Consider the following 57013-nt stretch of genomic DNA (forward strand, 5'->3'; position numbering starts at 1 on the left):
AGCCCGGATGATAGTCGCGATAGCCCGGCGCGCCATTGTCACGCCCGCCATTGGCGAGCGCGGCCTCGTAGAAACGCTTCACCGTCTCGATGTCCGCCGCCTGGAAGGCGAGATGGGCGCGGCCGGTGGTCGGCTCGCCGGGGGAGACGAACAGCTCGTCGGCGAAGAAATAGCCTTCGCCCTCGACGACCGGCACGCCGATCACCGCCAGCACCGCCTTGTAGAAGCGCTTGCTCGCCTCGTAATCGGCGACCACCAGCGAGACATGGTCGATCAGCCGGCCGCGGTGCCACTGGTTCAGCTCGACCATGCACGTCCTCCTGTTACGGGTCTGCCGTCCGCTCAGCTCGCTTCGGCCAGCAGCGAGAGCTGGCGCGAGGGCACCTCGCCGGTGCGGTCGGTCAGCGGGGTCGGGTATTCGCCGGTGAAGCAGTGGTCGGTGAACTGCGGGTGCAGCCTGTCGCGGCCCTCATAGCCCATGGCGCGGTAGATGCCGTCGATGGACAGGAAGGCGAGGCTGTCGGCGCCGATATAGCGGCGCATGCCCTCGAGGTCATGGGTGGCGGCGAGCAGCTTGTCGCGGTCCGGCGTGTCGATGCCGTAATAGTCGGGATGGGTGATCGGCGGCGAGGAGATGCGGAAATGCACCTCGCGGGCGCCGGCCTCGCGCATCATGCGGACGATTTTGACCGACGTCGTGCCGCGCACGAGGCTGTCGTCGATCAGCACGATGCGCTTGCCCTCGACCACCGAGCGGTTGGCCGAATGCTTCATGCGCACGCCCTGGTCGCGCACCGACTGGGTCGGCTGGATGAAGGTGCGCCCGACATAGTGGTTGCGGATGATGCCGAGCTCATAGGGCAGGCCGGAAGCCTGCGAATAGCCGATCGCCGCTGGCACGCCGGAATCCGGCACCGGCACCACGAGGTCGGCTTCGGCCGGCGCCTCGGCGGCGAGCTGGAAGCCCATGTTCTTGCGCACCTGGTACACCGAGCGCCCGCCCACCACCGAGTCCGGCCGGGCGAAATAGATGTACTCGAAGATGCAGGGGCGGGGCGCGACGGCGGGGAAGGGGCGCAGCGTCTCCACCTTGTCGGAGGAGAACACGATGACTTCGCCGGGCTCGACGTCCCGCACGAAACGCGCACCGATTATGTCGAGAGCGCATGTCTCGGAGGTGAGGATCGGGTGGCCGTCGAGCTCGCCGAGCACCAGCGGGCGGATGCCGAGCGGGTCGCGGGCGCCGACCAGCTTCTTGTTGGTGAGGCCGACAAAGGCGTAGGCGCCCTCGATCAGCTTCAGCGCGTCGATGAAGCGCTCGGTGAAGCGCGGGCGCTTGGAGCGGGCGACGAGGTGCAGCATCACCTCGGTGTCGGAGGTCGACTGGCAGATGGCGCCGTCGCGGATGATCTGCCGGCGCAGCGTCAGCCCGTTGGTGAGGTTGCCGTTATGGGCGATGGCGAAGCCGCCGCCGTCGAGCTCGGCGAACAGCGGCTGCACATTGCGCAGGATGGTCTCGCCGGTGGTCGAATAGCGCACATGGCCGACCGCGATGTGGCCCGGCAGGCGCTTGATCGCCTCGCCGTCGGAGAAGGCGTCGCCGACGAGGCCCAGCCGGCGCTCGGAATGGAAGCGCGTGCCGTCATAGGTGACGATACCGGCGGCTTCCTGGCCGCGATGCTGGAGCGCATGAAGGCCGAGCGCGGTGATGGCGGCGGCGTCGGGGTGCCCGAACACGCCGAACACGCCGCATTCCTCGCGCAGCGTGTCGCCATAGGGATCGAAGGTGTCGGTTCCCGGCGCACGCTTTTCGGCGAGGTCGATGGCCGAATTCTCAAGGATCCTATGGGTCATGTGACCTTGCTCCGCTTCACGCAGTCTCGGCTGCGCACGCATCCGCGTGGTGGGTTCCGAAGCACATTTTGTTGAACGGGAAAGCGTTTCCCGCTCGCCAAAAGCGTTCCGGTGTCTCGATCCGAACGCCGCAGCGCCGGAAACGATCCCGTTCCGGCGCTGCGTGCGAATTCACTGTGCCGGAGGGGCGGCCGGTCCCGGGGCAACAGGCTCCGGGGGAGGCTCGGTCGGTTCGGCGTCCTTCGGGCTGCGAATGTCGCGTATCAGCTTCTCAGGATCTTCCGGCAACACGGAAATGAGCCAGTCGCCCGCACTTTGCAAGACCACCCGCGAATGCGCGTTGCGAATCCAGTCCGGCTGCCCCTGCTCGTTCTGGACCAGCCAGTTGAAGAACAGGAAGGCGACCACCATTATAAGGAATCCGCGTGCGAGACCGAACAGGAAGCCCAGCGTGCGGTCGAGTGCGCCGATGCGGCTGTCGAGGATCGCATCCGAGATGCGCACGGTGATGATCGAGACGATCAGCAGCGTCACCAGGAACAGGCCGCCCACCGTCGCCGCCATGGCGAAGGTATCGTTGGTTATGTACTGCTTGGCATAGGGCAGCAGGTGCGGGTAGCCATACAGGGTTACCGCGGCGGCTGCGATCCACGAGGCGATGGCGAAGACCTCGCGCACGAGGCCGCGGACCATGGCCAGCAGGCCGGAGATCACCATCACGGCGAGAAGGATGATGTCGAGCAGCGTCAAATCAAGCACACCGTGATCAAAGCGATGGCCCGCAGGCAAAACCGCGGGGGCGAATCTGCAAAGTCGGCACCCTGCGCGGGCCGGCGAGGTATAGCGCGGCAGGCCCGTCGCGTCATCCCTGTTGGGGTGTCTTCTTGATGCCCCGCGCCTCGTAGCTGTTGGTAAGCCCGCAGATCGGGCCATGCCCCGCGCCATCTTCCCCGGGGCGGTCCGGCGATCGGCTGGCGCGGGCGATTGGGCGGTGTCCGTCACGGGCCGGTCTGTGCGGCCCGCTCAGGGGGAGCGGGCCGGCATGAACAGCGGCGAGGCTCCCTTGTCCCAAGGTGACAGGCCCTTTCCGGCCTCCCTGCCTGGCTAGGCCTCTTCCACCGCCCGCGGGCTCCGCCGCGTCCCGCGCGCGGCGATCCCGGCCACCAGGTCGGCCAGCGAGCCGATGACGTCGAGCGGGATCGGCGAGGCGCCCGCCTCCCGTTCCTTGCCCCCGCGCTCCTTGTTCTTGGCGTCGGGGAGCACCGCGCGGGCGAAGCCGAGCTTGGCGGCTTCCTTCAGCCTTGCCGGGGCATGCGGCACCGGGCGGGCGGCACCGGTAAGGCTGATCTCGCCGAAATACACGCTGTCGGGCGGCAGCACCGCCCCGGAGAGCGAGGAGACCAGCGCCGCCGCCACCGCGAGGTCGGCGGCCGGCTCGGAGATGCGGAAGCCGCCGGCGACGTTGAGATGCACGTCGTGGCCGCCGAGCTTGATGCCGCAGCGCGCCTCCAGCACCGCCAGCACCATGGAAAGCCGTGAGGGGTCCCAGCCGACCACCGCCCGGCGCGGCGTGCCGAGGCTGGTGGGCACCACCAGCGCCTGGATCTCCACCAGCACCGGCCGGGTGCCCTCCATGCCGGCATAGACGGCGGTGCCCGGCGCGCCGCGGTCGCGGTTGGAGAGGAACAGCTCGGAGGGGTTCGCCACCTCTTCCAGCCCCAGCCCGGTCATCTCGAACACGCCGATCTCGTCGGTCGGCCCGAAGCGGTTCTTCTGCGCCCGCAGGATGCGGAACTGGTGGGCGCCATCCCCTTCGAAGGAGAGCACGGCATCGACCATGTGCTCGACCACGCGCGGGCCGGCGATCTGGCCGTCCTTCGTCACATGGCCGACCAGGATGACGGCGGCGCCGGCCTGCTTGGCGTAGCGGATCAGGATCTGCGCCGAGGAGCGCACCTGCGTCACCGTGCCGGGGGCGGATTCGGCGGTGTCGGTCCACATGGTCTGGATGGAATCGATCACCACCATCGCCGGGGTTCGTCCCTGCGACAGGGTCGCGGCGATGTCCTCGACATTGGTCTCCGCCGCCAGCTCGACGGGTGCGTTCGCAAGGCCGAGCCGCTCGGCGCGCAGCCGCACCTGCTCCACCGCCTCCTCGCCGGAGACATAGATGACGCGGTGGCCGGCGCGGGCCAGCGTTGCCGAGACCTGAATCAGCAGCGTCGACTTGCCGATGCCGGGATCGCCGCCGATCAGCAGCACCGAGCCCGGCACGATGCCGCCGCCGGTGACGCGGTCGAATTCGGCGATGCGGGTCTGGGTGCGCGGCGGGCTCTCGCTGGAGCCGGCGAGCGATTGCAACTCGATCGGCCGGCCCTTGCGCCCGGAGCGATGGGCGACCGGCAGGCTGACCGCGGCGGGCGATTCCTCGGCAATGCTGTTCCAGGCGCCACAGGAATCGCATTTGCCCTGCCAGCGGGAATGCACCGCGCCGCACGACTGGCAGATGAAGGAGAGGGATTTCTTGGCCATAGGCGGCGGGTCCGTGTCGGGCGGGAAGGGTGCCCTCCTATGTTGCATGCCGCGCGTCGGGCGCAAGCCTCCTGATCGCGCGGCCCGCTCCCGCCTCCGGCTATTTCCAGCGACGGTGGAAGCGCGAACCGAGCGAGGTCAGCACCTCGTAGCCGATGGTTTCGGCATGGCCCGCGAGGTCGTCGACGCCAAGACCTTCGCCGAGCAGGGTCGCCCAGTCGCCGGGGCGGACGGCGTCTTCCGGCAGGCCGGTGATGTCGACCGTCATCAGGTCCATGGAGATGCGTCCGGCCAGCGGGCAGCGCCGGCCGGCGATCACCACCTCGGCGCCGGGCCGCGTGTCCGAGGAACCGGCGAGGCGGGGAATGCCATCGGCATAGCCGGCGGCAAGGATGGCGATCCGCGACGGGCGCCGCGCCGTCTGCGCCGCGCCATAGCCGATGGTCTCGCCTTCATGCACCTCGCGGATCTGAGCGATCCGCAGCTCGAGCCGCACCACCGGCCGCAGCGGCGCGACATCCTTGCGGGCGCGCCCGCCATAGAGCGCGATGCCGGGCCGTACCATGTCGAAATGCAGCGCCTTGTCGCCGAGCGCCGCTGCCGAGTTGGCGAGCGAGGCGCGCACGCCGGGGAACAGCGCGGCGACGGCGCGGAAGTCCACCAGCTGGCGGGCGGTGAGCGGGTGAGCGGGATCGTCGGCGCAGGCGAGGTGGCTCATCACCAGCACCAGCGGGAAGCCGAGTTCGTCGCGCCCCTCGGCGAGGTTGATCGCCTCCGACGGCGACACGCCGAGGCGGTTCATGCCGGTATCCACATGCAGGGCAGCGGGGAGGGGGCGGTCGATCCGCGCGCAATAGGCCTGCCAGCGCTCGATATCGTCCAGGCTGCCCAGAACCGGCCTGAGATCATACGCATCGTACACCTCATTGCACTCGGCAAAGAGACCGTTGAGCACGAAGATCTCGGCCTGCGGCAGCAGGTTCCGCAGCCGCCGCGCTTCGCTGAGCAGGGCGACGAAAAACGTCCGCGCCCCGGCCGCCCAAAGCCTCGCCGCAACCGGCTCCAGCCCGGTTCCATAGGCGTCGGCCTTCAGCACGGCGGCGCAGGTAGCGGGAGACGTCCGCGCGGCGATATCCGCGTAATTATCTGAAATCGCTTGCAGATCGATGGTCAGACGACCGCCGGCCTCGGCGCTTGGCACGTTGGAATCAGCCATGGAACACCTCAGTCATGTGCGGGCAGGTGGTCCTGACGGGCCAGTGTGGAGAAGCGGGTGAACTGCGCTTCGAACGCCACCTTCACGGTGCCCGTCGGACCGTGGCGCTGCTTGCCGATGATCACCTCGGCGACGCCCTGGGCCGCCTTCATGTCCTGGTCCCACTTGAACCATTCCTCGGTGCCTTCCTTCGGCTCCTTGCTCTTCAGGTAGTATTCCTCGCGGTAAACGAACATCACCACGTCGGCGTCCTGCTCGATCGAGCCGGATTCGCGAAGATCAGAGAGCTGCGGTCGCTTATCGTCACGCGATTCGACTTGGCGTGACAACTGCGACAGGGCCATGATCGGTATGGCGAGTTCTTTTGCCAGCGCCTTCAGGCCGGTGGTGATCTCGGTGATTTCCTGAACGCGACCTTGAGCCGAACTCTTTGACGAACCGGTGAGCAACTGGAGATAGTCCACCACCATGAAGTCGAGGCCGCGTTGGCGCTTCAGCCGGCGGGCACGGGCACGCAACTGGGCAATGGAAATGCCGCCGGTATCGTCGATGTAGAGGGGGATCGTCTGCATCATCTGGGCGCAGCTGGCGAGCTTGTCGAACTCGGGCTCGGAAATATCGCCGCGGCGGATCTTGTAGGACGCGATCTCGGCCTGCTCGGCGAGAATACGGGTGGCGAGCTGCTCGGCCGACATTTCCAGCGAGAAGAAGCCGACCACCCCGCCATCGACCGCGCGGATGGAGCCGTCCGGCAGCGTCTCGGATTGGTAGGCCGCGGCGACGTTGAAGGCGATGTTGGTGGCGAGCGAGGTCTTTCCCATCGCCGGGCGGCCGGCGAGGATGATGAGGTCCGAGGGTTGCAGTCCGCCCATCATCTGATCGAGATCGTCGAGGCCGGAGGCGGTGCCGGACAAGTGACCCTCGCGCTGGAAGGCGCGGCTCGCCATGTCCACGGCTTCCTTCAGCGCGTCGTTGAAGCGTAGGAAGCCGCCATCGTAGCGCCCGGTTTCGGCGAGCTCATAGAGGCGTTTTTCCGCCTCCTCGATCTGCTGCTGCGGCGTCGAATCGATAGGCGCATCAAAGGCTTCGTTCACCACCTCCTCACCGATGGCGATGAGGTCGCGCCGCACCGAGAGGTCGTAGATGGTGCGACCGTAATCCTCGGCATTGATGATGGTGGTCGCCTCGGCGGCGAGGCGGGCGAGATATTGCGGCGCGGTGAGGCCGCCAATGTCGAGCTCGGCGGGCAGGAAGGTCTTGAGCGTCACCGGCGTCGCCACCTTGCCAGCACGGATCAGCGCGCTGGCGGTCTCGTAGACGGCGGTATGCACCGGATCGAAGAAATGGCGCGGCTGCAGGAAATCGGAGACGCGATAGAACGCCTCGTTGTTCACGAGGATGGCGCCAAGCAACGCCTGCTCCGCCTCGATATTGTGAGGAGCCGTTCGGTAATGCGGTTCGGACGCGGCCGCTGGGCGCGCGGGGGAATCGAGCATGACGGTTCCGGGTGCGAGTGATCAGCCGATAGCTAACGCCGCCCCGGCGCCCGAGTCCGGAGCGAATCGCGCACGGCCATTTTGTCCTGTGGAGCGCCTGTGGAAAGCGGAATCGGCCTTGACCGGGTTCCGCCCCTTTCACCGCGCCGGGCCGCTACTCGCCGGCCAGACGCAGGCCCGGCCGATTCCGCTTCTCCATCGCCTTCAATGCCGTCTCGGCCTCGGCGATGTAGTTGCGGGTCATCGGCACCACACCCTCGCGCTTGGCGAGCTGCACCTGGAAGATCATCATCCCCTGATGGCGGAAGGCCATCTCGGAGGAGGCAAGGTAGAATTCGAACATACGGACGAATCTCTCGTCATATAGCCGTTCGACCTCCTCGCGATGGGCAAGGAAGCGCTCCCGCCAGGCCCTCAGCGTCTCGGCATAGTGCAGCCGCAGGACCTCGATGTCGGTGACGAAAAGCCCGGCCCGCTCGATCGCTGGCAGCACTTCGGACAAGGCGGGAATATAGCCGCCGGGGAAGATGTATTTGGCGATCCACGGGTTGGTGATGCCGGGACCTTCCGAGCGGCCGATGGAATGGATCAGCGCGACGCCGTCATCCTTCAGCAGCTGAGCGACCTTGGTGAAATATTCGTCGTAATGGCCGATGCCGACATGCTCGAACATGCCAACCGAGACAATGCGGTCGAACGGGCCGGGAGCATCTCGATAATCCTGGAGCCGGAACTCGGCGCGGTCGGCGAGATTGCGCTCCTCGGCGCGGCATCGGGCAACGCCAAGCTGTTCCTGCGAAAGCGTCACGCCGGTGACGCGGGCGCCGGCATTCTCGGCGAGATATAGCCCCATGCCGCCCCAGCCACAGCCAATGTCCAGCGTGGCGAGGTCCGGGCGGTCGAACAGCAGCTTGGCTGCGATATGGCGCTTCTTGGCGAGCTGGGCGTCGTCAAGCGTTTGGTCCGGTCGCTCGAAATAGGCACAGGAATATTGCCGGTCAGCGTCGAGAAACAACGAATAGAGACGCCCGTCGAGATCGTAATGATGGGCGACGTTCTTCTGAGCCCTGTCGCGCGGATTGAACTGGGCCAGGCGCCGGAACAGAAAGCGAAGCCTCATCCATCCTTTGGCCGGCGCGCTCGGCACCTGGAGGCCGACCTGCGACATGAGCAGAGCGAGAAGATCGGCGATGTCGCCACGCTCGACAACGATGCCGCCTTCCATATAGGCCTCGCCGAACTTGAGTTCGGGGTCGAGGGCAACCTGCTTCTGCCAAGACGGCGACGTGAAGCGCATGACAAGCGGGTTGCCGCTTCCATCTCCAAAGACGACTTTTTCGCCCGAGGCGAAGACGACAGCAAGCGAACCACGGCGGATAACGCGCGCGAGCGCGCTCCTGAGCAACCGTTCCATCGGCCGGCTCCACGGTACCAGCAGTCCCCGCTTCCGAGACTGCTTGCCCAATCGCGGGGCATGTCTGCATTTGATGCTTTTCATTGCATCACAACATCGCCACCCCCGCAACACTCCGGTTTTCCATTCAGAACGCAAAAAAGCCCGGTCGCGAACGACCGGGCTCAACATTTTGGCGAATGACGCAAGGTTACTTACGTCGGGGCAGGCTCAAGCCTGCTCGGCTTCTTCGGCCTCGGTCGATTCGACCTCGTCGGCAACTTCCTCGTCCTCATCCTCGTCGCGGATGATCGTGAGGTCTTCGCCACGCGACTGGCGGGCGGCCTCTTCGGCGCTGCGGGCGACGTTGGCACGGATCGTCACTTCTACTTCCGGATGCAGGGTGACCGGCACGGTGTGGACACCGATGGTCTTGATCGGGTGGTTGAGGACGATCTGCGAGCGAGCGACGGTGAAGCCGGCGGCGGTCAGGCTGTCGGCGAGGTCGCGGCTCGACACCGAACCATAGAGCTGGCCGGTTTCGCCGGCCTGGCGCACCAGCACCACTTCGGTGCCGTTCAGCTTCTCGCCGATCTTGGCCGCCTCGTTCTTGAGCTCGAGGTTGCGGGTCTCGAGCTGGGCCTTCATGGACTCGAAGCGGGTCTTGTTGTCCTTGGTGGCGCGCAGGGCCTTGCCCGACGGCAGCAGGAAGTTACGGGCAAAGCCATCCTTCACCCGCACCACTTCACCCATCTGGCCGAGCTTGGCCACGCGTTCCAGCAAAATCACTTCCATTTTGGTTCTCCTTCAGTGCATTCGATTCGAAAAAATTCACATGTCGTTGGCGGCGGGCGGGCCGCCTCGGCCGCCCTTGCGGGGGAACCGGGCGCGCACGCCGAACAGGGTTTCGGTGAGGCCGAGCAGCGCGAGCGCCGCGAAAGGCCAGCCGAGGGCGAGGGCGGCCAGCCATACCGTGCCGATGACGAGGCCACGTCCGGGGGCGCCACGGGTGACCGCATGCACCACGGCGATGCCGAGCAGGCCGAAGGCGAGCAGCAGCGTCGCGGCGAGCAGTTCGACGAGCAGGCCGATGAAGCCGGAGGCCACGATCGAGGCGAGAAATGCCCCGGCGAGGAGCGCTGCCGCCGTCTTGGGCAGCACCATCGCCGAGAGGTCTGGCCAGGGGCGCATCAGCCGCCCCGACATCCGGGCAATGTGGGCAGCAAGCCAGAGATTGACGAGCTGGGTCGCCATGGTCACCACCGCCGCGGCCGGAGGCATGACGGCGACGAGAAGGTCGGCGAGGCGCTCGGCGTCGGGACCGGCTTCGCCGGCGCGCTCGGTGAGCATGGCCAGGAACAGGCTGCGCAGCGCCGCCTCATACTCGGCGAAATCGCCGGCAACGAGCGGGATCAGCGAGGCCACCGCCAGGCTGCCGACAACCGCCGCCGCCAGCACCAGGCGGCCGACGGGAAACCATTCGAGCGACGCGTCCGGCGCGCTCTGCCGCGCCATCAGCGCCAGATAGGCCATGACATAGGCCGGCAGGCCCACGCCGGCGACATAGGCAAGGGTCAGCTCGACGCCGAAGAACAGGCCGGTGAGCACGGCGGCGGTCGACGCCGCCACGAGGGCGGCGAGGTGCGACCAGCCGAGGCCGGCGATCAGTACCGGCATAGGAGCGAGATAGAAGAGCGGCACGGCCAAGGCGCTGCCGGTCGCGACCGCGGCGACCATCAGGGCAGACGCCGCACCGGCGCCAAACGCTATGAGCCAGAGCATCATCATCGACGAGCTGTCCCGCTCCTTGGGGCGGTTAGAAGCGGATCAGAGGTCCACCTCAGCTGTGGGGCCGACGGAACATCCCGCGGACCGGTCGGAAACATTTCAGGCGAAGGCCCCCGGCATGGCCGCCGGAGGCCGAAGGTTACGCGATCAGCGGATCACGAAGGGCAGCAGGCCGAGGAAACGGGCGCGCTTGATGGCGGCCGCGAGCTCGCGCTGCTTCTTGGCGGAAACCGCCGTGATGCGGGACGGGACGATCTTGCCGCGCTCGGAAATATAGCGCTGCAGCAGACGCACGTCCTTATAGTCGATCTTCGGCGCGTTGGCGCCGGAGAACGGGCAGGTCTTGCGACGACGGAAGAAGGGACGGCGCGCGCCGCCCGCGGCGGAACCGCCAGTGCTACCGAAAGCCATCATTCACTCTCCACATTGGCGTTGGCCTCTTCGCGGTCACGGCGCGGGGGACGATCGTCCCGGCCACCGCCGAAGCCGCGACCACCGCCGCCGAAGCCGCGATCACCGCCGAAGCCGCGCTCGCCACGCTCGCCGCGATCGTCGCGGTCGCGCTTCTGGAGCATCACCGACTGGCCTTCCTCAAGCTCCTCGACCCGGATGGTCAGGAAGCGCAGGACGTCCTCGTCGAGCCGCATCTGGCGCTCCATCTCCGCAACGGCCGGAGCCGGGGCGTCGATGTTGAGCAGGGAGAAGTGGGCCTTGCGGTTCTTGCGGATGCGATAGGTGAGCGTCTTCACGCCCCAGTACTCGTTCTTGGAAACGGTACCGCCATTCGCCTCGATCACGCCTTTGAAACGGGCGGTCAATTCCTCGACCTGCTGCGCCGTCACGTCCTGGCGCGCGAGGAACACATGCTCGTAAAGAGCCATGTCTCGTGCCTTTCCTTTTGTTTCCGCACTATTGCGGCTATCGTCCCGACGCCGAGCCCTTCGAGCCCCGGAAAGGCTCGAACAATCTCGAAGGCGGGGACACGGGACGCGCGGAACACACATGGAATTCCGACATCGCGGCAAGCGCGACCGTCCGTTCAGCCCCCGGCCGGGACCGACAGTGCGCGCGCTTATACGCGAAAATGTCGGGAAATCAAGATTGCCGGAGCACTGCCGAACCCCTATCCCGGTGCCGCGGCGGCCGTCCGCAACGGTTCCGCCTGTGGGCGAGCGGTGCCTTCCCGCCGCTTTCCGTGACGCTCGCGCTTGACAGGGCAGGCAGGCCGGTGTTCCTGCCCGCGCCTAATTCGTTAACCTGCGGACAACATCTGCATGAGCACAGCCTTCGTTTTTCCTGGACAGGGCAGTCAAGTCGTCGGCATGGGCAAGTCGCTCGCCGACAACTTCGAGAGCGCCCGTCTCGTCTTCGCCGAGGTCGACGAAGCGCTCGGCGAAAAGCTGTCCGCAGTGATGTGGGACAGCCCGATCGAGACGCTGACCCTGACCGCAAACGCCCAGCCGGCGCTGATGGCGACCTCGCTCGCCGCGATCCGCGTGCTTGAGGCCGAGGCCGGGCTGGATCTTGCCCGCGACGCCGCCTTCGTGGCCGGCCATTCGCTCGGCGAATATTCGGCGCTCGCCGCCGCCGGCGCCTTCTCCATCGCCGATGCCGCCCGTCTCCTGCGTCTGCGCGGCATCGCCATGCAGGCGGCAACGCCGGTGGGCACCGGGGCCATGGCGGCGATCCTCGGCCTCGACTACGACAAGGTGGTCGCGGTGGCCGAGGAAGCCGCGCAGGGCCAGGTCTGCGACATCGCCAACGACAACGCTCCGGGGCAGGTCGTCGTGTCCGGTGATGCGGCGGCGGTCGAGCGTGCCGTCGAGATCGCCAAGCGCGAGGGCGCCGCCCGTGCCATTCTGCTTTCGGTTTCCGCCCCCTTCCATTGCCGCCTGGTCGCCTCCGCCGCCGAGGCGATGCGCGAGGCGCTCGCAGCGGTCGCCGTCGCGACGCCGAAGGTGCCGGTGGTGGCCAATGTGACCGCCGCGGCGGTGTCCGATCCCGTCGAGATTCGCGATCTCCTCGTTCGCCAGGTGACCGGCACGGTGCGCTGGCGCGAATCAGTGACGTTCATGGCCGGCGAGGGCGTGACGCGCCTCGTCGAAATCGGCGCCGGCAAGGTGCTGTCCGGCCTCACCAAGCGCATCGCCCGGCAGGTCGCCTCGGCCAATGTCGGCACAGCGGAAGAAGTGGCGGGCTTCGCGGCGTCCGCCGCCTCCGCCTGATCAGCAGGAGTTTTCATGTTCGACCTGACCGGCAAGACCGCTCTCGTCACCGGCGCCACGGGCGGCATCGGCGGCGCCATCGCCAAGGCGCTGCATGCGCGCGGCGCCACTGTCGCCATCTCCGGCACCCGCCGCGAAGGGCTGGACGCGCTCGCCGGCGAGCTCGGCGAGCGGACCGTGGTGCTGCCCTGCAACCTTGCTTCCACCGAAGAGGTGGAGAAGCTGGTGCCGCAGGCTGAAGAGGCGTTCGGGGGCAATCTCGACATTCTCGTCAACAATGCCGGCATCACCCGCGATGCGCTGTTCGTGCGTATCAGCGACGAGGCCTGGGATACGGTGATCGCGGTGAACCTCACCGCCGGATTCCGGCTGATGCGCGCGGCCGCCCGCAACATGATGCGTCGCCGCTCTGGCCGCATCATCGGCATCACCTCGATCGTTGGCGTCACCGGCAATGCCGGCCAGGGCAATTATGCGGCCGCCAAGGCCGGCATGATCGGCATGTCGAAGGCGCTGGCCAAGGAAGTGGCGGCGCGTGGGGTGACGGTGAACTGCATCGCTCCCGGTTTCATCGCCACGCCGATGACCGACGTTCTGAGCGAGAAGCAGCGCGATGCGATTCTTTCTGCCGTTCCGGCGGCCCGACTGGGAACGCCCGAGGACATCGCCGCTGCTGCGGTCTATCTCGCCTCCGACGAGGGCGGCTATGTCACGGGCCAGACGCTGCATGTGAACGGCGGAATGGCGATGATCTGACGAAAGCCACGGAAATCCGGGCATTCCAGCGCCGTCCGCGTGCTGGTTTTACCAGATGAAGTGTGCTAACGACCGCCTCGGCTCACAGGGGGCCGGACACCGCGCAGAACAAGCGAGTCGTCCGTGACATCCTCTAATCGGGGCAAATAACAGGTCGTTGTCCGGAGCTTCCGGATGGCGACCGCGATGGAAATAACGTAGCAACCTCCTGATACGGACGAGGGTGAACCGATGAGCGATATTGCCGAGCGCGTGAAGAAAATCGTCGCCGAGCATCTGGGCGTGGAGCCCGAGAAGGTGACTGAGAATGCCAGCTTCATCGACGATCTCGGCGCAGACAGCCTCGACACCGTCGAGCTGGTGATGGCCTTTGAAGAGGCTTTCAATTGCGAGATCCCCGATGACGCCGCCGAGACGATCCTGACCGTCGGCGACGCCATCAAGTTCCTTGAAAAGAACGCCGCCTGAGGGTGGCGAGACGCGGCCGCGATGGCCGGTTCTCCCAAGGGAGAGCACCGTCGCGGCACGCCGTGCTCCTGGTTCCGGAGAGATTGAATGAGGCGTGTCGTCGTTACCGGCCTCGGCATGGTGACGCCGCTCGGTTGCGGCGTCGAGACCAGCTGGAAGAACATCCTGGCAGGAAAGAGCGGCGCACGTGCCGTCGAAACCTTCCAGGTAGATGACCTGCCCTGCAAGATCGCCTGCCAGGTTCCGCGCGGCGATGGCTCCGATGGCAGCTTCAATCCCGACCAGTGGATGGAGCCGAAGGAGCAGCGCAAGGTCGACGATTTCATCATCTATGCGATGGCGGCGGCCAAGCAGGCGCTCGACGATGCCGGCTGGCATCCCTCGACCTATGAAGAACAGATCGTCTCGGGCGTGATGATCGGCTCCGGCATCGGTGGCCTCCAGGGCATCGCGGAAACCAGCCTCCTGCTGCAAGAGCGTGGACCGCGCCGGGTTTCTCCCTTTTTCATTCCCGGCCGCCTGATCAATCTTGCCGGCGGCTATGTGTCGATCGCCCACGGGCTCAAGGGCCCGAACCACGCCGTGGTGACCGCCTGCTCGACCGGCGCGCACGCCATCGGCGACGCCGCCCGCCTTGTCGCGCTTGGCGACGCGGATGTGATGGTGGCCGGCGGCACCGAATCGCCCGTCAGCCGCATCGGCATGGCCGGTTTCGCCGCCTGCCGTGCGCTCTCGACCAGCTACAACGATACGCCCGAGAAGGCCTCGCGGCCCTATGACCGCGACCGCGACGGCTTCGTGATGGGCGAGGGCTCCGGCGTCGTGGTGGTCGAGGCGCTGGAACATGCGCTGGCACGCGGCGCCAGGATCTATGGCGAGATCGTCGGCTACGGCTTGTCCGGCGATGCCTTCCACATCACGGCTCCCTCCGAGGATGGCGACGGGGCCTATCGCTGCATGGGCGCGGCCCTGAAGCGGGCCGGCATCTCTGCCTCCGAGATCGACTATATCAACGCCCACGGCACATCGACCATGGCGGACGAGATCGAACTCGGCGCGGTGCAGCGACTGGTCGGCAACGCGGCGGCGACCATCTCGATGTCATCGACCAAATCGTCGATCGGCCATCTTCTGGGCGCTGCCGGTGCGGTGGAGGCGATCTTCTCGCTGCTGGCGATCCGCGACCAGATCGTTCCGCCAACCATCAACCTCGACAATCCGTCGATGGAAACGCCGATCGACCTTGTTCCACACAAGCCGCGCGAGCGGCAAGTGGAGTATGCCTTGTCGAACTCATTCGGTTTCGGTGGCACCAATGCATCGTTGGTGTTCAAGCGCTACGCGCACTGATCGGGCGTCGTCGACCGAACGTTAGGGGAAGTCGCGAGCCGGCTTCCCGCTTTCGCCATATTTGGAGGTAGTCTGCCTCCTGCGTCGTGCGGCCCGCCGACGCTGCGGTCTTGTCCTTCGGGTGAGGTCGTGGATTCAGCAAATGCGGCATGGTCCGCCCGGCGGGTTCGACCGATCCGTGCGGCATAGGCTTTTGCGAGGTCCCCCCATGACTGACGAGAACTCGCCGCCCCCGGGATCCACTGCCGCCGAGACGCCGTCCGCTTCGCCGCCACCGGAATCATCAAACACGGCCCCGCCTCCGCCGCGGCGGCCCGCCAGGAAGACGAAGCCGGGCCGCAAGGCATCCGACCGGGCGAATCATCCCTTGGTGGTGGCGGGCAGCGCCGTGTTCACCTTGCTGCTCGTCGCCATCCTGCTCGGCGGGGGGGCGTTCTGGATCGGCAAGTCGCGCTACGTCGCGCCGGGGCCGCTGGCGGCGGACACCACACTGATCATTCCCGGCGACTACGGGCTGATGGACATTGCCGATCTGCTCGTCGCCAAGGGCCTCATCAACGACAAATGGGTCTTCGTCGCCGCGGCGGTGGGCACTCGGTCCTCGGGCAAGCTGAAGGCGGGCGAATATGCTTTCGCGGCCGGCGCTTCCTCGCGGGACGTGCTCGATACCCTCGTGTCCGGCAAGGTGATCGAATACAACCTCACCATTCCCGAGGGGCTCACCAGCGACCAGATCGTCCAGCGGCTCGCCGAGTTCGAGGTGCTGTCCGGCACGGTGCGCCAGACCCCGCGCGAAGGCAGCCTGCTGCCCGAGACCTACAAGGTCACCCGCGGCACCTCGCGCGAGGACATATTGCGGCGCATGGCGCGTTCGCAGCAGGCGGTGCTGCAGGAAATCTGGCAGAAGCGCGATCCTTCGATCCCGGTGAAGACCCCGGAGGAACTCGTCATCCTCGCCTCCATCGTCGAGAAGGAGACAGGCCAGCCTGACGAGCGGCCACGCGTCGCCGCCGTGTTCGTCAACCGGCTCGACAAGAAGATGCGGCTGCAATCCGATCCGACCATCATCTACGGCCTGGTGCGCGGCAAGGGACGGCTGGAGCGCCCGATCACCCGCACCGACATCACCACGCCGACACCGTTCAACACTTACGCCATACCCGGCCTGCCCCCCGGGCCGATCGGCAACCCTGGCCGCGCCTCGCTGGAGGCTACCGCCAATCCGGCAAAGACCAAGGACCTCTATTTCGTCGCCGATGGCACCGGCGGGCACGTCTTCGCGGAAACCCTCGAGCAGCACAACCGCAACGTGGCACGCTGGCGGCAGATCGAACGCCAGCAGCCGGCGGCGGCCGGCGTTTCCGGCAATACTGGCGCACCGCCGGCGGATTGAATGCCACGACGGCTTGAGAGCGGCGGCGTCGCTGGCTATGGTCCCGCCCTCCCGAGGGGTTCGGGCGGGGAGTGGGGTTGATGGCGCTGGCCAGCATGACAGGGTTCTCACGTACGCAGGGGCTTTCGGGCGCCTGGAACTGGGCGTGGGAACTCAAATCGGTCAACGGCAAGGGGCTCGACCTGCGCCTGCGCCTGCCCGTGGGCTGGGACGTTCTTGAAGCGCCGCTCAAAGCCATTGCCGCCGGGCGGCTGTCCCGTGGAAACATCAATGCCAACCTGACCATGACCCGCAGCGATTCGGCTGTCAGAGTGCGGGTCAATGAAGAGGTGTTGAGAGCCGTGGCGGCCACGGTTTCGCGCATCGCCCGCGAGATGGACGCGCCGCCGGTGCAACTGGAAAGCCTGCTCGGTCTCAAGGGCGTGATGGAAATCGCCGAGGCCGAGGATACGCCGGAACAGCGCAAGGCGGCGGAGGCGGCCGTGACCGCCGGGTTCGAGGCGGCACTCCGTGCGCTTATCGACATGCGCGCCAGCGAGGGAGCCGCGCTCGGTGCAATTCTCAACGAGCGCCTCGACGGCATTGAGCGGCTGACGGCGGCTGCCGAAGCCAACCCTGCCCGCCAACCGGAAGCGATCCGCGCCAAACTCGCCGATCAGATCGCCGCATTGACCGGCAGCGGCAAGGCTTTCGATCCGGATCGGCTGCATCAGGAGGCGTTGCTGCTTGCCAGCAAGGTCGACGTGCGCGAGGAACTCGACCGGCTGGTGGCCCATGTGGCGGCCGCCCGCGCCATGCTGGCCGAAGGGGGACCGGTGGGCCGGCGGCTCGACTTCCTCGCCCAGGAATTCAATCGCGAGACCAATACCCTGTGTTCCAAGGCCAATGACGTGTCGCTGACGGCGATCGGGCTTGAGCTCAAGGGGACTGTCGAGCAGTTCCGCGAACAGGTCCAGAATATCGAGTGACGCGCATGATCCCGGCCCGAACCGAAATCTCCATCGCCCGGCGCGGGCTGATGCTGGTGCTGTCCTCGCCGTCCGGGGCCGGGAAGTCGACGCTGGCGCGGCTGCTGCTGGAGAAGCACCCCGAGATCCATCTCTCGGTCTCGGTGACAACGCGTGAGCGCCGGCCGAGCGAAGTGGAGGGCATCCACTATCACTTCGTCAGTCGCGATCGCTTCGAGCGTCTGCGTGATACAAACGATCTGCTCGAATCGGCGGAAGTGCACGGCAATTTCTACGGCACGCCGCGCGAGCCGGTGGAGGCGGCACTGGCCGCGGGCCGCGACGTGCTGTTCGACATCGACTATCAGGGCACGTTGCAGCTTTACGAGAGGATGCGCTCCGACATTGTCGGCGTGTTCATCCTGCCTCCTTCGGCCGCCGAGCTGAAGCAGCGGCTGGAGCGCCGCGCCGAAGACGCCTCCGGCGTGATCGAGAAGCGGCTGAAGAACGCCCGCACCGAGATCGCCCACTGGAGGGAGTACGACTACGTGCTGGTGAACCAGGACCTCGACAAGACCTTTACCTCGCTACGCCACATCCTTGCCGCCGAGCGCCTGCGCCGCGAGCGCCAGCTCGGCCTGCCGCCGATCATCGAGCGGCTGGACGAGGAGCTGACCGGGCTCACAGACTGACGGATGCCTTGCTGCCGCGCTGTGCGGTGAACGCGTTGGCGAGCGCGACGAAGCCTTCCACTGGGATTTGCTCGGCGCGCTCGGTCGGCGCGATGCCGGCAGCTTCCAGCAGGGCGAGCGGATCGACGCCGAGGCTCTTCAGGCTCTGGCGCAGCATCTTGCGGCGCTGGCCGAAGGCGGCCTCGGTGACTCGCTCCAGTATCCGCCTGTCGCAGGGCAGGGGTGCGGCCCGCGGAACGATGTGTACCACCGACGAGGTGACCTTGGGCGGCGGCACGAAGGCCGAGGGCGCGACATCGAAGGCGATGCGCGCCACGGCTCGCCAGCCGGTGAGCACGGCAAGCCGTCCGTAATGATCGGTGCCGGGCGTGGCGACGATGCGTTCGGCCACCTCGCGCTGGAACATCAGCGTCAGGCTCTCATAGAAGGGCGGCCAGGGCTCGGCCGAGAGCCAGCCGACAAGCAGCGGCGTGCCGATATTATAGGGCAGGTTGGCGACGATGCAGGTCCGGCTCCCCGCGGCCCGCAGCGCGAAGTCGGTGGCGAGAGCGTCCCCCTCGATGATCTCCAACCGGCCGGGATAATGCGCAGCGACCTCGTTCAGCGCCGCGATGCAGCGCGCGTCGCGCTCGACCGCCACCACGTGCTTCGCGCCGAGAGCCAGCAAGGCGCGGGTGAGGCCGCCGGGGCCCGGCCCGACCTCGAACACCGTCATCTCCTCCAGCGTGCCGGCGGTGCGGGCAATGCGGGAGGTAAGGTTGAGGTCGAGCAGGAAATTCTGGCCGAGCGACTTCAGCGCGGACAGGCCGTGGGTGCGGATGACGTCACGCAGCGGCGGCAGGTCGTCGATGGCGCTCATTACGCGGCTTCCGCCCTCGCACCGGCGCCGGCGAGGCGGTCGGCAAGACGAATGGCCTCGATCAGGCTCGATGGGTTGGCGCGCCCGGTGCCGGCAATGTCGAAGGCGGTGCCATGGTCGGGCGAGGTGCGCACGAAAGGCAGGCCGAGGGTGACGTTCACCCCAGTATCGAAGGCCAGCGTCTTCACCGGCGCCAGGACCTGGTCGTGATAGGCGCCGATGACGACGTCATAGCTCCGTCGCGCCGCGGCGTGGAACAGCGTGTCGGCCGGCAGCGGTCCGCGTGCATCGATGCCAAGGGCGCGCAGGGCAGCGACCGCGGGACGGGTGATTTCCTCGTCTTCGCGACCGATGGTGCCGTCTTCGCCGGCGTGCGGATTGAGCCCGCATAGGGCGATGCGCGGGGCGGCGACGCCAAAGCGCCGGATCAGATCGGCGGCAGCGATGCGCCCGGTCTCCACCAGCAACTCGACGGTGAGGAGGCGCGGAACCTCGGCGATCGGCACATGGATGGTGGCCGGGATCACCGCGAGTTCAGGCGACCAGATCATCATTACCGGCCGCGGCGCCGGCTCGCCGCACAGATGCGCGAGATATTCGGTGTGGCCGGGAAATGGGAAGCCATTGGCATAAAGCACGGACTTGGCTATCGGATTGGTCACGATCGCCCGCGCCCTGCCATTGTGCACCAAAGCGACGGCGGCATCGATGGCCGCCTGTGCCGCCGGGCCGCTCGAGACGTCCGGCCTGCCAGGTGCCGCGGTGACGGCGGGACCGGCGGGAACGACCGGCAGGGCGCCAGAAAAAGCGACCGCAGCGTCCTGGGGGGCTATCTCGGCAATATCGAGCACAAGACCGAGATGCTCGGCGCGGGCGGCGAGGCAGGCCGGATCGCCAGTGACGAAGAAGGGCGGCAGCCGCAGCTCTTCCCGTCGCAGCCAGGCGGCGAGGACAATGTCCGGCCCGATACCCGCCGGTTCGCCCAGCGATAGCGCGAGCGGGGAGGAAAGGGCTTTCATCAGGCGCGTCAGCGATACTGGATCATGGCGCTCTTGCGCGCTTCGGCAAGCAGGCGGGCCGACTGGGTGTCGAACTGCTTGCTCTGCAATTCGTTGCGGACCTCGCGCTTCTGCGCACTTTCGCCGATGACTTCACGGCGGTTGCACACGGCGACCATCTCGATACCGGCCTGCGTGACTTCCGGCTGCGTGGTCTGGCCGATCGGGGTCTCGTCCATGATCTTGCGCAGCGCCGGAGGCATGTCGGCCGAGGTGCGGATCACCGGATCACGCACCACGGTCTCGCGCAACTGGCGGGCGGCGGCGACGCCAGCGTCGCAATCGGTGAAGGACCGGCGCAGGGCATTCGCCTCGGCGATGCGCTGCGAACGCATCGCCGGAGGGGCGGTCCGCGAGACGACGAGGACGATCTGGCGCACGGTATATTCCGTGGTGCGCTGGGCCTGGGCGACATCGGCCCCCTTGGCGTTCAGCGCGGCAAAGATGTCGGAATCGCGCACCGTGGTCACCGACGAGAAGCGTCCACGCACATAGTTGTTCCACACATAGTCCGCGCGCATCTTCTGCTTGAGGATGCGCGCATCGATGCCGGCCTGCGACAGCGCTTGGGTCAGCTGATCGGCCGTGCGGCCGGAACGGCTCGCCATGTTGGCGAACATCTTGTTCACTTCCGCGTCATCGATGGTGATGCCATAGCGATTGGCGGTGAATATCTTCAGCCGTTCGTCGATCAACTCCTCCAGCGCCTGCTTGTTGTTAAGCGACCGGCGCTCGGTGAGCTGCACAAGCTTGATGCGCTGGCTCACGTCGAAGCTGGTGATGGGATCGCCCTGCACCATCACGAGGATCTGCTGCGCCTGGGCGGGCGAAGGCGCCACAAAAGCCGGCAATGCAAGGCCGGCACATAGCAAGGCCGTGCGGCACATGCCCTTGAGCGAGAGGGACGCCGGGGCCAAACGGATGCGCGAAACCTGCTTGCGATGACCCTTCGTAAGCATAGCGCAACCCTTCTCCTTCTTTCCGGCGGACCCTACCGCGATCGCGGTTGTTCTGGCCGTTGGTTGTGGCGTCAATGCGACGCTCCGGACGGCGCCGTCACTCGGACGAAGAACCGTCGCCGACGCCGGTCGAGAAGCCGACGGTCCCGAGCGTCCGCAGGGTGAGGGTCAGCAGCACGGTATCGACGCGCTCGCGGTTGCCACTCTCGGTATAGTCCGACTTATAGCTCAGGGTGATGCCGAAGCACTCGTCCATGTAACTCACACCGAACAGCGTGTAGTCGATCTCGTCGACCTGGAAATTGTAGCGGGCGGCTGCCTGCAGGCTCCAGTTCTGGTCGATCTTGTAGCTGCCGGTGCCCAGCACGCCCTCGCGCTGCTCATAATAGCCGAGCAGCGGCTGAGCGGCGTAAAGACCGTAGATGGCCCCGACCGTCAGCTTATCGATGGTGGCGCGGCCTTCGACCTCGTAGCGCTCGACCGCCCAGTCCGATTCGTCGAAGCGGAAGCGGTTGATCAGCGCGAAGTTCTGCGTCGGTGCATAATAGAGCCGCGCCACATAGTCGGACAGGTCGTCATCAAGGCCGGATTCGAGGCCGGTATTGGCCATGTCGCCGATGGCGTAGGAGTTCTGCCCGGCCAGCTGATAGGACTGGCCGATGAGAGCGTTCACCTGCCCGACGCCGCCGATGAAGGCATTGTACTGGATGCCATAATTGACGCGAGTGCCGCCCTCGACCCGGTCATAGCCGGAGAACTTGTTGATCTCGAACAGGTTGGTGTCGTCGAAAATCAGGCTTTGCGCGTCTTCATTCGGGAACTGCCCGATATCGGTCTCGTTCGGCCGCACGATGATCTGGGCGATCGGCTCGATGGTCTGCGTGCCCCATTTTTCGGTGGACATGAAGGGGTAGCGATATTCGAGGCCGATGGCGGGCATGGCGCGGACGAGCGACTGATCGCTGCTCGACAGCCAAGGATAATCCTGCGCCTCAGCCTGCACCGAGGCGACATCCACCTGGGCGTTAAGGAACGGGGTCCACATCTGGCCGGCGTCGTCGATGAAGGTGCGGCGCCAGTTGGCGACGCCTGACAGGCGGGTATAGGTGCCGGCCATGCCGCGCATCAGGCAGTCCTGGCGCTGCTGGGCGGGGTCGGCTCCGACGGCGGTCAGGTCGCATTCATTGGTCGCACCCTGAACGATCTCCGGCACGACGAACGCCGCGGAGGTGGCGCGCAGATCGACTTCCTCGCGGGTCAGGGCGGTAAAGTTGAAATCGTAACTGAACTCGCCGCCGAACACCGACTGACCGAGGGTCTTGCTGTAGTCCAGGACACCGACGACCGGCAGCTGGTCCTGGTCGTCATATTCCGTGAGGCCCTGGAAATACATGCCGCGCAGATCGAAATAGGACCGGTCGCCCTGACCGACCAAATACAGTTGCGAGGTGACCTCTTTTACGTTGTCATTGATGAACTGGTAGTCCTGAAGGAAGGTCTTGTCCGACGTCAGCCAGCCGTCCCAGCCCCAGTACCAGTTCTGGTTGATGTTGAAGCGGCCATGCGTCTCGACGAAGCCACGATTGTCGCGATAGCCCGGCGTGCCAAGGAACTCGTCCTTGTCCATCTGGTCGATCCAGGCGCCGCGCACGCTGTAGGTGCCGGTCTCCAGCCGGTGGCGGAATTCGGCGTCGAGCACCACGCCCTGCTTGGAGACGATGAGCGGCGAGAACGTCACGTCCATATTGGGCGCGATGTTCCAGAAATAGGGGATCGTGCCGCCGAAGCCGATCTCGGACGTGTTGATGAACTGAGGCATCAGGAAGCCCGACTTGCGTTTGACAGTCGGGTCCGGAGCCTCGAGATAGGGCACCCATGCAATCGGAACGCCGAGGAACTCCAGGCTGGCGTTCTGGAAATAGATGGTCTGCTCTTTCTCCTTGTGGATGATGCGCGCTGCCTTGATCTGCCAGAGCGGCGGCTTTTCCGGGTTTGTTTTGCACGGTTCGCAGGGCGTGTAGGCGCCGCTGGTGAGCACAGTGGTGTCGCCACCTTCGCGATCGGCACGCGCCGCGGCGAAGTGCAGGTTGTCCGGCGTATCGATGCGCAGCGAGTTGACGAAGCCGTCAGCAAAATTTTCCGACAGGTCGAGGCTTTCGGCGGCGATGACCTTGCCGTCCTTGTCCTTCAGCCGCACACCGCCTTCCGCCTTCAGGCGGTTGTTGGCACGATCATAGACGACGCGTTTCGCCTCAAGCACCGCGCCGTCGTAATAGATCTGCACATTGCCGTCGGCGATGACCTCATTGCGGTTATAGTCATAGACCAGCTCATCCGCGGTCACCAACATCTTGGCGTTCGGATCGGTCTGGCGCTGGGTCAGAAGCTCGCGCGCGGCGGCGGTGTTCGCCTCCTGGGCAACAGCTCCGCCTGCCGGAGCGAGGACGCCCAGCGCACTGCACAAAATCGTCGAGAACAGCCAACTGGCGAGGCGCCTGCGATGCCCTTCGGACACCGGGGTGACCTTGCCAATGTAGCCGGCAGGTACGCGGCCGACCTTCATCCGTCCTCCCGGTGAAGCAGGATGAGAACCCCCATCAATGCCCCAACGACTGCTGGAAACCACGCTGCGATAATGGGATGCACGATCCCGACCTCACCAAGATCCTCGGCGAGCTTGGTCGATACATAAAGCAGAAACCCTGCGGCCACGCCACCGAGAATCGTCTGCCCGATGCCGCCGAAGCGGAACACGCGCAGGCTGACCGATGCGGCGATGAGGACCATCGCCAGCAGCAGAACCGGCCGTGCCAGAAGGCTTTGATACTGCAACCGGTAGCGCTCGGCCCCGAAGCCGACGCGCGTCGCCGCCTCGATCGCCTCAGGCAGATCCCAGAACGAGACGGTCTCGCTCTGCAGGGTTTCCTGCACCTGATCGGGGGTGAGATTGGTTGCAACCATATAGGTGTCGTAGTTCTGAATGCCTATCGTGGGGGTAAGGACCCGCACTTCGTTGAGCCGCCAGGCCCCCGCTTCCAGAACGGCGTTGCGAGCCTCGATCCGTTCCACCAGCTTTCCATCGGAACCAAACAAGAAGACGTTAACGCCGGATAATTGGCGCCCGCCTCCGGTCTGGGCCGCTGCCTCGATGATGGCCTGGCCGTCGACGCTCTGCTGGCGGATCCAGAAGCCGCTATTGGTCGAGGCGAACAAGCCGGTCTGGCGGTTGAAGATCTCCGCTTCGATGCGATTCGCGCGCTCCTTGAAGTCGGCCGATATCGGATTGTAGAGGGTGGTCGAGAGAATCCCGAGCACCACCGCGCAGATCGCCGCCGGCGAGATGAACTGCCAAGCCGAGATGCCGGCGGCGCGCGCCACCACCAGTTCCAGCCGCCGCGACAGGGTGAGGAAAGTGCCGATGGCGCCGAAGAGCACCGCGAAGGGCAGCAACTGCTCGGTGAAGAACGGCGCCCGGTAGATGGTGAGCAGGAAAAGGGTCAGCGTGTCGATGTCCCTCTCGCCCACGCGCCGCGACATCTCGAGGAAGTCGATGAGCATGATGAGGAACACGCAGCCGAAAAAGATGCCGAGCACCGAATTCAGGAATCGGCGGGCGAAATAGATTCCGAGCGTGCGTCCGATCACCGCATCGCTCCCATCGTCCGAATGATACGCATGCGGTTCAGTTCACGGTCTCGCGCACGACGCGCTGGGCGAGGGCATCGAGCCGGCGTCGAATCGCTTCCGGCATCCGTGGCTTGAACCGGCCGCTGAGCGAGAGCGCCGAGCCGACGATGACGAGGATCGGCACCAGATAGACGAAAGGCACCAGGCCGGCATTGTTCCGTACCTGCTGGATGAGCCCGAAGCTGAGCACCTGCAGGGTGATCACAAAGGGCGCGGTGGCGGCGAGGGCGAGCCCGCGCCCCTCGCGGGTCGTACGAGGCTCGGCCAGCGCCGCGGCAGCGATGCCGAAGAAGGCAAGCACATACAGCGGCAGCGACAGCCGACGATGGATCTCCTCGGTGAAGCGACCGGGATCGCGTTGATACGCCGGATCGTCGGCAGGAGGGCTCAGCAATTCGCGGAAGCTGCGCTCCGGCGCTCGGTAGACCGGGCTGTCGCTTCCGGCGGTGAAGGGCGACAGATCGAAGGCGTAGCGCTGGAACTCGACGACGTTGCTGTCCTGCTTGCCAGGCGTGCGGCGGTGGATCGCGCCTTCCTCGAGAATCAGGAACGTGCCCTTTTCGGTATCGACGATCTGCCCGCGGTCGGCGAGATAGGTGCTGATTTCCTCCGAGTTCCGCGCGTCGTTGATGAAGATGCCGCCCAGCACGCCGGTGGTGTTGCGCTCGCGCACGTTGAACACCATGCCCGGTGCCAGGGTGGTGAAGCGTCCTGGCTGGGCGATGAAAGCGACCACGTCCGCGCGCACGCGCGTGACCTCATAACGGAACTGCCGCAGTGCGGCCGGCACCAGCTCCATGGAAAGAGCGGTGCAGAGCGCAGCGACCAGGACGGCCAATATGATCAGCGGACGCAGAAAACGGATGGTCGAGATACCCGCCGCGCTGGAGACGACGATCTCCGAATCGCTGTTCATGCGGAACAGCGTGTGGGCGACCGCGAGGAACAGAGCTGCCGGCGCCAACGCTAGCACCAGCGCCGGCAAGGCGAGGCTGGTGATGAAGACGAAGGCCAGGATGGTCTGTCCCTGGGTCGTCATGATGTCGAGTTCGCGCAGCGCCTGGGTGATCCAGATCATGCCGGCCAACACGGCCAGCGTGCCGACGAACGCCGTGCCCGCCGAGCGGAACACGTAGCGATCAAGGCGGGTCATCAATGGGCGTTCCTCATCATACCTTCCGAAACGTCCCCTGCGACCATCGTGCACCGAGGTGCGCGACCTCTTTCGCCACGATGAATAAGCGGGCTCGCCGCCGGGTGCAAATCCCGCCGGGAGCGAGGCTGTTAACTCCGGTCGACGGTGCCTCTCGTCGTCACGTCGCGAATGGTCTAAACAGGCCCGATGGCTCCAACCTGCCAGTACAAAGGTGCCCGATTATGGCCGACAGCGTGAAGATCAGCTTTGCCAAGTTTCCTGCTACCCTCGAGGGCTTCAGCGTGCTGCTGGCAGCTTCGGGTGCTGCGGGTGGACGGGCGAGCCTGTCGGCGGTGGCCGAGGCGCTGGCAGCGCCGGCCGGCGACCTGCTGGAGCGTGCCGGAGCGGCGGATCGCTTCGAGGGAAAGAGCGGAGCCGTTCTCGATCTGCTGGCGCCGTCGGGGCTCTCGCTGCCGCGCCTTCTCGTGTTCGGCGTGGGCAAAGCGCCCGATCTGCGGCCGATCGACTGGCTGACGCTTGGCGGCTCCATCATGGGCAAGCTGCCGGATTCGGCAGGCGATGTCGGCATTCTGCTCGATCTGCCCGGCGTAGAGGTGAGCGCCCAGGCGGCGGCGGAGGTGGCGCTGGGCTTGAGGCTGCGTGCCTATTCCTTCGACCGTTACAAGACGAAAAAGAAGTCCGAGGACGCCGGCAAGCTGCGCATCACCCTTTATGTCGGCGACGATGCCGCGGCCAAGCGTGCGTGGAAGAAGCGCGAGGGCATCGGCGAGGGAGTGGTGATCGCCCGCGATCTTGTGAACGAGCCCGCCAATGTTCTCACCCCGACGGAATTCGCGCGTCGTGCGGGCGACCTTGCCAAGGTCGGCGTCGATGTCGAGGTGATGGGCGAGAAGGATCTGAAGAAGATCGGCATGCGCGCGCTGCTCGGCGTCGGGCAGGGGTCGGATGAGGAAAGCCAGGTGGTGGTGATGCGCTGGAACGGCGGCAAGAGCGATGCCGCCCCGGTCGCGTTCATCGGCAAGGGCGTCGTGTTCGATACTGGCGGCATTTCCATCAAGCCGGCCGCCGGCATGGAAGACATGAAGGGCGACATGGCCGGTGCCGCCTGCGTGGTAGGGCTCATGCATGCGCTCGCGCGCCGCAAGGCCAAGGTGAACGCCGTGGGCGTCATCGGCCTCGTCGAGAACATGCCGGATGGCAAGGCGCAGCGACCCGGCGACATCGTCACTTCGATGTCGGGCCAGACCATCGAGATCATCAACACCGATGCCGAGGGCCGGCTCGTGCTTGGCGATGTGCTCTGGTATACCAAGGAGCGCTTCAAGCCGCGCTTCATGGTGAACCTTGCCACGCTCACCGGCGCCATCCTGGTGGCGCTCGGCACCGAGAACGCCGGCCTGTTCTCCAATGACGACGCTCTCGCCGCCAACCTCCACGAGGCCGGGCTCGAGACGGGCGAGAAGGTGTGGCGCATGCCGCTCTCGCCCGAATATGACAAGCTGATCGATTCGAAGTTCGCCGATATGAAGAACACCGGCGGCCGCTTCGGCGGTTCGATCACCGCCGCGCAGTTCCTGCAGCGCTTCGTTGGCACGGTGCCGTGGGCGCATCTCGACATTGCCGGCACGGGCATGTCCTCGCCGCAGAGCGAGATCAATCGCAGCTGGGGCGGCGGCTGGGGCGTGCGGCTGCTCGATCATCTGGTGGCGCACCAGTACGAGGATTGAGCCGAGCGCTGCCGTGACGGAGGTCTTCTTCTATCACCTGAAAGAACGACCGCTGGAGGCGGCCCTGCCGCAACTGCTCGAAAAATGCCTCGAGCGGGGCTGGCGCTGTATCGTGCAGGCTTCTTCGCCCGAGCGGGTCGATGCGCTTGATCAGCATTTGTGGACGTATGCCGAGGCCTCCTTTCTTCCGCACGGAACCGACCGGCAGCCGGAGCCGCAGCGACAGCCCGTGCTGCTGACTGATCGCGAGGGCAATCCGAACGACGCGCAGGTCCGCTTTCTCGTCGAGGATGCCACGCTCGACGACGCCTCGCCTTACGTGCGGGTGATTCACATGTTCGACGATAGCGACCCGGCCCGGATCGAACGTGCCCGGCAGGGCTGGCGTGCCGCCCGGGCGGCGGGGCACGACGTTGCCTATTGGCAGCAGGATTCGCAGGGGCGCTGGTCGCGCAAGTAAGGCAGGCGGCCGAAACCAACTGCGGCGCGGTCTGGGCGGATGGCTTCCGCGGCCTGTGGATGACCTCGCGGCCCCGTTAAGGATCGGTTAAGCTTACCCATTGATTTCAAAAAGCTTTCCGTTCTGGTCCTTTTAGGACCGGCATACTCGGTTGCCTCCCTCAAAATGTGTCTAGAGTGCAACACCCGCCCGCGGAATGCCCTTTCGTCGCCCAATTCCGGCACTTTGGCTTTGCGCCCCGAAACCGATTCAAACAATATCGTCCGCGGATGCCGTGCTTCACGTGCGGTGGGTCCTGACAATCGAAAACCCAACATTGATCCAATTTGGGGGAGAATGAAGTGAAGACGGTCATGAAGAATATCCTGCTCGGCTCGGTGGCTGGGCTTGCGATGGTCGGGACTGCTGCGGCGGCCGATCTGCCTGTGAAGGCGAAGGCTGCGGAATATGTGAAGATCTGCTCGACCTACGGCGCGGGCTTCTACTACATTCCGGGCACCGATACCTGCCTGAAGGTCGGCGGCTTCGTGCAGGCCGACTATTACTACCAGGACTACGATTACCTGAACAACGCTGACTTCCAGTCCTCGTACTTCCGCTCGCGCGGCACCATCCGTCTGGATGCCCGCACGCAGACCGAGTACGGCACCCTGCGTTCGTTCATCGACCTGCGCGCCACCTACGGCGACGGTCTCGGCAACGTCTACGGCGACGGCGGCGACTCCACCGCGATCACCCTCGACAAGGGTTACATCCAGTTCGCTGGTTTCACCTTCGGTAAGGTCCAGTCGTTCTTCGACTACTATGCCGACAACAACGTTTGGGGCTTCGACTCCCCGGCGATCACCGCTGACACCAACGTGACCGCGGCTGCCTACACCGCCGACTTCGGCGGCGGCTTCACGGCCACGATCTCGCTCGAAGACGACTCGTCGCGTTCGAACGGCGACAGCCTCGGTGAAATCGCTCAGCCCGACATCCCGGCGCTGATCGGTAACATCAACTACGAAGGCGAGTGGGGCGGCTTCCAGATCGCCGGTGCCATCCGTCAGCTCGACGACAGCTACTACGACCCCTTCGGCATCTCCACCGATGACTCGGTTGGTTGGGCCGTCCTCGGCGGCGTGAAGTTCAACCTGCCGACCCTCGGCGAAGGCGACACGCTGTACATCGAAGGCGCCTACGGCAGCGGTGCGGTCGGTTACACCGGCATCAACGGTGGCTTCTCGACCATCAGCAGCCAGCTGGCTCAGGACCTCTACTACAACCCGGTCACCAACACCCTCGAGACGGGTGATGCCTGGACGATCGCGGCCGAACTCACCCACTTCTTCACGCCCCAGGTCTTCGGCGTGCTGTATGGCAACTACGGCCAGCTCAGCGCCCCGTCTGCGGCTGTCGATTTCGGTGGCTACTCCGACTACAACATCTGGACGCTCGGCGGCAGCCTGAACTGGTCGCCGGTGAAGAACCTGCTCTTCGTCGCCCAGTACACCTTCATGCAGACCGACTACGACAACCCGGTCCTGAACGACTACGGCTCGTTCATCGACAGCTCGAACGCCCAGCAGGTCATCCTGTCGGTGCGTCGCACCTTCTGATCCTATTGGGTCTGAATGCCTTGGAAACCCCGGCCTTGTGCCGGGGTTTCTTTTTGTCGGGTATCTCGTATCGCCATTGGAGGCTTGCCTGACCGCCCAGTACCAGCCCGATCCTTGATAGGGCGGAGCGAGGCGTCCGCGCCCGCTTGGCGTTGCGGCTTCCCCGGCTTCATTGGTGAGACGAGGCTCCCGAAGCCGAACTCCGCATCATCTCTTGGCATGACAAACTCCAGCCCCCTGCCATGAGAGCGTGTTCTGCGCGCGTTGATGAAGGCCGCGAATAGGCGCGCATGTCCTGTGACATGGTTCCTTGGGAACCGCCGGACTTTCCCAGGACGGAAATATTGGCTGTGCCGGAACGACTGGATCGCGACGTCAGTCGCCGGCCGCTTCCAAAGCGTCGATCTCGGAAGAAAGCGTGATCCAGCTCTCTTCTTCGCTGCCGAGCTTCCCGCTCTGCTCGCTTCGCTGCCGTCCCAGTTCGGCAGCCTTTTGCGGATTTTTGATATAGAGCGACGCATCGGCAAGCTGGCTGTCGAGTTCGGCGATCTGCCGCTCCAGCCGGGCCATGCGGGTTTCTATGTCCTTCAGTTTCTTGCGCAATGGTGCCGCTTCTGCCCGCCGGCGCGCCGCGATCTGGCGGGCGGTATCCGATTTCGGGAGGGAACTCTCATCCTTGCGGTCTGAGCGACGCAGCACCAGCTTGCGGTATTCGTCGAGATCGCCGTCATAGGGCGCGACAGTGCGGTCGGCGACCAGCCAGAGCCGTTCGGCGCACGCATCCAGCAGCGAGCGATCATGGCTGACCAGAATCACCGCGCCAGGATAGTCGTTGATCGCTTCCACCAGCGCCTGCCGGGCGGCGATGTCGAGATGGTTGGTCGGCTCGTCGAGAATCAGCAGGTGAGGGCCGTGAAAGGCGGCGAGCCCGAGCAGGAGCCGCGCCTTCTCGCCACCCGACAGGGACGAGACCGGCGTGTTGGCGGCAGGACCGGAAAAGCCCAGTTCCGCCGCCCGTGACCTCACCTTGGCCTCGGGCGCTTCGGGCATCAGTCGACGTATGTGGTGGAAGGCGCTTTCATCGGCCACCAGTTCGTCGAGCTGGTGCTGGGCCAGATAGGCGATGTCGAGACCAGCCGCCCGAACCATGCGTCCGGCCAGAGGTTCCAGCCGGCCGGAGATCAGCTTGGCAAAGGTCGACTTGCCATTGCCGTTTGGTCCCAGCAACGCGATGCGGTCGTCGTGATCGATGCGCAAGGTGAGATTGCGCAGCACCGGATTGCCCGGCTCGTAGCCGACCGACACGCCGTCCAGCGTCAGAATAGGAGGGGAGGGGATGCGCTCGGGATGGCGGATCGAGATTGCCGCCGACGCCTCGCCGAGCTCTTCGGCGATCGGCTCCATCCGGGCCAGCGCCTTGAGGCGCGACTGCGCCTGCCGCGCCTTGGTCGCCTTGGCGCGGAAACGCTCGACGAAGGCTTCCATGTGCCGGCGCTTGGCTTCCTGCTTGGCGCGCAGCTTCTGGTTCTGTTGCAGCTTCTCGGCACGCTGGCGCTCGAAGGAATCATAACCGCCGCGCCAGAGCTGGAGCTTGCCTCGGTCGAGATGCAGAATGAACGAGACGGATTCGTTCAATAGTTCGCGGTCGTGGCTAACGATCAGGACGGTGCGCGGATAGTGGGCAAGATAGTCCTGCAGCCAGAGCGTGCCTTCTAGATCGAGATAGTTGGTCGGTTCGTCGAGCAGCAGCAGATCTGGCTCGGCGAACAGGATGGCGGCGAGGGCAACCCGCATGCGCCACCCGCCGGAAAATTCCGAGCAGGGACGTTGTTGCGCCGAATCGTCGAAGCCGAGGCCGGCGAGGATGCGAGCCGCGCGTGCCGGCGCGGCGTGAGCGTCGATATCGACGAGCCTGGTCTCGATTTCGGCGATCCGGGCCGGATCGGTGGCGGTGGCGCTCTCGGCGATCAGCTGCGCCCGCTCGGTATCGGCGGCGAGCACCACGTCGATCAGTCTCTCCGGGCCAGCAGGGGCTTCCTGGGCCACCTGGCCGATACGAGCGCCAGTGGGGAGACGGATCTGGCCGCTCTCCAGCGACAGTTCGCCGGTAATCGCGCGGAACAGCGTGGTCTTGCCGGTGCCGTTGCGGCCGACAAGTCCAACCCGCGCGCCTTCCGGTATAGCGGCGGACGCGTGGTCGATGAGCAGGCGGCCGGCGAGGCGCAGCGATATGTCGTCGAGTGTGATCACCTGCGCCTTTTGCCTCGCCGGGCGAGCCGGGGCAAGTGCGTTAGCTCGGCGGCGGCACGATCCGGACGTCCACGGTTCCGTTTTCGCGCTGGAATGCAATCAGATCCAGCGACGGGGTGGCCGCCTTGCCGAGAAAATAGCTCAGCAGCGCATGTGCCTGTCCGCGGTGATGTGTCTGGTGATTGAAGAAATGATCCAACGCGCTGTCGAGCGGCTGCACGAATGAGGTGCCGGAACTGTTGGTGTAACGGATCTCGGCGGCAAGGGCCGGCCCGTCGAGTGCGGCGACGAAGGTCTCGATCCGCACATCCTCCGCGACACGCGCTTGGCTCAGGGCAGGCAGATCTTCGAACAACAGGGTGTCGAGGCGGGAAGGCGCTTCACCAAAGCCGGTGAAGCGCTTCATCCATATGCGATCGGCAACCAGCAAATGATTGAGGGTGCCGCGCACCGAACCGAAGAAGGCTCCGCGATCCTGCGTGTACTGAAGCGAATTCAGCTGCGATGCCGCCTGATAAATTCGTCGATTTGCCCACGAATTATAGTTCGCCAGCTTGGAATAACAGCGTGAGATCATCTAATTAACTCATATTCACGATTATGTTCGATACCAGAAGAAATAATCGCGCTTGACTGATTCAACCTCGAGGAATCTTCTGCTGACGTGGGGGCTTTTGGAGAGTTAGTGGCGCTTCTGCGCCACCGATCGGGGCGCTGACCATGAAGAAATATCTCGCTGAATTCATCGGCACCGCAGTCCTGGTGCTTTTCGGCTGCGGTTCGGTCGTGGTGACTGGTCTGGCCGATGTCTCTCATATGTGGTTTCTCGCGGTTGCCTTCGCATTTGGCCTGTCGGTGACGGCAATGGCCTATGGTATCGGTCCGATCTCCGGTTGCCATATTAATCCGGCGGTAAGCCTCGGCGTATGGGCGGCGCGGCGCCTGCCGACCAGCGATCTCGTGGGCTACATCGTCGCTCAGGTGCTGGGCGGCATTTTCGGCGCGGCGCTGCTCTATTTCCTCATGTCGGGCAAGGTTGGCGGCTATGATGTCGCGGCGTTCGGTCTCGGCCAGAATGGCTGGGGCGAAGGGTTCGGGCGCGGTTTCGGCATCAGTACCGCCATTTTGGCCGAACTGATCGGCACCTTTGTCTTTCTGGTGGTCATCCTCGGCGCCACCGGCAAGGCGGGTGCTACCCCGGTAGCAGGTCTCGCGATCGGCTTGACGCTGGTGCTGATACACATCGTTTTCATCCCGGCGACGGGCGTGTCGGTCAATCCGGCACGCAGCATCGGTCCGGCCGTCTTCGTCGGCGGTAAGGCGCTTGAGCAACTCTGGCTGTTCGTGGTGATTCCGCCCATCGGCGGTCTGCTTGCCGGCTTGCTGTTCCGCGCCAAGGTGCTTGAAGACTGATCCCGTATCTCTGCCCGGAGAAGCGGGGAGCGGAAGTCGTCTGGATTGCCCTGGTTATAGCATTCGAGGCGACGGCGATGCGTGCCGGAGCGGCGCGGTGACAACTGAAAGCCCCGGCTCGTGGAGGCGAGCCGGGGCAGCTTCAGCGCGGATCCGGGGTCGGCGGAGCGGAAAGCGCCGTAGTCGCCGATTTGCTCGGCAGGTTGCACGGTAGTGATGCGCTGCAGAACCAGGGCTGAACATGCCGTTGGCTGGCATTCATCTTTTGAGCTCGGCGCAGGTTCATTGGATACCCCTGGCAAAAAAATGCCCCGGCTTCCTGGGGGAGAAGCCGGGGCGCTATGGGCTCGCGTGGGGCTTGGGGGAGTGGGATGCCGCGAGCCGAACTATGAATCTCTCAATAGCAGACGGGGCGTTCGACCTGGCGCATGCGTCCGGCGTCGCTCACCCAGCGCGTCTGCACAACACAATCACCCGCTACGGGGTCAAGGGGCAGATTTACGGTGCTGACGACAGGCGCAGGCTTGAAATAGCCAGTGGCGGACGCACCACCTACGACGGCGGTCAGCGCCATGAGCGCCGCGACAGACCCGATCACAAATGCTTTCGTCATGACATACGCCTCCGCCATCCGGCGGAGCAGCGCCGCCGGCATCTATGTCTTCGAAACGCGACCCAACCTAATCAAATCGACCGCACCGCCGTCTTTCGATGTTGAACGCAACGGAGAGTGGCCACCGGCCTGCTCCTGTCGTCATCGTTAACGTGGACTTAACGTGTGGAGGCGCGACAAAGTTCCAAGGGGAGTTCAGCAAGTCGTGATCGAGAGCATTTGCCGGTTGCGTGTGGCGTCGGCATCATCTTGTCGCGGCAGCGCAGCATCGCTATAAGCCGCAGCGAAATTGCATCTCCCACCTTCGAGGAAAGAACGTCATGGCGCTTGAGCGCACCTTTTCGATCATTAAGCCCGATGCGACCCGCCGCAACCTGACGGGCGCGGTCAACAGCTACATCGAGAAAGCTGGCCTGCGTATCGTCGCGCAGAAGCGCATCCTGCTGACCAAGGCCCAGGCCGAGACGTTCTATGCCGTGCACAAGGAGCGTCCCTTCTTCGGCGAGCTCGTGGAGTTCATGATCTCCGAGCCGATCGTCGTGCAGGTGCTGCAGGGCGACAACGCCGTCGCCAAGTATCGCGAAGTGATGGGCGCCACCAATCCCGCCAATGCTGCGGAAGGCACCATCCGCAAGGATTTCGCTCTCTCGGTCGGCGAGAATTCTGCTCACGGCTCCGATAGCCTGGAGAATGCCGCGATCGAAATCGCGCAGTTCTTCTCCGGCAATGAAATCGTCGGCTGAACGACGCACTTATCCGCGTCGTCCATTGCCGAATTTGCGCCCCGTCCGGCCTCCCCGGGCGGGGCGTTTTCTTTTCATCGGTTGGCGAAAGCTTGGGTTTGCGACAGCCTGCGGCTGTCGCGGCGGCACTGCTGTCAGGAAATTTCCCGACATAGGGTTGGCCACTCCATAGATTATTATGTATGTTGCTTGAATGGGCGCTGCGGGGGTCCGGCCACAGGAGAAGTGGCCCGCAGCGGGGATGCCGATTTGGCGCGCCAAGAGCGCCCGGGAGTGGGCCCGCCGGAGCCACCTCCTCTTGCCTCACCGTAGCACGGCGCGCCAACGCCGAGGGAACCATAAATATGCCTCGTCCGCGGGCGGACGGGCGGTGAGGGGAATCAAAACATGAGCTATCTTGAGCCGTTATTTTGGCTCGCGCTGGTCAAGATCATCTGGATCAACGTGCTGCTGTCGGGCGACAATGCCGTGGTCATCGCCATGGCGTGTCGGTCGCTGCCGGACAATATGCGTCGCTGGGGCATGATCCTCGGCGCCGGCGTGGCGGTGGGCATGCGTATCGTCTTCACGGCGATCATCGCGTTGCTGCTCGGCCTGCCCTGGCTGCGCATCGTCGGTTCGCTGGCGCTTATGTACATCGCGGTCGATCTGGTGGTACCTGAAGGCGAGGACGGCGAGGGCGGCGTCCAGGCACATGACAGCCTTTGGCGCGCTGTCGGCACCATCGCCGTGGCCGACCTGGTGATGAGCCTCGACAACGTCGTCGCCATCGCGGCGGTTGCCGATGGCAACTGGGTGCTGATCATCATCGGCCTCGTCATTTCCATCCCGATGATCGTGGCCGGCGCCGCGCTGATCATGTCTCTGCTTTCGCGCTTCCCCGCCCTGGTCTGGGCTGGCGCCGCACTGCTCGGCTGGGTGGCCGGCGAAATGTTCGTGTCGGACATCAAGATCGCCGAATATCTGGGCGAGGCCTTCGTGCACAATTTCGAGTATCCGGCGGCGGCTCTCGGTGCGGCGCTGGTTCTGGCGATCGGGTGGTTCATGGCTCGCCGCGTCGCGGCAGGGTCGACCCGGCACGACGCCACGCATTAAGGTTCACGATTCCTCTTCCGGTTCGCGCCCGCTCCTGTAAAGGTTGCGGGCGCCTTCCGTTAATGGGGAAGAGGCTGGCACAAATAATTCCAAATGCCAGACCCTCTCCATGGGGAGGCGGATCGTTCCGCTCATTCAGACATTGAAGACCTGAGAGGACGCGATGGATTTTTCTAGTCCCATTTTCTGGGTATCGTTGCTGCAGATCATCTGGATCGATCTGCTGCTGTCTGGCGACAATGCCGTCGTCATCGCGCTGGCGTGCCGCTCGCTGCCCGAGAAGCAGCGCAAATGGGGCATTCTGCTCGGCGCGGCTGCTGCGGTCGGGCTGCGCATCATCTTTGCCCTTGCCGTCTCCTATCTGCTCGGCGTGCCGCTGTTGAAGGTGGTGGGGGCGCTGCTGCTGTTCTGGATCGCCATCAAGCTGGTGCTCGACGAGGGCGGCGACGGCCACCACGTCGAGAGCGCCGACAGCCTGTGGAAGGCGGTGCGTACCATCGCCATCGCCGACGCGGTGATGAGCCTCGACAATGTGGTCGCGATCGCCGCCGCCGCGCGCGGCCATGCCGAGCTATTCATCTTCGGCCTGCTGCTTACCATCCCGCTGATCATCTTCGGCTCGCAGTTGATCCTGAAGCTGATTTCGCGCTTCCCGGCCCTCATCTGGTTCGGTGCGGCGCTGCTGGGCTGGATCGCCGGCGAAATGCTGGTAAGCGACAAGGTGGTGCTGGAGACCATGCAGACCATGATGCCGCAAATGGTTGAAACCATTGCCGATCCGGAGGATCCGGTGGGGCTCAAGCCGGCGGCGCTGCCGCATTATCTCGCAGCAGCGATCGGGGCGGTGTTCGTTGTCGCCTTCGGCTGGATCGTGAAGGGTCGGCGTTCGGAGGCGGCGGTTTCGAGCTCGCACTGAGCTCTCTCGCCGTTTCAATGACAGAGGCGCTCCGCTACGATGGTGGCGGAGCGCTTTTTCATGAATCACCATACCTCTACCGCGAAGATCACGCCCGCCCGCATCGGCCATTCGGCCTGCCCGCATGACTGCCCCTCCACCTGCTCGCTGGAAATCGAGATATCCGGCAACAGGATAGGCCGGGTTCGGGGCTCGCGGGGCAACACCTTCACCGCCGGCGTCATCTGCGCCAAGGTGGCGCGCTACGCCGAGCGCGCGCACCACCCCGATCGACTGATCCAGCCGTTGAGGCGGAGCGGACCGAAGGGCTCGGGCGCCTTCGAGCCCATCTCTTGGGACGAAGCGCTTGATATCGTTGCGGAAAAATTCCGCGATGCCGAGGCGGCCCACGGGCCGGAGGCGGTTTGGCCGTATTACTATGCCGGCACGATGGGCCTCGTCATGCGCGACGGCATCAACCGGCTGACGCATGCCAAGGGCTATTCTCGTTTCTTTTCAACGATCTGCGTCAATCCTGCATGGTCGGGCTTCATGGCCGGGGCCGGCCGGCTTTCCGGGCCGGACCCGCGCGAGATGGGACGGGCGGACCTCAACATCATCTGGGGTACCAATCCGGTCTCGACGCAGATTAACGTGATGACTCATGCAGTTAGAGCGCGCAAGGAACGCGGCGCTCCGATCGCGGCGGTGGATATATACCGCTCGCCGACCATGGAGCAGGCGGATATCCCGCTGCTGATCCGTCCCGGCACCGATGGGGCGCTGGCCTGCGCTCTCATGCATGTGCTGTTCGCCGAGGGCCTCGCCGACCGCGCCTATCTCGCCCGCTATGCCCGTGACGCCGAGGAGTTCGAGGCGCATCTCAAGGACAGGACGCCGGAATGGGCGGCGGCGATCACCGGGCTGCTGGCGACGGAAATAATTGATTTTGCTTGTCTTATCGGCCGAACGCCCAAGACGTTCATCCGGGCCGGCTACGGTTTCACCCGCTCGCGAAACGGAGCGGTGAACATGCATGCGGTAACCTGCATTCCCACCGTTACCGGCGCCTGGCAGCATGAGGGAGGCGGCGCGTTCCACTCCAATTCGGCCATCTTCGGCTGGAACAAGAGCCTGATCGAGGGGACCGATCTGCTGTCGGGTGAGGTGTATGGTCGGACCGAACCGGCGTCCGGTGAGCCCAGAAGCACGCGCCAGCTCGACCAGTCGCGCATCGGCGCCATTCTGTGCGGCGAGGAGGAGGCGCTGGCCGGTGGACCGAAGGTCGCCGCCATGCTGATCCAGAACACCAACCCGGTGACCGTCGCTCCCGAGCAGGAGAAGGTGCGCGCCGGCTTCGCTCGCGAGGATCTGTTCGTGGTCGTGCACGAACAGTTCATGACCGAGACGGCGGCGATGGCCGACATCGTGCTGCCGGCGACCATGTTCACCGAGCATGACGACATCTACCAGGGCGGCGGCAACCAGTATGTCACCCTCGGCCCCAAGCTGGTGGAGCCGCCCGGGGAGTGCCGCTCCAATCACCAGCTCATCTGCGCGCTGGCCGAGCGACTGGGGGCGCGGCATCGCGGCTTCGAGATGAGTTCGCGCGAGATCGTCGACTGGACCTTGCAGGCGACCGGGCGCGGCACGGTCGAGGAACTGGAGCAGACGCACTTCCTTGACGTGCAGCCGGATTTCGAGACGGCGCATTTCCTCAAGGGCTTCTCGTGGCCGGACGGCAAGTTCCGGCTGAAGCCGGACTGGGCCAAGGTGCCGTTCAAATCGCCGGGCAAATTCGGGCCGGTCGCCGACATGCCGAGCTTCCCCGACCATTGGGCGGTGATCGAGGAAGCGACGCCGGAATTCCCTTTCCGGCTGGTGACGGCGCCGGCGCGAAACTTCCTCAATTCCACCTTCACCGAAACACCCGGTTCGCTGGCCCGCGAGAAGCGGCCGACGCTGATGATCCATCCTGAGGACGCCGCGGCGCTGGGCATCGCCGCCGACGACGCGGTGGAGGTGACCAGCGCGCGCGGCTCGGTGATCCTGCACGCGGTGCCGTTCGACGGGCTGCGGCGCGGGGTGGTGGTGGCGGAATCGATCTGGCCGAATGGCCGGCATGTCGGGGGGCGGGGCATCAATACGCTGACCGGCGCCGATCCGGTGGCGCCGGTCGGCGGTGCGGCGCTGCACGACAACCGGGTGCGGATCACACGGGTGGCCTGAGGGGGCGCAAGGGTCTCGGCCGGGTGAGGCTTGCGGCCGCGCTCGAGCGGGCTTGGGTCGGCCGGCGGCGACAAGGTGATGCCGGCGACGGAATTGGAGACGTTCCGGGCGCGCCCGATCTCGCATCGGACCCAGGCATCAGCGGCATCGGCAGCGGCGATGGAACCCGCAGCGGGTTCGTGCGTCTAGGAGGTAATCTCCCGACGCCCGGATGCTCCCATGCAATTCAATGTCTCCTCCCGCCTCGATTATGAGGTGCGCTCAACCACCGTCTTCGTGCTGAACGTCGAGGCCGCAGCCTTGCGCAACCAGAAGGTTCTCGCCGAGAACCTGGTGCTTGAGCCGCCGCTGGCGCTCGATCGCCATGTGGCGAACGACAGCGGCACCCGCTTCGTGCGCGTCGTCGCCGAGCCCGGCACGTTCAGCGTCGGCTATAACGGCCATATCGAACTCAACATGCACGATGCCGACCCGGCGACCGTGCCGGAAGTCGCGATCGCCGAACTGCCGCTGGAGGTGGCGCCCTATCTCAATCCGAGCCGCTATTGCCAGGCCGACCTGCTCGGCCGCTTCGCGCAGCGCGAATTCGGCGGCCTGCCGCCCGGCCATTCGCGGGTGACGCAGATCTGCAACTGGATCTACGACCATGTCGATTACGTGCGGGGCGCTTCCGACGCACAGACCTCGGCCTATGACACCATGGTGCTGCGCGCCGGCGTGTGTCGCGACTTCGCCCATCTCGGCATCAGCTTCTGCCGGGCGCTCGGCATTCCCGCCCGCTTCGCCAGCGCCTATGCCTGGCAGCTCGACCCGCCGGATTTCCACGCGGTGTTCGAAGTCTATCTCGGCGACAGCTGGTACCTGTTCGACCCGACCCGGCAGGCGGCCCTGCAAGGGCTGGTGCGCATCGGCGTCGGCCGTGACGCGGCGGATGCGGCCTTCGCCACCATTCACGGCGATGCGGAGATGACCGGGATGCAGGTGAGCATTACGCCCGCCGATGACGAGGCGGCGGGCGAGGAGCCGACCGTGCGGGCGGTAGGGATCGCCTGAGGCGGTGGCCGATCAGCCGGCCGGCGGCACCACAAGGGCATGGGTGGCGAGTTCGAACGCGTCGATGCGCACCACATTGCCCTCGATGCGCGCGCGGCCCTCGCAGACCAGGCGCAGCGCGGCGGGGTAGATGACGTGCTCCTGCGCCAGCACGCGGGCACCGAGCGTATCGGCGTCGTCGCCCTCCAGCACCGGCACCGCCGCCTGCATGATGATCGGGCCGACATCCATCTCCGGGGTGACGAAATGCACGGTGCAGCCGTGGATCTTCACCCCCTCCGCCAGCGCCCGCTCATGGGTGTGCAGGCCCTTGAAGCTGGGGAGCAGGGCGGGATGGATGTTGATCATCCGGCCGGCCCATTTGCGCGTGAAAGCGGGGGTGAGCAGGCGCATGAAGCCGGCGAGGCAGACCAGATCGATCCGTTCCTCCTCTAGCGCCGCGTCGAGGGCGGCATCGAAGCCGGCACGGTCGGCCTTGCCGGCGGCATCGCGGAAGGCGGTGTGGTCGACGGCGCGGGCGGGGATGTTGCAGGCCTGCGCGCGGACCAGGCCATGCGCCTCCGGGCGATTGGAGATCACGCAGGCGATCTCGCCGGGAAAACCGGGTACGGCCGCCGCCTCGATCAGCGACATCATGTTGGAGCCGCGCCCGGAGATGAGCACGGCGATGCGGGGCGTGCTCACAGGGGGAGGTCCAGGTCGAGCACGCCGTCATAGACGACATGCGCCGCGCCTTCGCCGGGCTCGATGGCGCCGAGGTGGATCACCTCCTCGCCCTGATCGGCAAAGGCGTCCGCCACCGTCTCGGCATGCTCGCAGGCGCAGACCACCACCATGCCGACGCCGCAATTGAAGGCGCGCAGCATCTCCTCGGCCGCCACGCCGCCGGTCTGCGCCAGCCAGCGGAACACCGGCGGGAGCGGCAGGCCGTCGAGGTCGATTCGCCCGATGGTGCCCTTGGGCAGCACGCGCGGCAGGTTCTCGGTGAGGCCGCCGCCGGTGATGTGGGCGAGCGCCTTCACCTTGCCGGTCTCGCGGATCACCGACAAGGCGGGCTTCACATAGAGCCGGGTCGGGGTGAGCAGCGCCTCCCCGAGCGACTGGCCGGCATGGAAGGGGGCCGGGGCGTCCCAGCCGAGGCCGGAGCGCTCGACGATGCGGCGCACCAGCGAATAGCCGTTGGAATGCACGCCGGAGGAGGCGAGGCCGAGCAGCACGTCGCCGGGGCCGATATCGGCGCGCGGCAGCAATTCGCCGCGCTCCACCGCGCCGACCGAGAAGCCGGCGAGGTCGTAATCGCCCTCGGCATACATGCCGGGCATCTCGGCGGTCTCGCCGCCGATCAGCGCGCAGCCGGACTCGGTGCAGCCTTTGGCGATGCCGGCGACGATCTTGGCGCCGACCTCGGGGGCGAGCTTGCCGGTGGCGAAATAGTCGAGGAAGAACAGCGGCTCGGCGCCCTGGACCACCAGATCGTTGACGCACATGGCGACGAGATCGATGCCGATGGTGTCGTGGCGGCCGGTCTCGATGGCGATCTTCAGCTTGGTGCCGACGCCGTCGGTGGTGGCGACGATCAGCGGATCCTTGAAGCCGGCGGCCTTGGGATCGAACACGCCGCCGAAGCCGCCGATATCGGCATCGGCGCCGGGGCGGCGGGTGGCTTTCACCAGCGGCTTGATCAGGTCGACGAGCCGGTTGCCGGCATCGATGTCGACGCCCGCATCGCGATAGCTGAGACCCTGGCCGTTGCCGCTCATGTTGCGCCCCTTGATCAGAAAGCACGCGGATTAACCGCTTATCGGGCGGGGGGCAAGCCGAGGCGGCCTCAATGACGGCCGGCGCGATCGATGCCGAGCGCCATGAGCCCGGCCGCCAGCCCCCAGAAGGCCGAGCCGATGCCCAGCATCGACACGCCGGAGGCGGTGACGGCGAGCGTCAGCACCGCCGGGAAGCGGCGGGCGCCGTCGCTCATCGCGGTGCCGAGGGCGTTGACGAGCGGCCCGAGCAAGGCGAGGCCGGCAAAGGCGGCGATGAGGCCGGAGGGCAGCGCGGTGATCAACGCCACCAGCGAGGCGCCGCCGGCGGCGAGCACCAGATAGGACAGGGCGTAGAAGGGGCTCGCCAGCCAGCGCTTCGCCGGATCGGGATGGGTATCAGGCCCGGTGCAGATCGAGGCGGTGATGGCGGCGAGATTGGTGCTCAGCGAGCCGACGAAGGCGGTGACCAGCGAGGCGAGGCCGGTGACGGCGAGAATCGGCGGGGTGGGCGGCCGATAGCCAGCGGCCTGCAGCACCGCGAGGCCGGGGAGGTTCTGCGACGCCATGGTGACGATATAGAGCGGCACGCCGATGCCGATCAGCGCCTCCATATCGAAATCCGGCCGGATGATCGTGAGCGCGGGGGCGGGGAAGCCGTCCGGGAGCGGCCCGACGCGGCCGAGGAAGAAGGCGAGGGCGATGCCGAGCGTCAGGATCATCAGCACCGCGCCGAACGGGCTGATGCGCCGGGCGATGAGGAACATCGCGATCAGCGGCAGCACCAGCAGCGGATCGGCCTGGGCGGAGGTGAAGACGGCGGTGCAGAAGCGGAACAGCACGCCGGCCAGCATGGCGGCGGCGATGGCCACCGGCAGGCGCTGCACCAGCGCGCCGAGCGGTTTCACCGCCGCGGTGGTGAGGATGAGCACGGCGGCGAGCAGGAAGGCGCCGACCGCGCTGTGGGGGGTGAGGCCATGCGAGCCGGCGATCAGCGCCGCGCCCGGCGTCGACCAGGCGGCGATGATCGGCATGCGATAGCGCCAGCCGAGCACCGCCGAGGTCACCGCCATCGACAGGCAGAGGCCGATCACCGCCGAGGAGGTTTGCGCCGGGGTGGATCCCACCGCCTGCGCGGCGGCGATGATGAGGGCGAGCGTGCCGCCGAAGCCGACCAGAGCGGCGACGACGGCGGAGGTGACGACGGAGGCGCGCAGGGCCGGGGAGGGACCGGCGGAGGAAGGCTCGGCGGGGGCGTGCATGGGCGGTTACCACGGCAGGCGGCAGGATGCCGCCTTGTGCCACGCCGGGGCGGCGACGTCACGGTGGGCTTTGCCCGGATCGGTCGGATCTGAGGCGCGCATCCTCGCCGCCGGGCGGCTGGTTTCCCTTCGCGCCCGACTCGGCCGTTGCCGCGTCGTCCAGTGTGGAGGACAGGTGGTCGGCTAAGCGGGCCGGTGTGGGGAGACGCGATTGCGGGGCGAAGAAGGCCCCTCACCCCACCCATCTCCCGACGGGGAGAGGGAGAAAGGCAATGATCCCGCACGGTTTTCCTCCTTACGGCCCCCATTTTCGAGCGCCCCATCAGGTGCTTGTCAGCCGAGGCGGCCGAGGGGGATGATTTCCGGCGCGTCCTCGTCGAAGGGCCGGCCGCTCCAGTCGCCGAACCAGCGCTCGACCGCGAGGCCGGCCCCGGCAATCAATCGGGCCAGCTCGTCGCGAGGGGTGAAGCGGATGCGGCTGGCGGCAGCGAGCTCGCGGCCATCGCCGAGCCGGTAGAAGGTGTCATAGGTGACGATGCCGGTGGCCGCGTCGTGGACGGCGCTGTTCCACGCCTCGACCTCGCCATGGCGGGGATGGACCACGCGGCGGCGCGAATTGTGCGGCTGCCATTCCTCCCATTCCCGCCCGGCCGGGTTGCGGCTGTCGAAGATGAACCGGCCGCCGGGGGCCAGATGGCGGGCGATGGTGGCGAGGGCGGCGCGCTGGTCGTCTTCGCCGAGGAACACCTGAAAGGCGTGGCCGGTCATCACCACCAGTTCGAACCGGCGACCGAGATCCAGCCGGCGGGCATCCGTCTCGATCCATTCGACGTCGGTGCCGCCCGGCCGGGCGCGGGCAATATCGAGCATGGCGGCGGCCGGATCGACGCCGACGCGCTGCGGCGCGTCGAGGCCGGCGAGGAAGCTGCCGGTTCCGCAGCCGAGATCGAGCACCGAGCCGACACCACGCGCCAGCTTCGTGCAGAAGGCCATGTCGGCGCCACCTTGGTTCTCGGCATCGTAGAACGCCACCAGCGCGGCATCGGTATAGAGCGGGTCGTCGTGGGACATTCGGGCCTGCTGTGTCTCTCGGCGATGGGACGGGCAGGGAAACGGCCGGCCGCCGGGCCTGTCAAGCGCGCGGTCCGTCCTCCGCGAGGCGGACGGGCGCGGATCCGGGAGGCCGGCATGGGGCAGCCACGCCACCTCGGCGGCGAACGCGGCGAATATCCGACGGCGGGAGCATCGGCGCCGGAGTTCGCGTGCCCACCCCGCTCGCATAAGTCATCGGATGGACAGGTAGAGAGCCGCTCGCATGTCGTGGCAAGATCGCCTGTGCATGACCGGCCGGGCGCACCCCGCCGTCAGGAAATCGATCCGCCGTTCAGCCGTGCGCCTGCCGATCTTCGGCTTTCCGACGCCGCCGTCCCCCGTCCCGGCGCGGGAGGATTGTCGGGGGCGGTGTGAGGCATTGGCCTGAGGCCGAGACGGAGGGGCGATGCCTCCCGCCTTGGCAAGCCCCGCGGCGCGCACTATGTCGGCAGGAAGGAGCCTCACCCGACGTGAACCTGCCCAACGCCATCACCATCCTGCGCCTGTTCGCCGTGCCGGCGGTGGTGTGGGCCATCGCCGACGACCGCGTCGCGCTGGCCTTCTGGATCTTCCTCGCCGCCGGCATCTCCGATGCGGTGGACGGGTTCATCGCCCGACACTTCAACATGCAGAGCGAGCTTGGCGCCTATCTCGACCCGGTGGCGGACAAGGCGCTGCTGGTCTCGATCTATGTCGCGCTGGCGCTGACCGGCCAGGTGCCGGGCTGGCTCACGCTCGCCGTGGTGGTGCGCGACGTGGTGATCATCGGCGCGGTGGCGGCCTCGTGGGCGATGGAGCAGCCGGTGACGATCCGGCCGCTGATCGTCTCCAAGCTCAACACGGCGGCGCAGATCGGCTTTGCGGCGCTGATGCTGGGGGCCACCGGCTTCAGCATACCGCTCGGCAATGCCTATGAGGTGGGGCTGGTGCTGGTCGCCGGCCTCACGGCGATCTCGGCGCTCGCCTATCTTTTCGAATGGAGCCGGCATCTCGCCCGCTGAATTGCGGGGAGACGTGATCGCGCCGCAATAATTCCTGATATCAATGCGGGTGACGCAGCGTGGCAGCAAGGATCGGTCGAACCGCATGACGTGGCACAAGCAGGTGACGTTCTGGCTGAGCTTCCTCACGGCCATCGTGCTGATCTGCTGGCTGCTCAGCGGCGTGCTGCTGCCCTTCGTCGCCGGCCTCGCGCTGGCCTATTTCCTCAACCCGGTGACGACGCATCTGGAGCGGCTGGGCGTCAACCGGCTGGTGGCCTCGCTCGTCGCCATCGCCCTGACGCTGCTGCTCGGCATCCTGCTGCTGCTTCTGGTGGTGCCGATCTTCGGCGCCCAGTTCTCCGCCTTCCTGGAGCGGCTGCCGGAATATATCGTCAAGCTGCAGAACATGGTGACCGGGGAGGGCGCGCGCTGGCTGAAATCGGTGGTCGGCGACCGGCTGCCGAACATCCAGCAGAGCCTGAGCCAGCTGGTGACGCAGGGCGCCTCCTACATTCTCTCCTTCGTGCAGTCGATCTGGACCGGCGGGCAGGCGCTGATCTCGCTGTTCTCGCTGGTGGTCATCACCCCCGTCGTCGCGTTCTACATGCTGAACGACTGGAACGACATGGTGGCTAAGGTCGATTCCTGGCTGCCGGTGAAGAACCGCGACAAGATCCGCCAGCTGGCCCGCGAAATGGACCGCGCCATCGCCGGCTTCGTGCGCGGCCAGTCGATGGTCTGCCTGATCCTCGGCGCCTTCTACGCGGTGAGCCTGACGCTGACCGGGCTGAACTTCGGCTTCGTCATCGGCCTGGTCTCCGGCATCATCACCTTCATCCCCTATGTCGGCTCGCTCACCGGCCTGCTGCTCGCCGGCGGCGTCGCCATCGTGCAGTTCTTCCCCGACTATTCGATGATCGGGCTCGTCATCGGCATCTTCGTGTTCGGCCAGTTCATCGAGGGCTATATCCTGTCGCCCAAGCTGGTGGGCGACAGCGTAGGGCTGCACCCGGTGTGGCTGATGTTCGCCTTGCTCGCCTTCGGCTATCTGCTCGGCTTCCTCGGCCTGCTGCTGGCGGTGCCGCTTGCCGCCGCCGTGGGCGTGCTGGCGCGTTTCGCCATCCGGCAATATCTTCACAGCCCGCTCTATACCGGCGAGGACGAAGGCGAGCCCGACGCCGGCTCGGAGGTCCGCTGATCCATGTCCGTCCGCGATGCCGCTATCCGCGATTCTTCCACCCGCGATGCTTCCACCCGGCAGCTGCCGCTCGACCTGCCGCCGGTGGAGAACCGCACGCGCGCCGATTTCCTCGTCGGCCCGGCGAACGAGCCGGCGCTGGCGCTGATCGACCGCTGGCCGGACTGGCCGGCGCGGGCGGTGGCGATCACCGGCCCGGCCGGCGCCGGCAAGTCGCATCTCGCGGCGCTGTTCGCCGAAGCGAGCGGCGCACCGGTGCTGCCGGCGGCGCAGCTGACCCGCGAGACGGTGCCGGCGGTGCTGGCGGCCGGGGCGCTGGTGCTGGAGGATCTGGGGGAGGGCGGGCTCGACGAGGCGGCGCTGTTCCACCTGCTCAATCTGGTCGGCGAACAGCTCGCGCACCTTCTCGTCACCTCCCGCCATCTGCCGGCGGCGCTCGCCGAAACCGTGGCGACGCGCGACCTCGCCTCGCGGCTGCGGGCGATGCCGGCAGTGCGGCTCGGCGCGCCGGACGACGCGCTGCTGGCGGCGGTGGCGGTGAAACTGTTCGCCGACCGGCAGATCACGCCGGACGAGGCGCTGATCGGCTATCTGATGGCGCGGGTCGAGCGCTCCTATGCCGCGATCGGGACGCTGATCGCCGAGCTCGACCGCGAGGCGCTGGCGCGCAAGCGGCCATTGACCCGCGCGCTCGCCGCCGAGCTGCTGCGCAAGCAGACTTTATCAGGCCCGGACGACGACGGCGACGACAGCCGCGACGTCGATGAAAGAGATTGACCGGAGTTGAAGCGTTCCATGTCATCCAGCCGTCATGAAGCCCGGCGACCTTCCCGCCGGAAAAAGGCACCGCAGGTTCTCGAAAATGTCCAGGAGGCGGAGCCCATAGCCGTGATGGAGACCGAGGTGAGCACCACCGACGCGAACGCGACCGAGCCGGCCGTCATCGAGCGACAGCTCGAGGAGGACCTGATGGCCTCGCCGGAGCGCTTCATCAACCGCGAGCTTTCCTGGCTGCAGTTCAACCGCCGCGTGCTGGAGGAAGCCTCCAACCGCGCGCACCCTCTCCTGGAGCAGCTGCGCTTCCTGTCGATCTCGGCGAACAATCTCGACGAGTTCTTCATGGTGCGGGTCGCCGGCCTGAAGGAGCAGCTGCGCGAGGGCTTCACCGGCAAGAGCCCGGACGGGCTGACCCCGGCCGAGCAGCTGCCGCTGATCGCCGCCGACGTCGCCGAACTGGGCCATGACCAGCAGGCCCGCTGGCGCGAGCTGCGCAGCGAGCTGGCCGGCTCCGGCATCGTGCTGGTGGACGGCGCCGAGGTGCAGAAGAGCGACCGGACGGTACTGGACGATTTCTTCCTCACCCGGGTCTTCCCGGTGCTGACGCCGCTCGCCATCGACCCGGCGCATCCCTTCCCGTTCATCCCCAATCTCGGCTTCTCGCTGGCGCTGCAGCTGGCACGGATCCATGACGGGCGGACGATGAACGCGCTGATCCGGGTGCCGGCCAAGATCGACCGCTTCATCCGGCTGCCGGACGGCGAGGGCGGGGCGGCGCGCTTCATCACGCTGGAGCAGATGATCGGCCTGTTCATCGGCCGCCTGTTCCCCGGCTACCAGGTGAAGGGCCATGGCAGCTTCCGCGTCATCCGCGACAGCGATCTCGAAGTCGAGGAGGAGGCTGAGGACCTGATGCGCCAGTTCGAGACGGCGCTGAAGCGCCGTCGCCTCGGCCAGGTGATCCGCATGGAGGTCGATGCCACCATGCCGGAGGAGCTGCGCAATTTCGTCGCCCGCGAGCTCGGCGTCGCCGAGGACGAGATCTTCCTCGTCGACGGCGTGCTGGCGCTCAACGAATTCAGCCAGCTGGTCGGCATCGACCGGCCGGACCTCAAGTTCAAGCCCTACAACCCGCGCTTCCCCGAGCGCATCCGCGACCATGCCGGCGATTGCTTCGCGGCGATCCGCGAGAAAGACCTCGTCGTCCACCATCCCTTCGAATCGTTCGACGTGGTGGTGCAGTTCCTGCGGCAGGCGGCGCGCGACCCGAACGTCGTCGCCATCAAGCAGACGCTGTACCGCACCTCCTCCGACAGCCCGATCGTCAAGGCGCTGGCCGAGGCGGCCGAGGCCGGCAAGTCGGTCACCGCGCTGGTCGAGCTGAAGGCGCGCTTCGACGAGGAGGCCAACATACGCTGGGCCCGCGACCTCGAGCGCGCCGGCGTGCAGGTGGTGTTCGGCTTCCTGGAGCTGAAGACCCACGCCAAGCTGTCGCTGGTGGTGCGGCGCGAGGGCGGGGCGCTCACCAGCTACTGCCATGTCGGCACCGGCAACTACCACCCGGTCACCGCGCGCATCTATACCGACCTGTCCTTCTTCACCGCCGACCCGGTGATCGGCCGCGACGTGGCGCGGATCTTCAACTTCATCACCGGCTATGCCGAGCCGGCCGAGCTCGAGGCGATGTCGGTGTCGCCGCTGACGCTGAAATCGCGCATCCTCGACCATATCGCCGCCGAGATCGGCTTCGCCAAGGCAGGCAAGCCGGCGGCGATCTGGCTGAAGATGAACGCGCTGGTCGATCCCACCATCATCGACGCGCTCTACCGGGCGAGCCAGGTGGGGGTGGCGGTGGACATCATCGTGCGCGGCATCTGCTGCCTGCGCCCCGGCGTGCCCGGGCTTTCCGACAACATCCGGGTGAAATCCATCGTCGGGCGCTTCCTCGAACATCCGCGCATCTACTGCTTCGGCAACGGCCACGGCCTGCCGCATGCCGAGGCGGCGGTGTATATCTCCTCCGCCGACCTGATGCCGCGCAATCTCGACCGGCGCGTCGAATCGCTGTGCCCGATCACCAACCCGACCGTGCACATGCAGATCCTCGACCAGATCCTGGTCGCCAATTTCGAGGACAACCAGCAGAGCTGGCGCGTCTTGCCGGACGGGTCCTCGCAACGCATAGTTCCCGACGAGGGTGTCGAGCCCTTCAACGCACAGCAGTACTTCATGACCAATCCGAGCCTGTCGGGACGTGGCAAGTCGCTCAAGGATTCCTCGCCGCGCAACCTCATCCGCCGCCGCGGCCGCAATACGTGACAGCATGAAAAACGTGACCCACGAGGCCTCCACCGGCCTCGTCTCAGGTACGCCGGTGGCGGTGATCGACATCGGCTCCAACTCGGTGCGCCTCGTCGTTTACGAACGGCTGGCGCGCTCGCCGACGCCGATCTTCAACGAGAAGGCCTCCTGCGCCCTCGGCCGCGAGGTGGCGACCACCGGCCGGCTGAACACCGACGCCGTGGCCAAGGCGCTGGCGGCGCTGCGGCGCTTTCGCGGCCTGTGCGACCGCATGGGCGTCGGCACGGTGTGGGTGATCGCCACCGCCGCCGCGCGCGATGCCGAGAATGGCGGCGAGTTCATCGCCGCCTGCCGGGAAATCTGCCGCACCGAGGTGGAACTGCTCTCCGGCAAGCGCGAGGCGCAGCTCTCGGCGCTCGGCATCATCTCCGGCGTCCACCATGCCAATGGCGTGGTCGGCGATCTCGGCGGCGGCTCGCTGGAGCTGGCCGACGTGCACGGCCAGCACATCGGACCGGGGGTGACCTTCCAGCTCGGCGGGCTGGCCTTGCAGGAGCGCTCCGGCCGTTCGCTGAAGAAGGCCGACAAGATCGTCAAGGACGCGCTGGCCAAGGATCCGCGGCTGGAACACCTGAAGGGCCGCATCTTCTACGCCGTGGGCGGCACCTGGCGCGCGCTGGCGCGACTGCACATGTTTCAGCGCGGCTACCCGCTGCATGTGATGCATGGCTATGTCATCCCGGCCAAGGAGGCGCTGGAGTTCGTGCGCCTGATCCGCCGGGTGCCGATCGACACGCTGTCGCGCATCGACACCGTGTCCGACGTGCGCCAGCCGCTGCTCGGCTACGGCGCGGTGGTGCTGGAGCACATATTGCGCATCGGCAAGCCGGAATCCGTCTACATCTCGGCGCAGGGCGTGCGCGAGGGGCTGCTGTTCGAGGAGCTGGACGCGGCGGAGCGCAAGATCGACCCATTGATCGCCGCCGCCGCCGAGCTCAACGAGCTGCGCTCGCGCTCGCCTGTTCATGGCGAGGAGCTCTTTGCCTGGACCGATCGGTTCATGGCCTCGTCCGGCATCGAGGAGAGCCACGAGGAAAAGCGGCTGCGCCACGCCGCCTGCCTGCTCGCCGATATCGGCTGGCGGGCGCATCCCGACTATCGCGGCGAGCAGAGCCTCAACCTGATCGCCCACGCCTCTTTCATCGGCCTCGACCATCCCGGCCGCGCCTTCCTGGCGCTGGCGATCTATTACCGCCACATGGGGCTGGTCGACGAGGATCTCTCGCCGCGCATCCGCGAACTGGTCTCGACGCGGCTGCTCGACCGGGCACGTATTCTCGGGGCGGCCATGCGGGTGGGCTACATCCTGTCCGCCGCCATGCCGGGCACGCTGCCGGTGGCGCCGATGACGGTGGACAAGGGCAAGCTGCTGCTGCGTCTCGAAGACGATCTCGCGCCGCTGGCCGGCGAGCGGGTGACCAGCCGGCTGCGCACCCTCGGCCGGCTGATCGGCCGCGAGGTGGCGGTGGTGACCTGAGGCGTCGGCCGCGCGCCGCGCCGTTGGCAGAGGTGGCGCAGCTAAGCCGGCGGTGCTCAGCGCCCGCCGCGGTATAGCGGCGGCATCATTCGGCCGGGCGCGGCAGGGCGATGACGCGGCCGCGCTGCATGGCGAGCGCCAGGCGGCCGTCCTTCAATGCCAGAGCCTTCTCGCCGAACAGCTCGCGTCGCCAGCCGGCCAGTGCCGCCACCTGCGGCTCGTGATCGGCGGCGATGCGCTCGAGGTCGTCCACCGTGGCGATCACCTTGGCGGCGACGCCGTGCTGCTCCGAGGTCATGCGCAGCAGCACCTTCAAGAGCTCCACCGTCGCCGAGGCGCCGTTGGAGAGCGGGCGCTCGCGCTCGATCTCCGGCAGGCTCTTGGGGTCGCGCGCGAGGCCGGCGCGCACCGCCTCGAGAATCTGCTCGCCGGTGCGCGAGCGCTCGAAGCCCTTCGGAATGGAGCGCAGGCCGGCGAGCCGCTCGGGCGTGGTCGGGTGCTGGGCGGCGATCTCGCCGAGCACCTCGTCCTTGAGGATGCGCGAGCGGGGGATGTCGCGCGCCTGCGCCTCGCGCTCGCGCCAGGCGGCGACCTCCATCAGCACCGCGAGGTCCTTCGGCTTGCGCACCCGCGAACGCAGCCGCTCCCAGGCGCGTTCCGGCTCCTGGCGGTAGGTGTCCGGCGAGATCAGCACCGCCATCTCTTCGGTCACCCATTCGCTGCGGCCGCGCTTGACGAGATCGGCGTCGAGCTTGCGGTACACATCGCGCAGATGGGTGACGTCGGCCTCGGCATAGGTGATCTGGGCGACGGAGAGCGGGCGGCGCGACCAATCGGTGAAGCGCAGCGACTTGTCGAGCACGGCGCCGGTGAGCCGCTGCACCAGCTGGTCGTAGGAAATGCTGTCGCCATGGCCGAGCACCATCGCCGCCACCTGGGTGTCGAACACCGGATGCGGGATGATGCCGGCGAGGTGCCATACGATCTCGATGTCCTGCCGGCCGGCATGGAACACCTTCAGCACCTTCTCGTTCGCCATCAGCGCGAAGAGCGGGGCGAGGTCGATTCCCTCGGCGATGGCATCGACCACCACCGCTTCCTCTGTCGAGGCGAGCTGCACGACGCAGAGCTTCGGCCAGAAGGTGCTTTCGCGCAGAAATTCGGTGTCGACGGTGACGAAGGGATGCCGGGAAAGGCGTTCGCACGCGGCGGCGAGGGAATCAGTAGTGGTGATCATGTCCATAGTGGCAATTTCATAGCCGAAGAAACGATCGGAAACGACCGTGAATTCGTCATGACCTTGCGAAAGCGTTAACCATGGCGCGCTAGTGTCCGCCGGTACGAGCGTCCGGCTGAAGGCCGCTCCTCAACAGGAATCCCCGACCATGAAGAAGACGCTCTTCGCTCTCTCCCTCGCGGCGGTTGCCGCCAGCGCTCCGGCCTCGGCGGCCGAGCGCGTGGATGCCGGCGTGCTGGTGTGCAGCGTCGGTGCCAGCATCAGCATGATTGTCTCCTCGAAGCAGGAGCTGAGCTGCACCTTCAAGCCGGTGAACGGTCCCGACGCCAACTACAAGGGCGTGATCAGCCGGGTGGGGCTCGATCTCGGCGTCACCGGCGCGGGCATGATGACCTGGGGCGTGGCGGCGCTGACCAAGAGCGTGGCGCCCGGCGCGCTCGGCGGCAAATATGCCGGCGTCTCCGCCGATGTGGCGCTCGGCGTCGGCGTCGGTGCCAATGCGCTGGTCGGCACCGACAAGTCGATCGCGCTCAACCCGGTCTCGGTCGAGGGCAATATCGGCGCCTCGCTGGCGCTGGGCGTTGCCGAGATGACGCTGACCTATCTGCCGTGAGGCATTCCGCGCGGCGATAGGCGGGATATTTCCCGCCCTTCCTTGACAAAGCCGAGCTTGCGTTGCACCCCTCCGCGGCCTGAAGAGGCCACCCTGCGGAGGGGTGTTTTCGTTCGTCCGCCGTTCCGGTTTGAGGTTACGCCATGCATCGCTATCGCTCGCACACCTGCGGGGCCCTTCGCTCAGGCGATGTCGGCGCCACTGCGCGGCTCTCCGGCTGGTGCCACCGCATCCGCGACCATGGCGGCGTGCTGTTCATCGACCTGCGCGACCATTACGGCCTGACCCAGGTGGTGGTCGATCCCGACAGCCCGGCCTTCAAGCTGGCCGAGACCGTGCGCGCCGAATGGGTGATCCGCGTCGACGGCCGGGTGCGCAACCGGCCGGAGGGCACCACCAATGCCGAGCTGCCGACCGGCGAGGTCGAACTCTACGCCACCGAGATCGAGGTGCTCGGCCCCGCCGCCGAGCTGCCGCTGCCGGTGTTCGGCGACATCGACTATCCCGAGGAGACGCGGCTGCGCTACCGCTTCCTCGATTTGCGCCGCGAGAAGCTGCACAAGAACATCATGACGCGCGGCGCCATCATCGACGCCATGCGCACGCGGATGAAGGGGCAGGGCTTCTTCGAGTTCCAGACGCCGATCCTCACCGCCTCCTCGCCGGAGGGCGCGCGCGACTTCCTGGTGCCGAGCCGCATCCACCCCGGCACCTTCTACGCGCTGCCGCAGGCGCCGCAGCAGTACAAGCAGCTGATCATGATGAGCGGCTTCGACCGCTACTTCCAGATCGCCCCCTGCTTCCGCGACGAGGACCCGCGCGCCGACCGGCTGCCCGGCGAGTTCTACCAGCTCGACCTGGAGATGAGCTTCGTCGAGCAGGAGGACGTGTTCGCTGCCGTCGAGCCGGTGATCACCGGCGTGTTCGAGGACTTCGCCGGCGGCAAGCCGGTGACGAAGGACTGGCCGCGCATCCCCTATGCCGAGGCGCTGCGGAAGTACGGCACCGACAAGCCGGATTTGCGCAACCCGCTGGTGATGCAGGACGTGTCCGAGCATTTCCGCGGCTCTGGCTTCAAGGTGTTCGCGCGCATGCTCGAAGACCCCAAGAACGAAGTGTGGGCGATCCCCGGCCCCACCGGCGGCTCGCGCGCCTTCTGCGACCGCATGAACTCCTGGGCGCAGGGCGAGGGCCAGCCGGGGCTCGGCTACATCATGTGGCGCGAGGGGCAGGACTCTTCGGAAATTCCGGGCGCCGGTCCGCTCGCCAATAATATCGGTCCGGAGCGCACCGAGGCGATCCGCCAGCAGATCGGCCTCGGTGCCGGAGACGCCGCCTTCTTCGTCGCCGGCAACCCGGAGAAATTCGTCAAGTTCGCCGGCGCCGCGCGCACCAAGGTGGGCGAGGAGCTGAAATTGGTCGATTTCGACCGCTTCGAGCTGGCCTGGATCGTCGACTTCCCGTTCTACGAGTGGAGCGAGGAAGACAAGAAGGTCGACTTCTCGCACAACCCGTTCTCCATGCCGCAGGGCGGGCTGGAGGCGCTGAACAACCAGGACCCGCTGACCATCAAGGCGTTCCAGTACGACATCGCCTGCAACGGCTACGAGATCGCCTCCGGCGGCATCCGCAACCACCGCCCGGAGACGATGGTGAAGGCGTTCGAGCTCGCCGGTTATGACGAGGCGACGGTGAAGGAGCGCTTCGGCGGCATGTACCGCGCCTTCCAGTATGGCGCGCCGCCGCATGGCGGCATGGCGGCCGGCGTCGACCGCATCGTCATGCTGCTCTGCGGCGTCTCGAACCTGCGCGAGATCTCGATCTTCCCGATGAACCAGCAGGCGCAGGACATTCTGATGGGCGCGCCGGCCCCGGCGACGCCGAAGCAGCTGCGCGAGCTGCATATCCGCACCAACCTGCCGGAGAAGTGAGGCCGGCGCTTCACCGCCGACCCGGCGGTCACGCCATGCCGATCAAGCCGCGTCCCGCAAGGGGGCGCGGCTTTTTCATGCGCGGCGGACGTTCCGGAGCGGCCGGGCCGTTCAGGGGGTATCGACCACCTGAACGTTCACCGCGTCGATGAGGCTCGCCGGGTCGTTGCGCAGCGCCTCCACCGCGGTCAGCAGCGGCAGCGTCTGCGCGCGGGGGGTGATGCGCAGCGACAGCGTGCTCATCGGCTTCTGCAGGAAGCCGACAAAGGCCTGCACCGCCGGATCGAGGTCCGGCCGGTCGCCGGCCATCGGGCCGAGCAGCATCTCCGCGAAGCCGGCAAAGAGCTGGCGCAGCATCTCCGGCGGCACGCCCTGCTCGCGCGCCGCCTCGGCGAGCTTCTGGTCGTAGAGGCCGGAATCGGTGAGCGTCAGCTGCACCATGTCGACATTGGCCGCCATCGCGGCGCCGAGCGCCGCCGTCGGGTCCGGCGAGAAGGCCGCGGCCTCGACATTGCCCAGCCTCGCCGCGCCGTGCAGGGCGAAGGAATCCGACATCTCGGCATAGACCGGCTCGACGATGACCGCCTTGTCGCCGGGATTCCAGCGCGCGGCGACATCGACCGACAGGCTGGCGCGCGAAATGCCCTCCGGCACGATGAGCGCCATCGGACTGCCAGGCGGCAGGCCGGCGGTGGGGCCGGAGCCGCGCAGCTTGAAGGCGAGGCGGGTCGGCACCGCGCCCGCGGCGGCATCCCAGGACAGCGACAGCGTGTCGAGCCGCGCCGGCTCCGCCGCGCCGGGAACCGGCGCCTCGAGGCCGGACAGCTCCACGCTGGCGAACATGCCGATCAGCGCCATGAGCGTCGACGGATCGCGGGCAAGCGCCGGGCTGGTCGCCACCTGCGCGGCGAAGCGCAGCGTGTTGCCCGGATGCAGGCCGCCCAACGCCAGCCGGTCAAGCCGGAACACCGTGCCATCGGCTTCCTTGCCGGTCAGCCCCTCGACGGCGAGCAGATCGAGCCGGCCCTCGTCGAGCTTGCCGAGGGCGATGGACCTGACGGCGACGGTGGGGCCGTCCTTCTCCTTCGTCTCCAGGCCTTCGAAGCTGGCGCTGCCGATGCGCAGCGCGTCATAGGCGCCGGCGATGCCGGTGAGCAACTCGGCGACCTGCTGGGGGGCGGGCTCGCGGCCCTGCGCCGCCATGTCGCTGATGCGCTGGCCGATGGTGAACAGCTCCTCCGCCGGAACGCCGGAGGGCTGGAGGGCGACGTCGCGCACGCTCATCACCGCCCATCGCTCGGTGGTGCCGTTGTCGGCGTGGAAATGGTAGTCCTGCGCGCGCAGCGAGCCGTAGACGATGCGGAAATCGGTCTCGCGCCGCCGCCGCTCCGGATCGAGCAGCGCCAGCAGCGGGACGATGTCGATGTTCTCGGCGACGACCGCGCCCATCTCGCCCTGCGCCGCCACCGCCGAGGTGCCGCCGATCTGCAGCTTGGTGGAGTCCACCCCGATGTGGGCGATCTTGCCGCCCTCGAAGCGCTCGAGCGTCATCGGGCCATAGGTGGCGTCGGTCTCCACCCGTGTCGCGGCCTCGCCGGTGACCGTGGCCGTGGTGGAGGCGGGAATGTCGATACGCCCGATGCGGGTGGCCTCGACGATGGCGAGCACCAGCGGCCAGGGCTGCGGGCTGGCGACGGCGACTTGCGCCGGGCCGACGAAATCGGTGAGCGACACCAGCGGCGCAACGAATCGGCCGTGCACCTTCGGCGCCAGCGGCAGCGGGCCTTCCGCCTCCAGATTGCGGATCTCCACGTCGCGCGCGGCGACGAGACCGGCGGCCGGCTGGTCGAGCCCACGGGCGGCGAGCAGGGCGATGCGCACCGCGCCCTGGCCCGGGGCCTCCACCGAAATGTCCTTCACCTCGAGGCGGCGGTCGAACACGTCGAAATCGACATCGCCGTGGCGGGCGGTGACGCCGTCGGCCGCCAGCGAGGCGATGAGCGTGTCGATCTGCCGTCGGGCTTCGTAGTCGGCATAGAAGATCAGCCCGAAATAGCCGGCGCCGCCGGCCAGCAGAAGCGCCGCAAGGGCGACAAGAAACGTCTTACGCATGAGGCCGTGACCCGAGACCGGTTTTCGCAGCGCCGACGCTCATTCGCCGCCGGCTGCCGCCCCACCATAGCCAACCGTCGAAAGACCAGCATTACAAATTCGGAAAGTCGTTGTACCGAAGTTCGAAATGCCTATTCTCCGCCCAGAATTTCCGGCGAAGGAAACGTTTCATGGCTTCTTACATCTCCGACGACCTGCGCTCGGGTGCGCTGGTTTACCACCGTCTACCCCGTCCTGGTAAGCTTGAGATCCAGGCGACCAAGCCTCTGGCCAACCAGCGCGACCTTGCGCTGGCGTACACGCCT

At 66.5% G+C, this 57013-nt stretch carries 49 protein-coding genes (1 of these 49 running past the window's edge); 23 read left to right on the forward strand and 26 right to left on the reverse strand.

The genetic code is table 11. The features are described from left to right. The 11 genes from J2X65_RS06060 to rpsF all read right to left on the reverse strand — a co-directional run. Positions 1-310, reverse strand: partial view of a VOC family protein gene (locus tag J2X65_RS06060; protein WP_310199288.1) — the 5' portion only. It extends 107 nt beyond the left edge of the window; 310 of the gene's 417 nt are visible here — the first part of the coding sequence; it begins with the start codon at positions 308-310; its stop codon lies off the left edge, out of view. Positions 311-342: 32 nt separating this feature from the next. Continuing rightward, positions 343-1854 (reverse strand): amidophosphoribosyltransferase, encoded by a 1512-nt coding sequence (gene purF, locus J2X65_RS06065; protein WP_310199290.1) that lies wholly within the window; start codon positions 1852-1854, stop codon positions 343-345. Positions 1855-2025: 171 nt separating this feature from the next. Continuing rightward, entirely contained in the window at positions 2026-2604 is a 579-nt protein-coding gene (locus J2X65_RS06070) for a CvpA family protein (protein ID WP_310199412.1), read from the reverse strand. A 354-nt stretch (positions 2605-2958) separates the two neighbouring features. Further along, positions 2959-4386 carry a DNA repair protein RadA gene (gene radA, locus J2X65_RS06075; protein ID WP_310199292.1) on the reverse strand — a complete coding sequence of 476 codons (1428 nt, stop codon included), beginning with the start codon at positions 4384-4386 and terminating at the stop codon, positions 2959-2961. Between the two features lie 100 nt (positions 4387-4486). Further along, the gene (gene alr, locus J2X65_RS06080) at positions 4487-5602 is read right to left on the reverse strand and encodes an alanine racemase (RefSeq protein WP_310199294.1); all 1116 of its coding nucleotides are present in this window, start codon (positions 5600-5602) and stop codon (positions 4487-4489) included. An 8-nt stretch (positions 5603-5610) separates the two neighbouring features. Further along, positions 5611-7098 carry a replicative DNA helicase gene (locus tag J2X65_RS06085; protein WP_310199297.1) on the reverse strand — a complete coding sequence of 496 codons (1488 nt, stop codon included), beginning with the start codon at positions 7096-7098 and terminating at the stop codon, positions 5611-5613. A gap of 154 nt (positions 7099-7252) precedes the next feature. Then, positions 7253-8512 carry a cyclopropane-fatty-acyl-phospholipid synthase family protein gene (locus J2X65_RS06090; protein ID WP_310199299.1) on the reverse strand — a complete coding sequence of 420 codons (1260 nt, stop codon included), beginning with the start codon at positions 8510-8512 and terminating at the stop codon, positions 7253-7255. Between the two features lie 210 nt (positions 8513-8722). Continuing rightward, the gene (rplI, locus tag J2X65_RS06095; RefSeq protein ID WP_310199302.1) at positions 8723-9286 is read right to left on the reverse strand and encodes a 50S ribosomal protein L9; all 564 of its coding nucleotides are present in this window, start codon (positions 9284-9286) and stop codon (positions 8723-8725) included. A 36-nt stretch (positions 9287-9322) separates the two neighbouring features. Beyond that, entirely contained in the window at positions 9323-10228 is a 906-nt protein-coding gene (locus tag J2X65_RS06100) for a DUF2232 domain-containing protein (RefSeq protein ID WP_310199304.1), read from the reverse strand. 198 nt (positions 10229-10426) lie between these two features. Then, a complete protein-coding gene (rpsR, locus tag J2X65_RS06105) occupies positions 10427-10690 on the reverse strand; it encodes a 30S ribosomal protein S18 (RefSeq protein WP_213363885.1) in 264 nt (87 codons plus the stop codon). Beyond that, positions 10690-11160, reverse strand: coding sequence for a 30S ribosomal protein S6 (gene rpsF, locus J2X65_RS06110; RefSeq protein WP_213363495.1), 471 nt, complete (start codon positions 11158-11160; stop codon positions 10690-10692). The genes rpsR and rpsF overlap by 1 nt, the downstream gene beginning before the upstream one ends. 393 nt (positions 11161-11553) lie before the next feature. On the opposite strand from rpsF, the gene fabD reads away from it, so the two are divergent. The 7 genes from fabD (at position 11554) to gmk (ending at position 18110) form a co-directional block, all read left to right on the forward strand. Then, complete coding sequence (fabD, locus tag J2X65_RS06115) at positions 11554-12504, forward strand: ACP S-malonyltransferase (RefSeq protein WP_310199307.1); 951 nt, start codon at positions 11554-11556, stop codon at positions 12502-12504. 15 nt (positions 12505-12519) lie between these two features. Then, a complete protein-coding gene (gene fabG / locus J2X65_RS06120; RefSeq protein ID WP_310199309.1) occupies positions 12520-13260 on the forward strand; it encodes a 3-oxoacyl-[acyl-carrier-protein] reductase in 741 nt (246 codons plus the stop codon). Positions 13261-13491: 231 nt separating this feature from the next. Next, positions 13492-13728 carry an acyl carrier protein gene (locus J2X65_RS06125; RefSeq protein WP_013165911.1) on the forward strand — a complete coding sequence of 79 codons (237 nt, stop codon included), beginning with the start codon at positions 13492-13494 and terminating at the stop codon, positions 13726-13728. 87 nt (positions 13729-13815) lie between these two features. After that, positions 13816-15078 (forward strand): beta-ketoacyl-ACP synthase II, encoded by a 1263-nt coding sequence (fabF, locus tag J2X65_RS06130; protein ID WP_310199315.1) that lies wholly within the window; start codon positions 13816-13818, stop codon positions 15076-15078. A 388-nt stretch (positions 15079-15466) separates the two neighbouring features. Beyond that, positions 15467-16471: an endolytic transglycosylase MltG gene (gene mltG, locus J2X65_RS06135; RefSeq protein ID WP_310199317.1), complete on the forward strand. Its 1005-nt coding sequence runs from the start codon at positions 15467-15469 to the stop codon at positions 16469-16471. 80 nt (positions 16472-16551) lie between these two features. Then, positions 16552-17439 (forward strand): YicC/YloC family endoribonuclease, encoded by an 888-nt coding sequence (locus tag J2X65_RS06140; protein WP_310199318.1) that lies wholly within the window; start codon positions 16552-16554, stop codon positions 17437-17439. A 5-nt stretch (positions 17440-17444) separates the two neighbouring features. Then, positions 17445-18110 (forward strand): guanylate kinase, encoded by a 666-nt coding sequence (gene gmk / locus J2X65_RS06145; RefSeq protein WP_310199320.1) that lies wholly within the window; start codon positions 17445-17447, stop codon positions 18108-18110. Here gmk and rsmA read toward each other — a convergent pair. The 6 genes from rsmA to lptF form a co-directional block, all read right to left on the reverse strand. Continuing rightward, complete coding sequence (rsmA, locus tag J2X65_RS06150) at positions 18100-18969, reverse strand: 16S rRNA (adenine(1518)-N(6)/adenine(1519)-N(6))-dimethyltransferase RsmA (protein ID WP_310199322.1); 870 nt, start codon at positions 18967-18969, stop codon at positions 18100-18102. The genes gmk and rsmA overlap by 11 nt on opposite strands. Continuing rightward, positions 18969-19988, reverse strand: coding sequence for a 4-hydroxythreonine-4-phosphate dehydrogenase PdxA (gene pdxA / locus J2X65_RS06155; RefSeq protein WP_310199324.1), 1020 nt, complete (start codon positions 19986-19988; stop codon positions 18969-18971). Before pdxA ends, rsmA begins: the two co-directional genes overlap by 1 nt. Positions 19989-19996: 8 nt before the next feature. Continuing rightward, positions 19997-20986, reverse strand: coding sequence for a SurA N-terminal domain-containing protein (locus J2X65_RS06160; protein WP_310199326.1), 990 nt, complete (start codon positions 20984-20986; stop codon positions 19997-19999). 97 nt (positions 20987-21083) lie between these two features. Next, positions 21084-23549 carry an LPS-assembly protein LptD gene (locus tag J2X65_RS06165; RefSeq protein ID WP_310199328.1) on the reverse strand — a complete coding sequence of 822 codons (2466 nt, stop codon included), beginning with the start codon at positions 23547-23549 and terminating at the stop codon, positions 21084-21086. Next, the gene (gene lptG / locus J2X65_RS06170; protein ID WP_310199330.1) at positions 23546-24631 is read right to left on the reverse strand and encodes an LPS export ABC transporter permease LptG; all 1086 of its coding nucleotides are present in this window, start codon (positions 24629-24631) and stop codon (positions 23546-23548) included. The genes J2X65_RS06165 and lptG overlap by 4 nt, the downstream gene beginning before the upstream one ends. Before the next feature lie 37 nt (positions 24632-24668). Further along, a complete protein-coding gene (gene lptF / locus J2X65_RS06175; protein ID WP_310199333.1) occupies positions 24669-25826 on the reverse strand; it encodes an LPS export ABC transporter permease LptF in 1158 nt (385 codons plus the stop codon). Between the two features lie 224 nt (positions 25827-26050). On the opposite strand from lptF, the gene J2X65_RS06180 reads away from it, so the two are divergent. From J2X65_RS06180 to J2X65_RS06190, 3 genes are all read left to right on the forward strand, one after another. After that, positions 26051-27556, forward strand: a complete 1506-nt coding sequence (locus J2X65_RS06180; protein ID WP_310199335.1) for a leucyl aminopeptidase — start codon at positions 26051-26053, stop codon at positions 27554-27556. A 13-nt stretch (positions 27557-27569) separates the two neighbouring features. Continuing rightward, positions 27570-28016, forward strand: coding sequence for a DNA polymerase III subunit chi (locus J2X65_RS06185; protein ID WP_310199337.1), 447 nt, complete (start codon positions 27570-27572; stop codon positions 28014-28016). 341 nt (positions 28017-28357) lie between these two features. After that, a complete protein-coding gene (locus J2X65_RS06190; protein WP_310199339.1) occupies positions 28358-29617 on the forward strand; it encodes a porin in 1260 nt (419 codons plus the stop codon). Between the two features lie 375 nt (positions 29618-29992). On the opposite strand, the gene J2X65_RS06195 is transcribed toward J2X65_RS06190, so the two are convergent. Continuing rightward, positions 29993-31867 carry an ABC-F family ATP-binding cassette domain-containing protein gene (locus J2X65_RS06195; RefSeq protein ID WP_310199341.1) on the reverse strand — a complete coding sequence of 625 codons (1875 nt, stop codon included), beginning with the start codon at positions 31865-31867 and terminating at the stop codon, positions 29993-29995. A gap of 40 nt (positions 31868-31907) precedes the next feature. Beyond that, entirely contained in the window at positions 31908-32441 is a 534-nt protein-coding gene (locus J2X65_RS06200; RefSeq protein WP_404977672.1) for a DinB family protein, read from the reverse strand. Positions 32442-32587: 146 nt separating this feature from the next. Here J2X65_RS06200 and J2X65_RS06205 point away from each other — a divergent pair, with 146 nt between their 5' ends. After that, on the forward strand, positions 32588-33280 hold the full coding sequence (locus J2X65_RS06205) for an MIP family channel protein (RefSeq protein WP_310199347.1): 693 nt from the start codon (positions 32588-32590) through the stop codon (positions 33278-33280). A 397-nt stretch (positions 33281-33677) separates the two neighbouring features. Here the strand turns inward: J2X65_RS06205 and J2X65_RS06210 are convergent, their stop codons facing one another. Then, positions 33678-33935 carry a hypothetical protein gene (locus J2X65_RS06210; protein WP_310199350.1) on the reverse strand — a complete coding sequence of 86 codons (258 nt, stop codon included), beginning with the start codon at positions 33933-33935 and terminating at the stop codon, positions 33678-33680. 278 nt (positions 33936-34213) lie between these two features. Here J2X65_RS06210 and ndk point away from each other — a divergent pair, with 278 nt between their 5' ends. The 5 genes from ndk (at position 34214) to J2X65_RS06235 (ending at position 39908) form a co-directional block, all read left to right on the forward strand. Next, positions 34214-34636, forward strand: a complete 423-nt coding sequence (ndk, locus tag J2X65_RS06215; protein ID WP_310199352.1) for a nucleoside-diphosphate kinase — start codon at positions 34214-34216, stop codon at positions 34634-34636. A gap of 387 nt (positions 34637-35023) precedes the next feature. After that, the gene (locus J2X65_RS06220; RefSeq protein WP_310199354.1) at positions 35024-35731 is read left to right on the forward strand and encodes a TerC family protein; all 708 of its coding nucleotides are present in this window, start codon (positions 35024-35026) and stop codon (positions 35729-35731) included. 163 nt (positions 35732-35894) lie between these two features. Then, the gene (locus J2X65_RS06225; RefSeq protein ID WP_310199356.1) at positions 35895-36647 is read left to right on the forward strand and encodes a TerC family protein; all 753 of its coding nucleotides are present in this window, start codon (positions 35895-35897) and stop codon (positions 36645-36647) included. A gap of 60 nt (positions 36648-36707) precedes the next feature. Continuing rightward, positions 36708-38855: a molybdopterin oxidoreductase family protein gene (locus J2X65_RS06230; RefSeq protein ID WP_310199357.1), complete on the forward strand. Its 2148-nt coding sequence runs from the start codon at positions 36708-36710 to the stop codon at positions 38853-38855. Between the two features lie 219 nt (positions 38856-39074). Further along, positions 39075-39908, forward strand: a complete 834-nt coding sequence (locus tag J2X65_RS06235; RefSeq protein ID WP_310199359.1) for a transglutaminase family protein — start codon at positions 39075-39077, stop codon at positions 39906-39908. Between the two features lie 12 nt (positions 39909-39920). On the opposite strand, the gene purN is transcribed toward J2X65_RS06235, so the two are convergent. The 4 genes from purN to J2X65_RS06255 all read right to left on the reverse strand — a co-directional run bounded on the left by purN (position 39921) and on the right by J2X65_RS06255 (position 43998). Then, positions 39921-40592, reverse strand: a complete 672-nt coding sequence (gene purN / locus J2X65_RS06240) for a phosphoribosylglycinamide formyltransferase (RefSeq protein WP_310199361.1) — start codon at positions 40590-40592, stop codon at positions 39921-39923. After that, positions 40589-41668, reverse strand: coding sequence for a phosphoribosylformylglycinamidine cyclo-ligase (purM, locus tag J2X65_RS06245; RefSeq protein WP_310199364.1), 1080 nt, complete (start codon positions 41666-41668; stop codon positions 40589-40591). Before purM ends, purN begins: the two co-directional genes overlap by 4 nt. Before the next feature lie 68 nt (positions 41669-41736). Beyond that, complete coding sequence (locus J2X65_RS06250) at positions 41737-42882, reverse strand: benzoate/H(+) symporter BenE family transporter (protein WP_310199416.1); 1146 nt, start codon at positions 42880-42882, stop codon at positions 41737-41739. A gap of 378 nt (positions 42883-43260) precedes the next feature. After that, on the reverse strand, positions 43261-43998 hold the full coding sequence (locus J2X65_RS06255) for a class I SAM-dependent methyltransferase (protein ID WP_310199366.1): 738 nt from the start codon (positions 43996-43998) through the stop codon (positions 43261-43263). A 491-nt stretch (positions 43999-44489) separates the two neighbouring features. On the opposite strand from J2X65_RS06255, the gene J2X65_RS06260 reads away from it, so the two are divergent. From J2X65_RS06260 to J2X65_RS06280, 5 genes are all read left to right on the forward strand, one after another. After that, entirely contained in the window at positions 44490-45020 is a 531-nt protein-coding gene (locus tag J2X65_RS06260; protein ID WP_310199368.1) for a CDP-alcohol phosphatidyltransferase family protein, read from the forward strand. Between the two features lie 85 nt (positions 45021-45105). Continuing rightward, positions 45106-46200 (forward strand): AI-2E family transporter, encoded by a 1095-nt coding sequence (locus tag J2X65_RS06265; protein ID WP_310199370.1) that lies wholly within the window; start codon positions 45106-45108, stop codon positions 46198-46200. 3 nt (positions 46201-46203) lie between these two features. Further along, positions 46204-46977 carry a chromosomal replication initiator DnaA gene (locus tag J2X65_RS06270; protein WP_310199372.1) on the forward strand — a complete coding sequence of 258 codons (774 nt, stop codon included), beginning with the start codon at positions 46204-46206 and terminating at the stop codon, positions 46975-46977. A 114-nt stretch (positions 46978-47091) separates the two neighbouring features. Next, positions 47092-49296 carry an RNA degradosome polyphosphate kinase gene (locus tag J2X65_RS06275; protein WP_310199418.1) on the forward strand — a complete coding sequence of 735 codons (2205 nt, stop codon included), beginning with the start codon at positions 47092-47094 and terminating at the stop codon, positions 49294-49296. A 4-nt stretch (positions 49297-49300) separates the two neighbouring features. Next, positions 49301-50815, forward strand: a complete 1515-nt coding sequence (locus J2X65_RS06280; protein WP_310199374.1) for a Ppx/GppA phosphatase family protein — start codon at positions 49301-49303, stop codon at positions 50813-50815. Between the two features lie 85 nt (positions 50816-50900). Here J2X65_RS06280 and rnd read toward each other — a convergent pair whose 3' ends face one another. Beyond that, complete coding sequence (rnd, locus tag J2X65_RS06285; RefSeq protein WP_310199376.1) at positions 50901-52058, reverse strand: ribonuclease D; 1158 nt, start codon at positions 52056-52058, stop codon at positions 50901-50903. A 142-nt stretch (positions 52059-52200) separates the two neighbouring features. Between rnd and J2X65_RS06290 the strand changes: the two genes are divergently transcribed. Further along, entirely contained in the window at positions 52201-52665 is a 465-nt protein-coding gene (locus J2X65_RS06290) for a DUF992 domain-containing protein (protein ID WP_310199378.1), read from the forward strand. 143 nt (positions 52666-52808) lie between these two features. Further along, positions 52809-54596 (forward strand): aspartate--tRNA ligase, encoded by a 1788-nt coding sequence (gene aspS, locus J2X65_RS06295; protein WP_310199380.1) that lies wholly within the window; start codon positions 52809-52811, stop codon positions 54594-54596. Positions 54597-54707: 111 nt separating this feature from the next. Here aspS and J2X65_RS06300 read toward each other — a convergent pair whose 3' ends face one another. Then, entirely contained in the window at positions 54708-56708 is a 2001-nt protein-coding gene (locus tag J2X65_RS06300; protein WP_310199382.1) for a hypothetical protein, read from the reverse strand. Positions 56709-57013: the final 305 nt, after the last annotated feature.

Source organism: Ancylobacter sp. 3268 (genome assembly GCF_031456575.1).
Lineage (GTDB): Bacteria > Pseudomonadota > Alphaproteobacteria > Rhizobiales > Xanthobacteraceae > Ancylobacter.

Coding starts and splice junctions, on each gene's coding strand:
- purF (WP_310199290.1), bottom strand. CDS start 1,854: ATGACCCATAGGATCCTTGAGAATTCGGCCATCGACCTCGCCGAAAAG.
- radA (WP_310199292.1), bottom strand. CDS start 4,386: ATGGCCAAGAAATCCCTCTCCTTCATCTGCCAGTCGTGCGGCGCGGTG.
- alr (WP_310199294.1), bottom strand. CDS start 5,602: ATGGCTGATTCCAACGTGCCAAGCGCCGAGGCCGGCGGTCGTCTGACC.
- J2X65_RS06085 (WP_310199297.1), bottom strand. CDS start 7,098: ATGCTCGATTCCCCCGCGCGCCCAGCGGCCGCGTCCGAACCGCATTAC.
- J2X65_RS06090 (WP_310199299.1), bottom strand. CDS start 8,512: ATGGAACGGTTGCTCAGGAGCGCGCTCGCGCGCGTTATCCGCCGTGGT.
- rplI (WP_310199302.1), bottom strand. CDS start 9,286: ATGGAAGTGATTTTGCTGGAACGCGTGGCCAAGCTCGGCCAGATGGGT.
- J2X65_RS06100 (WP_310199304.1), bottom strand. CDS start 10,228: ATGGTCGCCGCGGTCGCGACCGGCAGCGCCTTGGCCGTGCCGCTCTTC.
- rpsR (WP_213363885.1), bottom strand. CDS start 10,690: ATGGCTTTCGGTAGCACTGGCGGTTCCGCCGCGGGCGGCGCGCGCCGT.
- rpsF (WP_213363495.1), bottom strand. CDS start 11,160: ATGGCTCTTTACGAGCATGTGTTCCTCGCGCGCCAGGACGTGACGGCG.
- fabD (WP_310199307.1), top strand. CDS start 11,554: ATGAGCACAGCCTTCGTTTTTCCTGGACAGGGCAGTCAAGTCGTCGGC.
- fabG (WP_310199309.1), top strand. CDS start 12,520: ATGTTCGACCTGACCGGCAAGACCGCTCTCGTCACCGGCGCCACGGGC.
- J2X65_RS06125 (WP_013165911.1), top strand. CDS start 13,492: ATGAGCGATATTGCCGAGCGCGTGAAGAAAATCGTCGCCGAGCATCTG.
- fabF (WP_310199315.1), top strand. CDS start 13,816: ATGAGGCGTGTCGTCGTTACCGGCCTCGGCATGGTGACGCCGCTCGGT.
- J2X65_RS06140 (WP_310199318.1), top strand. CDS start 16,552: ATGGCGCTGGCCAGCATGACAGGGTTCTCACGTACGCAGGGGCTTTCG.
- gmk (WP_310199320.1), top strand. CDS start 17,445: ATGATCCCGGCCCGAACCGAAATCTCCATCGCCCGGCGCGGGCTGATG.
- rsmA (WP_310199322.1), bottom strand. CDS start 18,969: ATGAGCGCCATCGACGACCTGCCGCCGCTGCGTGACGTCATCCGCACC.
- pdxA (WP_310199324.1), bottom strand. CDS start 19,988: ATGAAAGCCCTTTCCTCCCCGCTCGCGCTATCGCTGGGCGAACCGGCG.
- J2X65_RS06160 (WP_310199326.1), bottom strand. CDS start 20,986: ATGCTTACGAAGGGTCATCGCAAGCAGGTTTCGCGCATCCGTTTGGCC.
- J2X65_RS06165 (WP_310199328.1), bottom strand. CDS start 23,549: ATGAAGGTCGGCCGCGTACCTGCCGGCTACATTGGCAAGGTCACCCCG.
- lptF (WP_310199333.1), bottom strand. CDS start 25,826: ATGACCCGCCTTGATCGCTACGTGTTCCGCTCGGCGGGCACGGCGTTC.
- J2X65_RS06180 (WP_310199335.1), top strand. CDS start 26,051: ATGGCCGACAGCGTGAAGATCAGCTTTGCCAAGTTTCCTGCTACCCTC.
- J2X65_RS06205 (WP_310199347.1), top strand. CDS start 32,588: ATGAAGAAATATCTCGCTGAATTCATCGGCACCGCAGTCCTGGTGCTT.
- J2X65_RS06210 (WP_310199350.1), bottom strand. CDS start 33,935: ATGCCGGCGGCGCTGCTCCGCCGGATGGCGGAGGCGTATGTCATGACG.
- ndk (WP_310199352.1), top strand. CDS start 34,214: ATGGCGCTTGAGCGCACCTTTTCGATCATTAAGCCCGATGCGACCCGC.
- J2X65_RS06220 (WP_310199354.1), top strand. CDS start 35,024: ATGAGCTATCTTGAGCCGTTATTTTGGCTCGCGCTGGTCAAGATCATC.
- J2X65_RS06225 (WP_310199356.1), top strand. CDS start 35,895: ATGGATTTTTCTAGTCCCATTTTCTGGGTATCGTTGCTGCAGATCATC.
- J2X65_RS06230 (WP_310199357.1), top strand. CDS start 36,708: ATGAATCACCATACCTCTACCGCGAAGATCACGCCCGCCCGCATCGGC.
- J2X65_RS06235 (WP_310199359.1), top strand. CDS start 39,075: ATGCAATTCAATGTCTCCTCCCGCCTCGATTATGAGGTGCGCTCAACC.
- purM (WP_310199364.1), bottom strand. CDS start 41,668: ATGAGCGGCAACGGCCAGGGTCTCAGCTATCGCGATGCGGGCGTCGAC.
- J2X65_RS06255 (WP_310199366.1), bottom strand. CDS start 43,998: ATGTCCCACGACGACCCGCTCTATACCGATGCCGCGCTGGTGGCGTTC.
- J2X65_RS06265 (WP_310199370.1), top strand. CDS start 45,106: ATGACGTGGCACAAGCAGGTGACGTTCTGGCTGAGCTTCCTCACGGCC.
- J2X65_RS06270 (WP_310199372.1), top strand. CDS start 46,204: ATGTCCGTCCGCGATGCCGCTATCCGCGATTCTTCCACCCGCGATGCT.
- J2X65_RS06275 (WP_310199418.1), top strand. CDS start 47,092: ATGGAGACCGAGGTGAGCACCACCGACGCGAACGCGACCGAGCCGGCC.
- J2X65_RS06280 (WP_310199374.1), top strand. CDS start 49,301: ATGAAAAACGTGACCCACGAGGCCTCCACCGGCCTCGTCTCAGGTACG.
- rnd (WP_310199376.1), bottom strand. CDS start 52,058: ATGGACATGATCACCACTACTGATTCCCTCGCCGCCGCGTGCGAACGC.
- J2X65_RS06290 (WP_310199378.1), top strand. CDS start 52,201: ATGAAGAAGACGCTCTTCGCTCTCTCCCTCGCGGCGGTTGCCGCCAGC.
- aspS (WP_310199380.1), top strand. CDS start 52,809: ATGCATCGCTATCGCTCGCACACCTGCGGGGCCCTTCGCTCAGGCGAT.
- J2X65_RS06300 (WP_310199382.1), bottom strand. CDS start 56,708: ATGCGTAAGACGTTTCTTGTCGCCCTTGCGGCGCTTCTGCTGGCCGGC.